This is a genomic window from Lysinibacillus mangiferihumi (genome assembly GCF_003049665.1).
Classification (GTDB): domain Bacteria; phylum Bacillota; class Bacilli; order Bacillales_A; family Planococcaceae; genus Lysinibacillus; species Lysinibacillus mangiferihumi.
Map to the genome: position 1 here is coordinate 230,685 of NZ_PYWM01000003.1, position 56,723 is coordinate 287,407.

The window sequence follows — 56,723 nt, forward strand, 5'->3', positions numbered from 1 at the left end:
CTTTTTGATGAACCGCCATATGGAAATCAGGAGGTGGAATTGTACCGCCAATTGCTCGGCAATCTCCATCAATGGTTTGTATCTATTTCACATGACGCCTATGAAATAAATTATGGTATCGTCAAGAAATGGAAATAAGGAACCAACTTCTAAGCTTAGTTAATGACTTCCACAAAAAAAGATGTAACTCTACAAGTAAACGGGAAAATCTAGACGGCACGTAGCATGGGAAACGATTTTGATTGCTCCTGTAAACGTTTGCTTTTTATGTCTTATTGGCAATTGATCTACTAGATTTTTTATATTCTTATCACTGAAATTGGTTGAGATAACACGAAAGAAAGAAGGCAAGGCGATGAAAACTATATGGCACAGTATATTGCTGGCATTTCAATTTTTTACAGTTTTGCCTGTACATAAAGAAATTCCGTTAACTAAACGGACAATTACCGGAATGTTTGCATTTTTACCTTGGATAGGGGCGCTGATGGGAGCTGTTGTTGCAGCGATAATCTACTGTTTAACACAATGGACAGCCAGCAGTGAAGTCCTCTTAACTTTTATGATTATCGGTTTATTTGCATTATTTTCAGGAGGCTTGCATCTAGACGGTTTTATCGATATGGGGGATGCTTATTTTTCTTATCGCGATCGGGACAAGCGACTTGAAATATTAGATGATCCGCGAGTTGGGGCATTTGGTGTACTATCTGTGTTATTTCTAGTGTTGGGAAAATTCGTTGTGCTACATGAACTTTTTGTACAGAACAAACTTTCATTATGGATGCTTGTCTTTATCCCTTTATTGACACGTGTAGGAATGAGTTTCTATTTTCTATCGTTACAATGTTCGAAGGAAAAAGGACTTGCTTATTTTTTTAAAACACATATACATCATCGTTTACTGACAAGTTTGATGTTACTTACGCTTTTACTTGCCTATTGTGGTGTGTTCGTAGTTTCAAGCTTTTCTATAGTGCCATTGCTGTTAATGGTCGTTTTAGTCATTGCATTTGTATTGTTTCGGCAGTTTACAGTGCGTAATTTTGGCGGAGTTTCTGGGGACTTGCTAGGTGCTTCAATCGAAGGAATGGAGGTTGTGCTATGGGTGACATTGTTACTGTTCGTTTAATGAGACATGCACCAACAAAAGAAAATGTGGAAAAGCGTTATATTGGCTGGACAGATTCTTCCTTAGCACAGGCGTCGGCGCTTCCAATAGTCAATGATTCTGTCAGAAAAGTATATGGCAGTGATTTACGTCGTTGTCAAGAAACGGCGAAATGTTATTTTCCACAAGCTAGCTATATAGCCGATGCAAGATTTCGAGAGACGAATTTTGGTGATTTTGAAGGCAAAACATATGACCAATTAAAGACAGATTATCGGTACCGTAGATGGTTAGATGACCCAATGAAAAATGCGCCACCAAACGGTGAAAGATTTGATCAGTTTTGTGAGCGAGTAGTTGCAGGTTTTTTAGCATTACCAAAAGATGAGGATGACTATTATCTCGTCGTTCATGGTGGGGTGGTGCGAGCGTTACTTGTTGCATTTGCTCCACAACAAGAGGATTTTTGGTCATATCAAGCACCCCATAATCGCCTATTTACGCTAACGTTTTCCAGAACAGCTTGGAAGGAGGGAGCTAGATGCATGTCTTTATCGGAGGAGCCTATAACGGAAAAACCGCTTATGTAGAGCGAGTACTGAAAGATTATCACTATATGGTAATTGATGGCGATCTACCAGATGTTGCACCTGATTGTGATGCACTGATTATTAAAAATTTAGAACAATGGCTCATAAAACACAATTTGGAGGAAGATGAAGCCATTATCCAGCACATTTTGACAACACTAAAAAGCCTTGAAAAAAACTGTGTAGTGTATATGATTGTAACCGATATGGGACGTGGTGTTGTACCGATGGAAAAGCAAGCAAGACTATTGCGTGACACGTGTGGTCGCTTGTATCAGGCGTTATTTGCAGAAGCAAAACAAGTAAATCGTATTTGGTATGGCATTGCAGAACGTATTAAATAAACGAGTTTATGCTTCTGTAGAATACTTGTAGAAAAGAGGAAATGGAATGAATCGACAAAAATTAATGAGTTTGACATTAACCGCCATGGTTGCAGCGATTTGTGCAGTTGGGGCAGTTATTAAAATTCCGTCTTTTGTATCATCGGCGGCACTCGACTCAGCGCCAGCATTTTTAAGCGTTGCATTTTTATCACCTGTATTGGCCGGGATAGCAGGGTTAATAGGTCATTTGATTACAGCATTGACATCTAGCTTACCATATGGACCTTTGCATCTTATTATTGCGGTCGAAATGTTTATTGTGGTATGGCTATTCGGTGTGATGCACAAAAAAGGTATGCATTTTTGGAAATGGCCGGTAGCGCTTATATTGAATGGTGTGATCGCACCACTCCCATTTTATTTCATCATTAGTCCAGCGTTTTTCTGGGGCTCATTAGCGAGTATTTTCATGGCAACTGTCATTAATTTATTGATTGTCGCTGTCGTGATGCCGATACTCTCAAAAGTGTTTGTTCGTAAGGCGGGACGAGCAAATTGAGAAATGCAGTAAAAATAGGGAATCTGATTGTTACAACGGATAATGCTGCAGCCATCGGAGAAAAGCCTCAAGATGTCGTATCGGCGCCGGATACATTAACGGCTTATTTAACTGGGCGTGTCACTTTTCTAGAACAGCTTGCAGCCGATGCCCTACCCAGTCATATTATTCTTGCCAACTTTTCAGGCGATGAGGCGTGGTCTCGTTATGTCGTAGGACTTGCGCAAGTCTTTGAAGAAGCAGGTCTACCATGTCCACCTGTAAATGGCAGTTCAGAATCCAATATGCCGACTGTGCAATCGGGATTATCTGTAACAATGTTAGGTGAAATGCAAACAAGGTCGCCATTTGCTCGTGACAACCTGATTTGGTATACGTATGGACTGCCACTCGTTGGCAATGAAGTGCTTGCGCAGCCTGAAGATGTGGCCCAACTACAACCCATTTACCAAGCTTGGCGCGAGGAAATTGTGCAACAAGTTTGGCCGGTAGGTTCTCAAGGCTTACAAGCAGAATTTTTAAGACTTTTTGATCAGCAACAAATTAAAAGTTCGTTGGATGTAGGAAAAACAGCAGGGCCATGTGCGGTAATTTTACTAGGAATTAATCCAGAAAAAGAGCAACTGGCACAAAAAATTTTTACTAGAAATTTTGAGAAACTGCGTAAAACTGCATTGGAATAGGGCTTGCTTCGAGCAAAAGTAGCGTTTTCGAGAATACAAGGGGCAAAACGCCTATTGAAACGTTAAACACAATATGTTAGATTTGTTTAGGAGTTAAAACACTATATATAGTATATTGGACAAGCGGTACCAGTATGGTTTAAAAGGGAATTCGGAAATAGAGATATCTAAAGCCGAAGCTGTCCCCGCAACTGTAAGTGCTGACAAATAATTAGGATGCCACTGTGAAAGAACGGGAAGGCAATTATTTGAAGGAAGCATGAGCCAGGAGACCTGCCGAGTTGTTCAAGACAGCAACACATCTTCGGGGATTGAGAAGTGGAGGCGAGAGATTTGTCCACTTCGATGTGTACATGTCCTTCATTTCCATTTCTGATTTTACAGCGATTACGCAACCGAAACAGGGTGTGTAATCGCTTTTTTGTGTGCGCTGATAGAAAGGGAGAGAATGGGAATATGACAATTCAAATCGAACAGCAGATGGCTAAGTTAAAGAAAAGTTACACAGAGGAGGAGCTTGAAAGCTTTGTAAGATTATCGGATAGATGGCTACGAAAAAATGACAATGCAACATTTGAAGCTTGGGCGGATGCGATGATTTTACAAACACTTAGTCTTATTGATGAGGAAGAGCCATATTGGACATTTGTTGCTGCGCAAATTTACTTAGAAAAATTATATGATCAATTTGCCACACGTCGTGGTGTTGGAGTGGAAGATGTCTATAAGGTATTTCCAGAGCAACTTGCGCGCTATACCGAGGCAGGGCTTTATCATGACTGTTTAACGACGAAGTATAGTGAACGAGAGCTAGTCGAGCTTGCGTCTTATCTTGAACAGAGTCGTGATGAACTGTTTACGTATATCGGTTTAAAAACGTTAATGGACCGCTATGTTGTGCGTGATTATACGAAAACACCTGTAGAATTACCGCAAGAGCGTTGGATGGTCATTGCAATGACATTGATGCAAGATGAAACGGAAAACCGCTTAGAAAAAGTACGAGAATCGTATTGGGCGATGAGTAATTTATATATGACGGTTGCAACACCAACATTGTCAAATGCCGGAAAAACACATGGCCAGCTTTCAAGCTGCTTTATTGATACGGTAGATGATAGTTTACAAAGTATTTATGATACGAACACCGATGTTGCAACATTATCGAAATACGGAGGCGGTATAGGCGTTTACATGGGGAAAATCCGTAGTCGTGGCTCCTCTATCAAAGGGTTTAAAGGCGCATCTAGTGGGGTACTGCCATGGATCAAACAGCTCAATAATACAGCGGTGTCAGTGGATCAGCTTGGTCAACGCCAAGGCGCAATCGCCGTTTATTTAGATGTTTGGCATAAAGATGTCTTTACGTTTTTAGATTTACGTTTAAATAATGGAGACGAACGATTACGCGCACATGATATTTTTACTGGTTTATGTTTACCGGATATTTTTATGGAAGCGGTCGAAGCGCGTGGAGAGTGGCATTTATTTGACCCACATGAAGTACGTGAGGTAATGGGCTTCTCACTCGAAGATTGTTATGATGAGCAAAAAGGACAAGGCTCTTTCCGAGATAAATATGCGTCGTGCATTGCCAATCCACTATTAAGTCGAGAAGTGGTGCCGGCAATCGATATTATGAAGCGTATTATGCGTTCACAGTTGGAAACAGGTGTACCCTTTATGTTTTACCGCGATGAAGTAAATCGTATGAATCCAAATAAGCATGAAGGGATGATTTATAGTTCAAATTTATGTACTGAAATTTTCCAAAACATGTCGCCGACGCAATTCGAATCCATTACGTTAGAAGATGATGTGATTGTGACACGTCGTAAGCCTGGAGATTTCGTTGTATGTAATTTATCTTCTGTCAATTTAGGAAAGGCTGTTCCGGCTGGTGTGTTAGAGCGTTTAATACCGATTCAAGTGCGCATGTTAGATAATGTTATTGCCTTAAATACTATTCCTGTGAAACAAGCCGAGCGTACTAATGCTCGTTATCGTGGAATTGGGCTAGGGACATTTGGTTGGCATCATTTACTTGCCTTAAAGGAAATTCAATGGGAGTCGGATGAGGCAGTTGACTATGCTGATAAATTATACGAGCATATTGCGTATTTAACGATTCGTGCATCGAGTGCACTTGCGCGCGAAAAAGGTGCTTACCCATTATTTGAGGGCTCTGACTGGCAAACAGGTGCTTATTTTGAAAAGCGTAGCTACAACAGTGACAAGTGGCAAGCTTTGCGTGCGGATGTCGCAAATTATGGAATGCGCAATGGGTATGTAATGGCAGTAGCACCAAATTCATCGACATCTATTTTGGCAGGCAGTACGGCAACGATTGATCCGATTTTCCAAAAGAGTTACTCCGAGGAGAAAAAGGATTACAAAATTCCTGTTACAGTACCGGACTTATCATCCGTAACGACTTGGTATTATAAGTCTGCTTACTTTATCGATCAAAACTGGACGATTAAACAAAATGCGGCACGTGCCCGTCATATTGACCAAGGCATTTCGCTTAATTTATATGTGCAAAATACGATACAGGCAAAAGACTTACTTGCTTTACATCTTAATGCTTGGGCAAGTGGCGTAAAAACGACTTATTATGTGCGTTCAACATCTGTTGAATTGCTAGAATGTGAGTCTTGTGCAAGCTAGGAGGAATAGAAAATGACAACAATTACGAAACGAAAAATGATGGATAAGGAGGCGCCGAACCGTTCGACAGCCATTGTAAACGGGCGCTCTTCTAATATTTTAAACTGGGATGACGTGCGTTTTAGTTGGGCGTACCCAAAATATAAAAAAATGCTTGGGAACTTTTGGACACCTTTTGAGATTAATATGAGCAATGATGTCAAACAATTTCCAACATTATCAGCGGATGAACAGGAATCATTTTTGAAAATTATTGGCTTACTGGCGCTGCTAGACAGTGTACAAACGGATTTTGCAGGCAAAGTGGCGGACTATTTAACGGATTCGAGCCTTAATGCCTTAATGATTATTTTAGCGCAACAAGAGGTGATTCATAATCATTCCTATTCTTATGTTTTATCCAGTATTGTAAATAAAGATGAACAAGACCGTACATTTGACTTTTGGCGCACAGAGCCAGTGTTAGAGCGTCGCAATGATTTTGTGATGAAAGGCTATCAAGCATTTGCAGAGGAACCAAACGTTGAAAATATGTTAGAGGCCATTGTCTATGATGTTATTTTAGAAGGCTTATTTTTCTATTCTGGTTTTGCCTTCTTCTATCATTTAGCGCGCAATCAAAAAATGGTCGCTTCGTCAACGATGATCAATTATATCAACCGTGATGAACAGCTACATGTGGATTTATTTGTGAAAATCTATCAGGAATTGCTAGCAGAATTTCCTGAATATGATACACCAGAACGAGCGGCGCGTGTGCAAGAGATTTTCCGTGAAGCGGTTCAACTTGAAATCGATTGGGCAAATGAAGTCATAGGTGAAAAAATTGAAGGACTTGATGTGGAAGATGTCCATGATTATGTCCATTTTTATGCGAATGTACGTTGCCACCAACTAGGGGTAGAGCGTCCGTTTGAGGGTTATCGAAAAAATCCATTAAAATGGATTAAAGCATACGAGGATGTAGACTTAGGAAAGACAGATTTCTTTGAGCAACGATCCCGTCAATATGTAAAAGTCAATGTAGAAGATAACGGCTTCGATGACTTATAATTTAATATAATATAATATAATTGTTTGAGTGCCTGTCACTCTATCCACTTGGCTTTTGCGTAGCATTATGTAAGCCACAACTCCCGCTTTTGCGCCGTATGTTGTGACTTTCTGTATGTGAGTTCCCGCAGAAGTCCAAGTGGATTTTACTTTCTAACCAGAAAATTGTTTGAGTGCCTGTCACGCCCAAGGAACGGAGACGAAAGAATGCAAGTAGTTAAACAGTTAGGGAGGTATTTAGGGCCTTATAAATGCGCTGATATTTTAATTTTGGATGAAGCCACATCTAGCGTTGATACGCAAACAGAGGTTGATATTCAAAAAGGATTACAACATTTAATGCAAGGGCACACAAGTTTTGTGATTGCACACCGTTTGAAAACGATTGAAAATGCCAATCAAATTTTCGTTATTCAACAAGGCGAAATTGTTGAACAAGGTAACCATCAACAACTGATGCAACAACAAGGAATCTACAACTACCTACAGCAAAAACTACTGTTAGAACAAGAAGAGCCAAGTGTATAAAACCCTTTAAAGTTTCCTATTAAAAAATGAATAGCTACTCTTATTAAAGAACCCTCCATCTTAAGCGCACTGAATAAGATGGAGGGTTCAATTTTGACAAGTAGTCGCATATAGATGGTAAAGAAAATGACTATGGCTACGTCTTAGGTCTTAGACGAAGTTAAAGCCAAGGGTCGTTTTCATATATCGAGAATCAGTTAAAATGAAATGAATGGGATATGAAAAAGTAGGAGGAAATAAATGTGAAAAAAATATTGGTCTTAGCTTTCATGATGTGTGGCTCGTTGCTCGTTTTAAGTGGTTGTTTTTCTTTTATTCCAGAGAAGGAAAAAGAAGATACCTTTCAGATAAAAAAAGATGATGCGCAAAAATTAGATGTTGAAATAAATCTAGGTGTTGGGGAAATGACGGTTTCAAAAGGTGCAAAAGAGTGGCTAGAAGGTAGTGCGCAGTATAATATTAATAAATTAGCTCCAGAAGTGAATTATAAGCTACGTGGCAATACAGGTGAAATCGAGATTGAACATAAAGGCTCTAGTAAAGTAAAAATGGGGAATATAAAAAATTTATGGGATGTCCAATTAAATGAAGACATTCCAATGGACCTTTCGATAGAGACAGGTGCATCAAAAGCAATGCTTGATTTACGAGGACTGAAACTTGAAAAATTAGATATTGAAACAGGGGTAGGAGACCTAAATGTTGACTTAGGTGGCGATTGGAAAAAAAGCTTCAAAACAAATATTGAAACGGGTGTTGGGCAAACTACGGTCATTTTACCATCAGAAGTCGGTGTAAAAATAACGACAGAAAAAGGCATTGGTTCGATGAATCTAGAAGGCTTTATTGCAAAAGGTAAAGGGGTATTTGTTAATGAGGCGTATGAAAAGGCAGATATAGTGCTTGAGGTGAACTCAGAGTTAGGCGTAGGCGACGTTACATTCAAACTAGATAAGTAACTACCTACGACAATACTATCAATTTAAGCGTCAAATACAACAGGTGAATTGTATTTGACGCTTATTTTATGTTAGCTTAAAGAAAGCAAGAGTAATTGAAGGAGCGAACGGATTGAGAATTTTTACATATAAACAACCTGTAACGATTGAATCGACGAAAGTAGTTCAAATAGTGAATGAGGAAGGAAACGTCTCATCAACTGTACAGCGGATTTACTCCAATGGATTAAAAAAAGCTTTTGACCATACGATGGATTATCGATATTTTGTACAATTTGATGTCAGCACAGTGGACGGACAGCGTCTTTTCTCCTGTAAAAAAGTATCGCGACGTGGGCGTGTACATTTCAAAGGCAAGGACTTTGTAACAGGAAAAGACTATATGATTGCCTATGACGGCTGGCAAATCATGATTCCAGATTTAATCATAACAGATGGTCAACAAAAAATAATGCTGAATAAGGAGATGGAAGGCTGGTCTGTTTTTACGTTGAATGAACAGCCAATTGCACGCTGGCAAGCGGTTTATCAAGAAACACATTTTGATATTACGCTGGAAATTGAAGCAACGAGCCCGATTCAACATGAAGCATTTTTTATTGCAATAGGACAGGCTGTCTTATTTGTTGGAGCATAGTGTGAAAAGCACCTTTTAGAAATGAGAGGTGTTTTTTGATGTAATCAACTTCATCGTTATTGCACTATTATAATGTTAATTATAGTAAAATTAGCTAAGAAGTTTCCATACTTACAATCATTGTTTGAAATTTATACTTCGAGGAGTGAGTAGGATGAAGAAAAAGCCGATTTACGTTGAAATTGATATACAAGCACCGATTGAGGATGCCTGGCATTATACTCAAAATCCAAAGTTGCATGAACAGTGGGATTTACGCTTTACATCTATTACATATAAAGAACAAGAGCTTTCAAATCTGCAACGCTTTACTTATGAAACAAAAGTGATGCCTGGTTTAACAGTGAGTGGGTGGGGAGAAAGTAAAGGGGAACATTTGACGAAAGATGGCGTTAAAATATCTTCTTTGCATTTTGGGACGCCACAAAAAATATCACCAATTGCAGAGGGCAAAGGGTATTGGAAGTATATTCCGAAGAAACAAGCATTAACTTTTTTAACGCAATATGATTATGAAGTGCGCTATGGTAAATGGGGTTTGCTATTTGACTTGGTATTTCGTCCATTAATGGGATGGGCAACAGCACTTAGTTTTGATGTATTGAAAAGGTGGCTAGAGAAGGGAGAAAATCCATCTGCGCAATATCGACGCTTTTTTCTAACAATGCTTATTAGCGCACTATTTTGCTTCGTTTGGTTGTATCATGGACTAATACCTAAAGTATTGTTCCAACATCCTCTGGAAGTGATGATGGTAGAACATTCGTTGACACAGGTGAATACTGCTAATGACCGCAATTTAGCAAATGCAAATTCACTCGTTTATTGGATTGGTGTGGCAGAGATGCTATTTGCGCTTTGCTGGTTAGTACCTAGAGGAAAGCGGCTGCTCTTTGGGCTGCAAATCATGTTATTCCCACTCTTAACGCTCAGTGCTGTGCTAGTAGATACTGATATTGCAATGGCACCATTCAACCCAGTCACATTAAATGGCGCATTATGGGTCTTATCCATTATAGGATTTGTTCTTAGTAAAGATTTACCTAGTGCGGCAAGTTGTAAACGAAAGCGAGGGAAAAAAATTGACCATCTATCAAACGTTATTAGGAGAGGACTTTAAAAGACTCCATCCAAAACTACAACAGCGCTATGCATTGCCAGTAGGTCAAACGTTTAATGCGCTAGGCGTGATGCATGATATACAGTCAGGAGCAAAATGGATGCGTCCCTTTTATGTGATGGCTGCCAAGTTTAGGTTTTTATTTCCTGAGTCAGGAAAGGATATCCCCTTTACTATCAGTAATACATGTCGACAAATGCCCAATGGAGAATTGGAGGTTATATGGGAACGTTCTTTTTATTTTAATCGCAAGATAAGGCATTTTGATGCGAGGATGACGGTTGATCCAATTAAAAAAATTGTCAAAGATTACTTAGGCTCACCAGCTCTTTTTTATTCAGATTTACTGTTTTCAGTGACAAGAGAAGGGAAATTAATTATTCGCTCAGGGCCACAACGATTTGTTATGTCTAGGCTAGAATGGGCGATACCGCAACAGCTAGAAGGACGCGTTATTGTCGAGGAAGGCTATGATGAGTACAGAGAAGTTTTTACAATTCACGTATCGATTTATAATCCGCTTATTGGGAGGTTAATGATGTATGCTGGGGAATTTACGCAAAAATCTCTTTAGTCCCGTGTTATTAATAGGTTGGATACTTATGCTGTGTTGCTATCTGTTTAGCATGCAACCACATTATTTACTATTACTTACTTTTGCGCAACTTGTATTGGTCCCTGCAATGCTAAAAATGGTCGTTCCTTTCAACAAAATAGGTCATACCATTATCATCGCCATGATGCTTGTTGTAACGATTTTACATTTTTCTATTAATCGTGAGTTCGCGATTTTCTTAGCTTGTTTATATGTCGTCTATACAGCTTATATTGCATTCCAAGGTGTGACTCGCTTTTTACAGCGAGGTTTTACGAACATTGCTGAAATCGCTATCGATATTGGGCTCCTCTATTTATTTATCGGAGGTCTATGGTTCTTTGCCTTTATAGCAGAAATAGATACAGGATTTTCATCGTTAATTACATGGTTAACTGCAATCCATTTTCACTATTCAGCTTGTCTATTGGCTATATCAATTGGTTTATTTGGACGTTTCCATACAAGCAAATGGTACAATGCAGTCGTCATAATCTTACTAACAGGACCATTGCTAGTTGCACTTGGAATTACGTTTTCGACAATCATTGAAATTGTATCAGTTGCCCTTTATATATTTGCCATCTACTGCTTGTTTGCACTGTCGTTGAAGACAACTATGCCTAAGAGACAGGGGGTACTATTGAGGATTTCTTACGGCTCATTATGTTTGACAATTTTAGGGTCTTTTCTTTATGCTATTGGAAATTTTACTGGCACGTCGATTATAAGTATTCCCGACATGTTAACCTATCATGGTTTAGCGAATTGTCTGTTGTTTGGATTGATAGGGGTAATAGCGTGGGGGATGGACGTCCCAAAATCTTCACATCAGCCTTTTACGTTTCCGGTGAGTCGTATACGGGGGAAACTACAGCCTCTGGAAGAGCCGCATAGCGGTTTAGTTGATGCACTGCAAGATTTTGTAGATACAAGGAAACTTCCGCAAATTATTCCACATTTTTATGAGCAAACGACTAATTATCGTCTAAATGCTTCGGTACAATGGCGATTATGGTTTAAACCATTTGCATTCATCTATCAAGGCATTAGCCGTTGGATGCAACAGCTTAATTTGCCGCTATCCAGTCAACCAGTGGACATGAATGGTGTTATTGTGAAAGTAGATGAACGACAGGATGGTCGCCTTGCTCCACGTGCTTGGATTCGTAAAATAAACGAGCAGACGATATTCGTAGCCATTTACTCACAACATACGACCAATCAAACAACGTATATGAATATTGCATTACCATTACCTTTTTCAACTATGATAGGTATTTTATATGTATATGAGCAAGACGGAAAATTACATATAATAAGCTCCAAAACTGGGGAAGCAGGTATATATTTAGCATTCAAACAACATATATTGAGACTGCCCTTAAATGAGCATTTTACGATTACTGCTAAAAATGATACAACTTTAACGGCGATACATACGATGCGCATTTTTGGATTGTCTTTTTTACGAATAGATTATCAAATAGAACGAATATAAATTCATTATTTTAAAATAATAAAAAAATAAGCGAAAGAAAGAGAAGAAGTGTTAGATTGACGAATGTCGATTTAACACTTTTTTGCTGTAAGTACTATTATCTGCTACTGAGAGCAGTTGCATAATTCGTTTCGTTTTCTATTTGTATTTGCAAAGAAAGAGCATTCAATTTACAACTTAACAGTATAGAGAAAATATACTATCGACTTAGTCCCTTTTTTGCGAATATTAGATTCAAGTCCCGATAAAATTGAATTTTTTAACTAGAATAAGCAAGCTATGTAAGTAAAAAGTCTTGTTTATGAATTTTTCTTTTTTGTAAAAATCATAATCCAATAGAAGGGAAAATGATGTTGAAAATCAAAAGGATGCTAAAAAACACAAAGAAACCTCTGTTTTATTCAACTAATTATAAGAAATAATATTATTTCATCCTAAAGCTTTTTAAAAATGGTAGATTACTAATATTAAGCAATACAGTTAAATTTTTTTACCGATTACCTGTTATTTTTTAGAGAAGAAATAGAATAATTGAAGGGGATTGCCAAAAAACGATAATAAGAAGGAGAAATTAACAAATGAATTTTAAATCGATTAGCAAAAGAATTGTATTTTCATTTAGTATTGTTGTTGCCGTTATTGTTTTATATATTGGTTTCAATTTTTATGAAATCGCACAAAGTAACCAAGCCACAGAACAAATTGTGGATGAGGAGTTGCAATTATTAATTGCTGATTATGAGTTAGCATCTACCATTGGCTTAAGAATTGCCACAGCAAGGGGCTATGTATTATCCGGCAATGAAAAATATAAAACAATTTATGATGAAAATGTAGAACGAGCGCTTGCCAATGAAAAAATACGACTAGCTATTGCTGAATCAGCGGAATTTAACAAGTATGCTGATATGGCAAAAGAATGGAGTAGCTATGTTCAAAACGAGGTATTTGATGTATACGATCAAGGAAATAAGGAATTAGCCATACATAATTTAGCTGCAATGGATGAAAAAGCGACGGAAATTCGTGAGGGATACGAGGCATTAGCAGCACAACGGAAACAATCAATAAATGCTGTAGGAGATACACTTATTACTGATGGGGAGCGTAAGCAAACTATAAGTATTATTGTAGGAATAAGCATTGTCTTTATCGCCATTATCATTGCATTATTCAGCGCTCGTATTATTTCAAAGCCTATTATTTTAATTACAAATCGCATGAAGAAAATTACAGAAGGGGATTTAAGTGAACCTGCACTAAATGTAACATCAAAAGATGAAATAGGGCAATTAACCGAAGCAACAAATACGATGTCCCAAATTTTAAATAAGTTATTAAAACATATTCAAACGGTGTCAAATGAGGTTGCCGCCCATAGTGAGGAACTAATGCAATCTGCTACAGAAGTAAAAGAGGGGACAGAGCAAGTGGTAGATACAGTTGAAGAAATTGCCAACGGAACGGAAGTGCAAGCGAGTAATGCATCTGATGTGGCAACAAGTATGACGGATTTTTCAAGTAAAGTAACCGATGTCAATCAAAGTAGTAGAGATGTCTATCAGTTTTCTGAATCTGTGATGAAGCTAACAGAAGAAGGGAAAGGACTTATGGAAGCTTCTACACAACAAATGATGACAATTGACTATATTGTGAAAGATTCAGTTGAAAAGCTAGATGAATTAAATAAACAAACACAGGAAATATCTAAAATTATTGCGGTAATTCATGATATTGCAGCGCAAACAAATTTACTGGCGTTAAATGCAGCGATTGAAGCGGCACGTGCAGGAGAGCATGGCAAAGGATTCGCAGTAGTAGCAGATGAAGTTCGAAAACTAGCAGAGCAAGTATCTTCATCTATTAGTGAAATTACAAGTATAATTCAAATAATCCAAGATGATTCAACCGTTGTGACATCTTCTCTCGAAAAAGGATATGGAGAAGTTGCAAAAGGTACAACACAAATTGTTTCGACGAATGAGACATTTAGTGAAATTGCAAATGCTGTCTATTCCATGTCATCGAGCATCGTCAATATGTCAACAAAGCTAGAAGAAGTTGTACAAAATACGATGACTATTAATAAATCAGTGGATGAAATTGCCGCTGTGTCTGAGCAGTCAGCTGCAGGTATTCAAGAAACTTCAGCAACGATAGAACAAACCGCTAGCTCAATGGACGAAATAAAAAATAGTTCAAGTCATCTAGCTGAAATGGCTGAAAACTTAAATGATCTTATTGGGAAATTTAAATTATAAATAAGATAAACCGATTGGATACAACACCGAAAGAAAACAACAAATTACGATAAACAAAACCAGTAAGAGGCGAACGTATCGCTTACTTGCTGGTTTTTTAATGTTCATAAGTAATTGTTGGTGAATATCTTTTGAAAATAGATTTTCCAATGGATAAACGAGGAAATGGTCATTTATTTGGTTAAAATTGAATAATCGTAAGTTCAATGGGGATATAAATAGGATGAATAGGGTGATTTATGGCGTACTTAATAAAGTACAACATGTAAACGACAGGAGGCATGAGGATGGCAATACTTGTAGTAAAAAAAGGTATAATGCATCGTTATCAAAATATCAATCAGGCGCTGCAAGACGCTGAAGTTGGAGATGTTATAGAAATTCGGGATGGTATTTATGAAGAAAGTATAGAGATTTCAAAAAGGTTAACGCTCTATGGTAAAGGGGATGTTACGATTAAAGGTGGCGTGTTTATTCGTTACCATACGCATGTGGACATCCGTAATATCCGATTTAGTCAAGGCCAAGGCATTTATGTGAAAGGGGATTTACAGCTTGAAAACTGCATCATTGAAAAGCAACAAGTAAGTACCCAAGTCACTGTTAACTTTGGCACTTTAATGATGAAAAATGTTGATATACTGGCAGGACCATCTAATCAATTTGGCATTCGGATAGATAATGGTTCAAGTGTTATGCTGATTGAATCGACATTACACCAGCATACGAAAGCACAAATCATTGCACAAAATAGTGAAATTTCATTGTCGAAGTGCATGTTGCTAGAGGGCACGATGAATGGAATTTTTGCCATACGAAACGTTCACATGGTCATAGAGGATTGTGAAATTCATGGGCATGAAAAAACTCAAATCGTTGCAGCATCCAGTACAATTTCTTTAGTCAACACGCTTATTCACGAAGGAAAAGACGTAGGAATCCAAGTATTTAGTGGTTCAAAATTAACAATCAATCAATGTGAAATCAAGCACCATGCTGAAACTAATGTCGTTGTCCATGAAAGCGAACTTGTAGCGTCTGATAGTCGCATTGCGAAAAGTAATGGCAATGGACTGTATATAGGTGAAAAATCAAAGGCTGTTATCTATGATTGTCAGTTATTCGGTCATAAAAAACCACAGTTGTTTATAGAGAATAGTAAAGCTGAGATTCGAAAATGCCAGGTGACCAATGGCAGCACGACAGGTATCACTATTTTCAATGAAGCTGATGTCATGATGACAGAATGTACAATCCATCATCATACACAATTTCACGTAATTGTTGATGCAAGTGGTCTTGTGCTCGATCAATGCATCATTCAATTTGGGCAAACAGGTGGAATTTATGGAAATGATCATGCCAAAATCACAGTAAAAAATTCACGCATACAGGAATTAGAGAGTCATCATATTTATATTAATAATGCGCGTCTTTTTGCCAACAAATGTACCTTTAACCATATAGTTGGTAATGGAATTACGTGTATTGATGCCATTGTTGAAGTAATGGACAGTCAATTCTCGCAATGTAAACAAAGTCCTTATTCTATATTTTGGTGTGATAAGTCAATGGGGCGCATCCAAAATTGTGCAATCAACGACACCGAGCGAACTTTTTTGGCAATGACCAATCAATCGCTTCTTGAACTCGTCAATAGCAACTTAACAAATGTTAAAACAGCGGCAGTTGTTCAGGAACAGAGCCAATTATATATTCGGGGACCAATGCAAGCGGGGAGGTGTCAAAAAGATGACTCCTCAAGAATTATTCATATAGACTTACAACAAGCAACGAGTAAAAAAACACAACGAATTGTCGATAAATTAAGTACATGTAACGGAAGCAATGTTGAAGATTGAAAAAAGAAAAAGAGTAGTTTCAAACTTTTGAAATTACTTTTTTTTATGTCTGTTACAAGTCAAATGGTAAACATGGAGGTTTCAATTATAAGAAAAGGGGTATAAACAGTAGGGTTGGACGTCTAATACCATATATATACCATTTTTTACTATGCTATAAAAGTATCTTAAGTGTGAAAGATGAAAGACCTTTGCGAGATAAAATACTTGAAGAGGACGAATATTTCATGCAAAATATGGACAAAGATTCATAGAATTCGACATAAGAAGTATTGTTTTGTAAGAAAATTGCCCATTTTTTGTGCGCGATACATTATGTTGAGAAAACTTGGAATTTATTCGGAAGTAAATTTAAAATATTTGTAATATTATATCCAAAATAGCAATGTTTGTTTTTGTAGAAGAAAATATTGTTAGAAAATTTAGTTTTTAGATTGCTTAATTTGTAGGTTATATCCTATAATTAGTAAAAATGGTTCATTAATAATATTGTCTGTCTGTAGTACTAGACCTTTGGATAATGTTTTTGGAATAATGAAATATTTTTGAATTTGGAAATGGGGTGAGAAAAGATGTTTGGGCTTTCGAAAGAAGAAATTATGATGATGCTAAAGAAAGTTGAATTAGCAGATAGTCAAAAAATTGCAATAGCTGATATATTTCATCAAAATAATCTGTTAATTGAACAACAGCTAGCATTTATTATCCATCTAGTAATAGATGAGCGCGAACGAAATACGTCAAACAATACATATTTAAATTAATGTCAAGTCATTAAGTCAAAGCGATGAAAGATGTGTCTTGATATTATGCATAGAAAAAATTATTAAAATCATGTGAGTCAAAATGATAAGGCTTACATCATTATATATGTAAATAAAGAAGAAATCACAGTTTTTTTGTTGTGTACAAAATAACTGTGATTTTTTACTATATAAAACAAAAAATGAAACTTAGAACTATTCTAAACGTATAAAAGATAAAGAAGGAGGTGTGCAAAGACGTATTCATCTGCCAAAACGCCTAAGGAGGTATTTAGGCTCGATATGTTGTACCTGATGAATGTGACAAGGCCAATTTTAAAGTACATAAAAAATAGTCGGAGGTTGTTAAGATGAAAAGATGTGAATGGGTAAAGTTAGACGAGCCATTATATGTAGATTATCATGATAAGGAATGGGGCGTGCCGATTTATGACGATCAGCGCTTATTTGAAATGATTTGTCTAGAGGGGGCACAAGCAGGTCTAAGCTGGTGGACAATTTTACAAAAGAGAGACGGTTACCGAGAGGCCTTTGACCAATTTAATGCTGCTAAAATCGTCTCCTATACGGAAGAGAAGTTGGCTGAACTAAAAGAGGATACACGTATCGTACGCAATAAGCTTAAAATAGCAAGTGTCGTAACGAACGCACAAGCCTTTCTACGTATCCAACAACAGCATGGTTCCTTTTCACAGTACATATGGTCATTTGTAGACAATCAGCCTATTGTGAATAACTGGATAACGATTGCTGATGTACCAGTAACAACTGAGCTAAGTGATCGTATGAGCAAACAGCTTAAAAAAGATGGTTTTAAATTTGTTGGTAGCACGATTTGTTATTCATTTATGCAGGCAGTCGGCATGGTCAATGATCATATTGTAGATTGTGGTTGTCGACAAGAGCAATCGTTAGAACAATCTTAAATTTATAGCTTATAACAAGGGTAATAATAGATGAAATGATGGACGTCAAAAATAAGTAACTAAACTAATATGTTCTAGTAATACTATTGCAATATTTTAAATATACGATTTCACTAGACAATTAGGATGTTCTCATATATAATGGAATTAATAATAAGATTTCTTGATTTAAAATATTGAATTCACCTATTACAAAAAGTAATCGTGTTTTTCGGTACTTTTTATAATAGGTGAATTTTTTTTTTGAAGAAATTGTTTATTAATTTATTTTTTGGAGGTTTTATTTATGAAACAAGGTACAGTAAAATGGTTTAACGCAGAAAAAGGTTTTGGATTTATCGAAGTTGAAGGTGAAGCAGACGTATTCGCTCACTTCTCAGCAATCCAAGGCGAAGGTTTCAAATCACTTGACGAAGGTCAAAAAGTTGAATTTGAAGTGGAAGACGGTAACCGCGGACCACAAGCTAAAAACATCGTTAAACTATAATTGAACGATCGTTTTGTAAAAAGAGGCATTCTTTAAGAATGCTTCTTTTTTTCTTTATTTAAAATAATCATCATATACAAGTGTTATTTTTCGTTCCATGTTAAAAGCATTAATCTGTATATCATGAATACACCTAGATAAGCCCCAACAACTAAAAATAATGGATTTAAAAAAATGGCGTGGATGGTTGTCATAAATACTGCACCATCTATGATAATTTGATAAATTGATGTGGATGCAATACTACCAAAAATTATCAGCGCTAGCACAGCCAAAACATTCCATAGCAGGCGAGCACGATTACTTTTGTATTGCAGCAATAGCATAATAGCAGGGACAACGATGCTCGATAAGATGATGAACAGTTTCAACTTAAATCACTTCCTTTCCTTAATTATGACCATGACTTTTAAATCATAATCAATGGCGGAAAGTAAAGCATGCTGTAGTGTGACATAGCTAATAAAAAGAACGTGTAAAAAATTTAGGAATGGGGTAATAAAAAATATAGCCAGTAATATGGCAATCAAGAATAGGGAAGAGAAATTATTGAATGGATAAAGGCTTTGTATGATGTTCAGCTTTTTTTAAACATATAATGATATGATTTAAGTACATATCCTGTTAAGGAAAAAAATCAAAGATTTAGGAGGGCTTATCATAAAAGATCATCGTGTAGTATACACAAAAAAAACGAAGGGGGAAGGACGGAAAATGGAAAAGAAAACTGTAGTTAAAAATGGAATAGGATTTGGTTCAGTTCTAGCCATTACAATATCTTGGAGTGTCCATCATTCTATACTTTGGGCAATTATTCACGGATGCTTTAGTTGGCTATATGTACTTTATTATGTGATGACAAGATAAAGAGCTTTAAGAAGTTGTACATAAGGCTGCGGATGATTAGTTTTAACATATCCTTCGCAGTTTTAGCATACATAACTAAGTGTTACTTTTACGATTAATGACACTACTCATTGTTTACTGTAAATGAAAGTTCTTTGAAAGAAAGGTTGATAGGATGACACATCAAGTTACCGCTAAGAGCAATATTGATTTTGGTGCTACAGGCGTCGATGAAATATTGCAAAATGTAGCATATATTTTATCTACATTTGTTATGTCTTACCCGGATAAGAGAGGGCGGGACAGAAAAAATGAGCTTGAAGTCCCTTTTAATTTTGTAAAGAGACGTAATACCGCACGTATCATTGATAGTATTCAGCGCTTTGAACCACGAGCAGTCATTATTGATGTGGAGTATGTAGGAGATGTATCGAAAGGAAAGATAGAACCAGTAGTAAAAGTAATTGTTAATGGATAATTAGTTTGTATAAGAATAGCTTGTAACAGTCCACCATCCTTCGTTGTAAAAAACCTGCTTGACTATTTCGGAGAATTTTGGAAGACGCAGCAAACAGTGTCTGAGCATACTGAAAGTCATCCGTAAATAGCAAGCAGATTCTTTTGCAAAGCTTAGGTGCGTTTCAACTAATAATTACACAGTTGCAATTCGTCTAAGTGCGTCAATTTTTTGGCAATCGATAATAATAGGTGCATTTGCTGCTCCAGCTTCAACAAAATAAGCACAGCAATTACACGTATCTAATTTTAAGAAAATCAGACCAAGGAAGCTACCTCCACTTGATAAATAAACATCTACTGTAGTTCCTAATTCAAATCTTCGTAATAAATGGCAAATACAGCCTTCACAGTGGTGATGATCGTTTTTGTGCTCATCTCTGTCATCTTTCCAACAAGATTTTTCTTCACAAGTACAATGATTGTGTTTCCAGTCTTCATGTTTTCGGCAACAAGATTTTTCTTTATGATCATGTTTTTCAACAACATGGTAGCATTTCTTTTCAACTTCGCAATAATATTTATTTTCTTTTTTATCAAATTTATCCTTTTTGCAATGATCCCAATCCATATGTTTAAAATATCTATAATCTTCCATGTTTTATAATCTCCCTTTTGTTAGTTTGTTTGTGTAATGCGCGCGCTAGCCTTACATTTATAATCTATGAATTGAAATGATATTGACTTGGTAATATGTCCCTTAATAGAGTTAAAAATTAAAATCATTTTGAAAAAACAAACCTGTATGTATACCTATTGGAAACAAATGATAGAAAGAAATAAGATTTGAGCAAAGAAAAAGAAGATCAAAGAGCATAACAGTGTTGCCTTCCTTTCCTTTTGCGACAAAGAAGCTCTTTCCTGCGATGCGTCAGTACCCAAAATACGTATTTTTGTGAAAAAAGGAGAGCAGGAGAAAATGCATAAAAGTTTTATAAAAGGTTTTTGTATAGTGATGGCATTACTTATATTTGTAACAATTTATTTGAAATACCAGCCGACTACATCTGTACAATTAACTCAACATAATTCTTCTCAATATGCATCTGAAGAAGTAGCACAAAAGTTACAACGCACGCAATTAACAAAAAAAATAATTATAGCTCTAAGGGATGAAGGGTATCATCCAGATAGCACGATTGAATATTTAATTGACTCATCGGACAATCAAATTATCACAATAAGTTTACATAATTTAGAGAAAATCGATAACCGAACGGAGAGCAAAATCCAAAAAATAGTAAATAATATTGCGAAAAAGAATAACTTTAATTTGTTTATTGTGGATGTCCAGCTTACTGATCTAAATTGACGATTTTTGTACATGAATCCTAGTCTATTAGAAGAAAATAAATAGTTAGTAATAACTACAAAAAGTTGAAAATTATTGGAAAATTATTATAGTATGTACTCCTCTTTATTGGTATATTTAGTATGTTAAAAGAAGAATTGGGAGGATTTAGTGATGAAGAAGTTTTTAATCATGGCTGTACTGTCGTTAGTAACAATTATGGCAGCCGCATGTGGTAGTGAAGTTAGCAAAGGAGGTAGCACTCCTATCCCAAGTAACGAAGCAAAGAAGGAAGAAGCTACAGCAGATAAGAAATCGGAAGAAAAAGAAGAAGTTAAAAACGATCAGACTGAGAAAGAAGCAGCTGCTCCAGTAGTCAATTATGCAAGAAACTATTTAGAAGATGTACCATTTTTCACAGAAGATCAACTAACATTAGAAAAGCAATCATATAATTTTATTTCAACTAATGCAGATTTATTCCCTGCTTTATCAAAAGAAGCAATTCAAAAAACAAAAAAACTTGCGGATGATAAAATCACTTCCAAGCATTTAAATAAAAATATTAAACCGTATCTAGAGAAAATGGTTACTTTTGCAGGCGATATCATCCAAATAGAGGAAGATACATTAGAGGATGGTACACCAGTGTCACTTATTTTAATTGAAGATATGGACTTTAATGTTATTTATGCCATTGGCTATCATTCAACAGAATTCCTTGAAGGGGATTTTGTAGAAATTTGGGGTTTACCTTTAGGTCAATATAGTTATGAAAACATAGATGGTGGTACTACATTAGCTCAGGCTATTGCAACGTCTCATATAGAGTAAAAAATATAAGGGCACTCTCGAAGAAGATGTGTCCTTTTAGCATGCATAAAAACTAATCTAATCTATGATATAATCGCAAAGAAAGAGGTGATTTTACTGAATATTTTAGTTTTAGGTGCAACTGGCCGTGTAGGAAGTCATATCGTTTCCCTTGCACTAAACGATGGACATCAAGTGATCGCATTAGTACGTACACCAAGTAAAATGATAATAGCTAATGAAAATTTACAAGTTAAAAGAGGCAATGTCTTAAATAAAAACGACCTCATATCAGTTATGGCTGATGTAGATGTCGTTATTAGCGCATTAAATACGGATGGGTCAAACACGTTAACAGCAAGTTTACCACTCATTCTTGAGGCAATGGCAAGTAGAAATGTGAAGCGAATTATAACAGTCGGGACAGCTGGAATTTTACAAAGTCGTCTAACGCCTAATTTACTTCGATATCAATCCAGTGAATCAAAACGAAAGTCAACGTTTGCAGCACAAGAACATCACAATGCCTTTAAATTATTAGCGCAATCAGCTATGGATTGGACAATCGTTTGTCCTACATATTTACCAGATGGACGTTATACAGGTAAATATCGCGTAGAGCGAGATTTCCTTCCAGAAGGTGGAAATGAAATATCTGTGGCAGACACTGCACAATTTACTTACCAACAAATTCAATGTTCTGAATACGTGAAGTCTCGAGTAGGTATCGCCTATTAATAGATTATTTGCACACACTTATTTTAACCATGGTATTAGTTAAAATGAGTGTGTTTTTCCGTAATCCTACAGTTTTGCGTCATTTTAATAAAAAAAGCTGTAGCAACAGTTTGCTACAGCAAAAGAATAATTAGGGAGATTCATGGCTTTCATTTTATTATGGCACATATGTTGTTTTTTATACTTCATATGGCAGTTAATAATTCAAATTTAAAAGCATTTTTTAATCATTTCCACAAATAATAAAGTACTAAATAATTTTTTGGGGAAGTGAAGTTGTTGAAGAAATTAATGCTGTATATTGTGCCTTTTTGTATTTTAGCTGCCTCCATTTTTTTTGTAAGTGAACGTTTCTCTGCTGATAAAGGAAGGAAATATTATGAAGAGGCAGGGCAAATATTGTGGGAAATAAAAACGAATGAAAAAATAATTGCATTGACCTTTGACGATGGCCCTCATAAAAAATATACACCAGAAATATTAGATGTTCTGGACAAGTACAATGCAAAATCTACATTTTTTATAGTCGGTGAAAATGCGGAAAAAAACCAAGCAGTTATTCAAAGAATGTATGAAGAAGGCCATGAATTAGCCATTCACACATATACACATCCTTTAAGAACGACTATCCCTAATCTACTGAAGGAAATTAAACAAACACATGAAACGATTTACGGTATTAGTGGATATTCTCCAACCTTATTCCGTCCAGTGGAAGGGCAATATACAGAAGGTATGATTGATGCAGTTGCAAAAGAAGGATACAAAGTAGTGATGTGGTCTTGGCACCAAGATACAATGGACTGGAAAAGTCCTGGTATTAATAAAATTGTCAACACTGTGTTAAAAGGGGCCAAAGAAGGAAATATTGTTCTTTTTCATGATGGTGGCGGAGATCGAGGTCAAACGGTTAAAGCACTCGAAAAAATTTTACCTGAACTGGAAAAGCAGGGATATAAATTTGTCACGGTTTCAGAATTACTTGAAGTGCAAAAAACAACGAATAAAATGGAAAACAATAAGAAATAGCCAGTAATGCTAATATTAAAATAACTTCGATAAGTGCAAATTAAATGGGCACTCATCGAAGTTTTTTAGCGATTATTACGCCAGTTATTATTTGAACCTAACCATCATCAATCATTCACATTAAGCGAATATGTACGAAATCTAATAAAAAAGAAGAGCACAATATTGTGCCCTTCAATTTCTAACGACGATGTTCTACAAGGTCTATTGCACCTAACACAATATGTGCTAAACCAAATCCAAAGACTGTATGGGCAATCATTTTGTTAGAACCGCTTTTTTGCTTTAATGCATATCCAGCAGCCGTAACAGCAGAACCTAAAATAGTTGGGATTAAACCTTCTCGAATTGAATTCATCAAAATCCCTCCATCGAAGTTAATTTGGTGTCATTACACCATTTATACTATTTACGAATAAGCGCGAACCTATACTTGTCCAATTTTACTTTAATGAAGTAAATTTTTATTCATGCTGTATAGAGAGACGAAACGCAGCAGGAAACCCAAGTGTTTTCTCTTTTTTTAGGCATGAAAAAATGGGTCACTTGGGGGAAGTGACCCAAAGGGGTTAATAGAAGTGTAAAGCTGGCATCATGCATGCCATTGCTTTGTAAAACATTTTTTATAAGAAAGCAGTACCGACAATAATCAAGAGAATAAAGAGTACAACAATAAGCGTAAACGTAGATCCATTGCCGCCGCCATAGTAATAGTCACCGCCATAGTTATATCCACCACAATAATTATTGTTCCAATTTCCTACATTTCCGTAGTATCCCATGAAACATACCTCCTTCCTTCCTTCAATTTATAATATGTTCCCTGTTGAAATGCGGAGGGGTATTTATCCCAATTCAAGCCCTTCTATTTTAGAAATGTTTTTATTGTTAAAAAATGTTTAAAGTTTTCCATTACAAAAAGCTGCAGCGTATAAAAACGCTACAGCTTTGAATTGGTTACCTGTTTGGTTTGTCAGTAAGAGCATTATAGCATACTTTTTAAATTGCAGTATAGCATTTCTAATTCACTACATTAATTTGGCTAATATTTATGAAGGAGTTACTACCCCTACAATTTTATCACGGTCTTTAAATGTTCTTTCCGTTCAAAATACATAGTGGCTTAAATACTTGTAATTCATTTTAAACAAACCCAATATTTGCGAAAAAGCCTTGACAACCTCCATTTCTTTTTTCAACGATACTAAGATTTTTCTAATCCATTCCTTTTAGGTTTTCCCTAATGTCTTAGCCCACTTTAGATAACTGTAGAAAGCATATGGATGTGCCAAAAAGTAGAACGATTGTGATAGGTACTGGTTAGAAGCTTGAGGGAGGTTAATTTACGAAAAGTTAGTTCTTTCTGTATTTTTGTTAACCTTCATAGGTCTAGGAATTGAATATGCTAGAAATGAAGGCAGGGATTGAAGAAATCCAAAAAGTACTTTATGAAAAATAAAGTAGTTTTTTTATGCCTTCAGCTATCACCTGTGTGGGGGGCTAATATAGAGGAAAGTAGGTGATGATATGGAAACAAATACATTTTGGTCTTCACTTATAGGAGGTATGACCGCATTAATCGTATATCTAATTGGCGGTGTAGATGAGTTGGTGACATCTTTAACAATTTTAATGGCAATCGACTTAACATTAGGTGTAATGGTTGGTTGGATCATCAAAGATATAGATTCTCGTAAAACGTTTAAAGGTCTACTGAAAAAGACAGCCATGATTTTAATGGTTATCGCAGCAGTTCAGTTGGACAATGCGACAGAAAGCGGCAACTTTATGCGTAACGCCATGATTTTGTTTTTAATTGGGATGGAAGGTATAAGTATAATCGAAAACTTAGGTAAGTTGGGCATTCGTGTTCCAAAGTTTTTAGCAAATGCTTTTGCACAGTTGAAAAAGGATAATGACGATAAAAAGGATGATGAGCAGTAGATTGTAGTTAAAAGTCTCGTGACTTAGTGGATACTTTTTAATGACGTATAAGGACATTACATTAAACAATTCCCACACAGAAATGGCAAGAAAATAGACACAAGGCCATTTGACTATAAATACTAATACAAGCTGCTATTTGATAAGACTGCTGAAGACCCTATATCTTTGGATTTTAGCATACGGTGCGGGGATTGCTAATCGAAAGAAATAATCACAAAGAGATAGTAGGTCATAAAATTGAAACGTTTAATTTTTCTTTTAAAACAGCACAAAATGGAAGCTGTTTTTCATAAAAAATAATAAAAGAGTCACATCTAACTAGGTGGGGCTTTTTATTTTGCATTTAATAATGAGGGGAAGAACGTGTTGAAGGATAACACATCTCGAAAGAATGGCGTTGAAGGAATATTGAAGCCTAAATGGATGTGATAAAGAGGACTTTGCCTTCTACAAGCTTTACCAAGTTTATTTGGAAAGAGGTGGTAGTATGCAATTAACCGATGGCTCCTGGATTTTTGAAACCGAAGAGATAGAAGCGGCTGTCATGAACTTAGAACGAGAGGGATACGAGCGAGAAATGTTGAACGCCTTCGCTCGATATGCTTATTTACGTTATAAACAAATTAGGGATACTGTAAATCCACGGAAGTGCAAATACATGTTTATTGATAAAGTAAGAGAACAATTAAAGTCCCCAGCAAAATTACGAAGAGTTAGTAGTTTATTGAATATGACCGAAGATGAAGTACAATACATTGTAGCATTTGTAAAAAAGCATTTGAAATATGTAAAATAAACAACCCTGTTTAAGTGAACTGAAAAATAAAATAGATTTATTTAGATTTTGTAAATTATATAAACTTTTTGCCGATCCAATGAGCTGTTAACACAATAGGAAAAAAGAGCACACCAAAAGGTAAGGATATCAAAATCATTTTCCACGTAACAATTTGCTCCATCAATAATGATCTATATAAAAGAATGCTGTATGGAATAATAATAATAACCGATGTAATAGTTCCAGGAGCAATAGAGCGGAATATAATAGTCTGCCCAATATGCGTAAACGCATGAATAAAAAATACTAATGAAACAGCTATAAAAAAGTAAAAACTCCAACTAGTACCATTATAGAGATAGTGAATAGCTGAAACAGTAGCTGCACTGACAAATAAAAAAATAACGATAACTGCTGCTGCAAATTGAGCTGTCGTCATAGAAAACTGCTTCACAATTCGGTCAGCTATTTTGGGAGGCAACCGTTTATAAATCTTATTTCGATTCGTATGTAACCATTTTTCTACTAATATAATCTCTTCAAAATCGTGGATAATGAAAAGAATAGGAAATAACCAGATTAATGTTTGAACATTTAACCAGAATGCCATATTGACCTCACTTGCTTTCGTTTATATTTGGTCACGTATAAAGATTGTAGATTGGAATGGAAAAATGATTAAAGGGTCACTGGACCAGAGTGACCCTAACCAACAAATCAGGAGGTGCAAAGCTAAATTTGCTTTACACTACTATTACTATGATGAAATAGTTATGATAACTAGCTATTAGCCTGCAAACTAGATAAAAAATAAATACTTTATTATTTATAAAGTTACGTGTATTTCCATGGTTATAAATATTATACCGATTTTGGATTATTTAGTTAATTATTTTTTGGAATAATCGTGAGTGATGGTTAACTTTTAGTAAAATACTGCTCTTTCGACAAATACTAAATGTTGATTAAGAAAAATATTTCTAATTTATACAAGAAATTCGAAGTGCATTGTAATGCATAGGGAAATAGTATAGTGAGTATGCGCAAGGATAAGTCTATATACATGTGACATTGTCGATCTTTTTAATCAAATTTGTTGTTTTCAATTGTCAGAAATTATCAATATATCATATAATAATAAAAAATATAATATAAGAGGTGAACTTATGGGGAAACCAGTAGATTACAATCTATTTCCAGCCTATCAAAACACACTTGAAGACAGACTAACCGAACGAAAAGAAGAATATATAGAAGAGTTAGAAAAAGCAAAAATTGGCGGATATCTATTAGATTTTGAAAAATTATTAGAAGAAGTACCGCAATAAGTAAAAGCACCTCACAATGGGGGTGCTTTTTAGTTGGAATAAATCGTGAAGACCTGTACACCTCGTTACATACTAAACGAATAATTTCTTATTCGTGATTACATATCAAATAAAATAAAATTTTAGCAAATTGCTACAAAGTTTGTATAAGAATTAATAATTCAGTAAATATATTTATTTTGAATTATCTTCAAAATAATAGTTAAATAACCCTGATTTTTAGTTTGGATATTGAAATGCTATCCGTAATTGTTAAAATAAATTTTAACTAGATCTAGTGAGACATAGGAGAATACGTGTCCAAATCTTAATGAGGTGGGTAGTATTAGATACCCATTAATAAAAATACTATGATAATGTTCGGTTGTAAATAATTTTAATACTCTGAAAACTGATAAACAGATTAAAATTTAATGTTTATAGGAGGATTAGTATGAAAAAATTTATTTGTTGCTTAGTAGTAATTTTGGTATTTTCTACTGTTGCATCTCCAACATTATTGACAATTGCAAGTTACGAAAATAATTTAACGCTAGCTTCAGAATATAATAGCTTTACGTTGCTTTATGATAATGGTAATCATTCAGCTTTTCAATTAAAAGATGAAGCAGGAAATATTTTTGAGTACGTTGAAGATGTAATCAGTAAACCTGATGGAACGGATGAAATTACCCAAAAAATATTTAATATTTCACCTAATAACGAGAAAGAATTAATAGATGAGAAAGTTATTAGGATAATGGAAACAACAGAAGAAATAATGATTAAAGAACTTACCAATCCGAATAGTGTGGAAGTGAAAATAAACAAAAATAATCCTCAATATAATACTAAGGGTACTTTCCAACAACAATCTTATAATAATATTAATCCTAAATTAAAAACATTGACTGCCTCAAAGGGGGCATCTGGCGGTTCTTATATTGCGGCTATTCGTTGGGAGGAATCACCTAATAATAATAATGCCTATGCTATTTTTGGTACGATGTCTAAAACGACAACGAAGCAACAATGGCAGTATAGAGATTTTAAAGCAGCAGCTAATAATATTGTTGATCAAGAAAGAGGTCTTCTATTAGGCGGCTTAGGTGGCGTTGCAACAGCAGTCTGGGATGCAGTAAAAGGTGGAAATCTATTATCATGGGAATTAATAAAAAAGATATTTATTAAGCTAGGAAAGGGTATACCAGTTGTTGGGACAATCCTTCTTATTTTTACTTATGTTAATTTATGTCTGAGTGCAAAAGCAAAATATCATGCTATACCATAATTATGAAGATGAAACTAAGCAAGCTTATTAGGTGATATGTTTTGAATACATTTCTAGAGATTCTATTGGGTGCTTTCATACTTTTCGTTTATATACAAATCATGTCCTTTGTTTTCAAGGTTTTGGTAAAGTATATGAAGCGAAAAAGTACGGACTTTCTTGTGCAAATACTTCCTGGTTGGCTTATGGTGATGTTATCAAGTGGTTGTATATTTTATTATGCTCTACCATATTATCGGTACTATATTATTATGCAAACTATAATGTATACCGCCATGGTTGTTTGTATTATTGCGTTGTTCTTATTATTGGTTGTGAAACCGATTAGTATCAATAAATATAACAAGATAATAATAAAAATTAAAAAAGGGGCATGGTAGCAAATAAAGCATAGTCAAAAGAAGTTTTTGAAGTTTAATGATATATAACCATTTAGTTTCTATGGAAGAATTAGAAAACAAAAAAACTTGCTAGATTTTTGAAATTAGCGGAAGAAGTACCGCAATAAATTAGGAGGCATCTCACTTTAAAGTGAGGTGCTTTTCAATATAGTCTAGAACAGTTTATTAATTATCAAATAAAAATATCATGGCATACCATAATAATGAAGATGTAAAAATTATAGAAGGATGATTTCTTTTGAATTCTCTTTTTAATATTTTATTGAGTGCTTTAATTGGTGTCGTTTATTTGAAAATAATGTCTCTTGTTTTCAAAAAATCGGTAAAATATATGAAACAAAAAAGCAGGGACTTCCTTGTACAAATATTGCCTGGGTGGCTTTTGATCATGTTATCAAGTGGTTGTATATATTGGTATGCACCTCCGTATTTGACATATTATTATATAATGCAAACAATAATGTATACAGCCATGATTATATGTCTGATTGCGTTATTTTTATTATTGGTCGTGAAACCAATCAGCATTAATAAATACAACAGAATAGTTTTAAAAATTAAAAAGGACTATGAAAGTAAATAAGTACAGTCAAAACAGGTTTGTAATGATTAATAATATTAATTATTAGGTGATATGTTTTGAATACATTTCTAGAGATTTTATTGGGTGCTTTCATACTTTTCGTTTATATACAAATCATGTCCTTTGTTTTCAAGGTTTTGGTAAAGTATATGAAACGAAAAAGTACAGACTTTCTTGTGCAAATACTTCCTGGTTGGCTTATGGTGATGTTATCAAGTGGTTGTATATTTTATTATGCTCTACCATATTATCGATACTATATAATGCAAAATATAATGTATACCGCCATGGTTGTTTGTATTATTGCGTTGTTCTTATTATTGGTCGTGAAACCAATCAGCATTAATAAATACAACAGAATAGTTGTATTTATTAAAAAGGATTTTAATCGTAATGAATGATAAGTTAACAGGTTCTAAACATAATAGATGTGCAGCCATTAAGTGTATTGATACTAAATGGCTGCTTTTAAAATAAATTGGAGTACTACGCAGAATAAGTAATGTAAATAATGTGCTATTGTTATAGAATGGTAAAAAGTCGATTTTGAAAGTAGAGGGAAAAGCATGTTTCCAATATTACATACCGAGCGTTTAGTGCTAAGAGAACTGACAGAAAATGATGCGCAAGCAATATTAAGTTGTTTTTCAAATCCAGACGTTTTACGTCATTATGGGCAGAAGCCGTTAACGAGCTTAGAGCAAGTGAAACAGATTATCCAAAATTTTTCTACTAATTTCAAAGAAAAACATGGCATTAAATGGGGAATATCCGTGCAAGGACAAGAAGAAATTATCGGTACAATTGGTTTTCAAGATTGGTCTGTTGAGCATAAAAAAGCGGATATCAGTTATGCACTTTTCCCTAATAGTTGGGGGCAAGGCTATGCAAAGGAAGCTGTGGGTAAAGTTATTTCCTATGGTATTCAAGAGATGAATTTGGTGCGCATAGGAGCCATTGTTTTTACGGAAAATGAAGCTTCGAATAAGCTATTGAAAGCATTGGGTTTTGAAAAAGAAGGGGTTTTAAGAAACTTTATGCATCAAAATAATATGCCTTATGACACTAATGTTTATTCTTTCATTAAGTAAAGAGCAATATTAAATATCATGTAATGAATAAGCGAAATGAAATATAGGGGGAACTTTATTTACTATATAATTTGAAACCCTGACATATCCCCCATGTGTCGCAATGTTATGGCTTTGGAAAGGAGAAATATGGTGCATGCATAGTAAAATACTAAAAAGATTAAAGAGTGAACCTTTCCAATTTATTTCTTATTTGAACAAGCTAGTTAATGGGAATCGATTTGAGGACGGTGAAGCGTTAGAAATATCCATACAAATGATTAAAGAAGGACCAGACAGTTTGTCGGACGAGCAGTGGGCTATCTTTTTAGAGAATGGTATTTGTGATAAATATATAGATATATGTGAAAAATGTTCCGAACAAATGCCATGGTCTAATATGTACAGTGCTATTTTTATCCATACAGATCATCTTTGTGCGAACTGTAGATTTATTGAAAATAAAATAATCGATTAATTACACTTGTAGTGTTACTCATCTACTATTATGCAAGCCGCCTTCCATACAAAAGAGTCATTGCGCAAGTAAGGGAGTAGTTGTTTCTTTATAATTATATCCAGTAGTGAGCTACGATTTAACTTTTAAACCTAGTAATGATGCAAACCCAACAGCTTGTTCAGAAGATACTTCGCAACCTTTTATACTTTCCAAAGTAACATTCAACCTTTCATATCGACATGTGCTAATATCAATACCTTTTAAAGAGGTTTGAGAAAAATCTGCATCATTAATATCACATTCATTAAAAATGACTTTATTAAATTTGCATTCAAAATAGTTGGCGCTTTGTAGTGATGAATGATTAAAAATGACCTGTTTTAAACGAGTCTCTGTAAAATCACATAAATTTGCAATACAATTGTCAAAAGAAACATTTCCTACATGAGCTTCTGCTAAATTCAATCCTAATACTTTACAATTGTCGAATGTAACTCTGTGAATTAAGCCTTCCCTAAAGCTGGCATTCGATAAATCACAGTTTTCAAAAATAACATCAGTCAAATCAATTTTTCTAAAAGAAACATCTATGAATCTAACATTTTTAAAGAGTACTTTTGATAAAATAAGTCTATCAATAGCCATATTGTCAATGACCGTATTTGCGATAACACAATTGGATAAGTACGGATCTTCTTCATAAAAAATATCTTGAAAATTTACTTTTTCTAATGCTAAAGGCAATTTAGGCGATTCAATTTTAAATACTTTTGCCACTTTATCACACCTCTCAATGTAATGATGTAGAATAATAAAAAATTAATGCTTTTATAAGACTTTATTTTTTCTTCATAGAAAATACAGGTTATTATCAACCGATTTTGACTGCTCGTAAAGTGTAAAATGCAGTTCCATTTGCAAGCACACTAACATAAACTTTTATACTAAATATGAAACTTTTTGACTTTTCGAACGTATATTTTTGAAATATGGTTTTAGTGAGGTAAAAATGTATAAATTTAGTGCAGTGTTTATTATGTTCATCTGCTTATTAACAGCTTGTACACAAGATGAAGTTGTACCGAAAGAACAAGAATATGAGGATGAACATAGCGTAGTGACACCTGATGGGAAAGTAACCTTTGAGATTATTAATAACATGAAGGTCCCACAAGAAAAAGTGGAAAAAATTAAAGAGGAACTACTAACTGCCTATGAAGTAATACAAAATTCGATTCATACTGCCTATGTTCCTTCTGACAAAATCAACGTTTATCTCAATGAAGGAGACCTTGCTTCAATGGGCTTGTCATCCAAAATCGAGCTATATGGCGTGAAGGAAGACGGATACCCACTAATACATGAATTAACACATTCCTTACTGGGCTATGGTAAAGATTTTGATACAAGCAGTGGGTATTTTACACAAGAGGGTTTTGCTAGTTATTTGGAAGAAAAGTACGGGGAAAATAAAACATATCCCCATAAACTTGTAAAATATTTTATGGATGCAAACAAATCAATCCCTATTAGTAATTTGATAGATTCTAATCTGGATGAATCCTATTTTCGCCCTGTCCTAATAACTGAAAAAGATGTTACCCTTCGATTGATGAGCTATACACATGCTTCTTCTTTTGTAACATATTTAGTAGACACTTACGGGTTAGAAAAGTTTGAACAGATTTACAATGAAAAGGATTTGTCAAAAAAGTAGCGGATGTATATGGAAAGAATATGAGTGAATTAGAAAATGAATGGATTGTTTTTCTTAATAAGGATTCAAATAACTTAACATATGAAGAGAAAATGGACATGGGGTATTTTTTTGCAATCTCTTCAATTATCGATACGATTGATTCGAAAATTTTTTCAAAGGAATAAGATGATGCGTGAAGATTGTTCTCTATTTGTCAATAGCTAAAATTTCAAAGCGTATGTTATTTCCGCTTTCGTCTTAATAAATAATTTGCATTTTAATTTACAATTGTTTATTCTATCATAATACTTAATTTTGGAAATAAGGTGATAGACATGAACATTTTAGACAGGGCAAATAGAAAAAAAGTAAGGGCATTAAAAATTTTAGATGAGTTACAATTAATACAAAAATGGCGTACAATAGGAAATTGTTTTTTAGTGGGCGCAACCGCTTATGATTTAATCGTATCGCCTGATATTGATATGGAGACATTTAGTGATGAATTAATTCCAGAAAAAGTGATGATGGCGTTGGCACCATTATTAGACAATCAAAATGTATTGGAACTAAAATATAAAAATTATATGGATTCTGATTATCAAGGCTATTATTTTAAAATCATTTATTTAGCTAATCAAGAAGAGTGGAATATCGATATGTGGCTTTTTTCAAATGGACGTCAAGGAGCACTCTCTAAAGATTTGGTGCCTTATATGAAAAAAGCGTTAACAGAAACTTCGAGAAAAGCTATTCTTGATATTAAAGAAGCATTACTAGAAACTAATTTAAGTTATTCATCAATATTTATTTATCAGGCTGTGATAGAATTTGGGATTCGAAATGTGAATGAATTTTTAGAATGGACGAAAAACCATGATACGAATTTGCTTATTCAATGGAAGCCTGATAGCAATTAGGACTTAAAAAAATGGGGGCACTTCTCTAGTTTTAAGACTTAATTTCGATATATTTTGGCAGAGTTTCTTCTTTTTAGAACATCTTTTTATAGTAACATGAAGAAAAAAATGAGGAGATTGTAAATGCCTGATTTAGTGCTTGCCCTTTTTTTATTGAATGAAAAAATAGTCCATAATTTAGAACAATACACATATATAACATAAGTGAAATTAGGGATAATTATATATTTGAATTATTTGAAAATTGAAGGGAGGATGAGGGGTAGGGTGGTATTGCTTAAATACGACATAGAAGAGAAAGATCTTATTATGCTAAAAGAAGTTTATCAATCAGTTGGGTGGCATAAACATAACGAACTTATCATCGAGAAGGTTTTTAATGCAAGTACTCATGTTGTGATTGCATTGGTCGATTGCAAAATTGTCGGTTTTGTTAGAGCGCTTTCAGATGGGGTATTCAATGCAGCTATTTATGATGTAGTTGTCCATAAAAATTATCAAGGCCAAGGAATTGCACGTATGCTTTTGGAAGATATGATGAAGCAATTAGAAAATGTTTCATGCATTCAGCTAATTGCAACAACTGGTAATGTCACTTTTTACGAAAAAATGGGATTTAAAAAATTAAAGACAGCTATGGGGATTTATAAAAATCAGCAACTAGCACAAGAATATTTAGAGTGATTTTTAGTAAATGGATGGATAAATAATAAATAGAAAACCAGAATAGATTCTACATCATGTAGATGAATTCTGGTTTTCTTAAACAGCCCATGTGTATCATTGATACTCTATTGTCTGGCGTTTCTGCGAATTGGTGGAAAAGGTAAAAATGGTGGTTTACACTTACAACCAAAGCAACAATGGCAACGACAAATCGGATTTGAATTGAGCTTGAACTTTTTAAGATATTTCGTTTTTTCCACGTAGGTCTTCCTTTCTTTCATATTAATACTATATGTACACGTAACCATCTTCCTTGTATGTTTTCCTACATCTGAAAAGACACGCTTTCATATTAAGTACTTTTATTCAAATAATGTTTTAAATTTTGTGAACATTTTTAATGTCGCTTTACGCAAATAAAATTTAAGTCTTAAATGAATCATATTTTTTCAGACGTTAGCATAGTGAAATAAAGGGGGATAAATATGGGAAATGTGAATATTTATGAAATCATTGGCTTTTCGATTGATCCTATTTATGAGGCAGTAACAAAACTTATGGTTGATGAAGAAATCGTCATTGGCAAATATACCATTCGTAAAACACCAAAATTTTATGAAATTGAAAATATAAATTTGCATGAGTGTTTTAAAGAAAAAGAGCATTGTTATCAATTTTTATGCAACTTGCTCATAACAAAATAATGAAGTTACAGCAGCCATCATAGTTGTATGATGATGTACTAAAAACCAAATGTTGTATCATTTTAATTATATTATTAAATAGTGAAGGGGGATTATTATTGAATATCGAGTTTATTAACAGCAAAATTTCAGAACACTTATTGAGTGGTACATTTGAAGTAAGTTTGTTTTTAATTGAAAAGATTAAGACGCATGATATGTTAGATTATTTTTCATTTAAACCATCAATAAGCCATTCGTTACAAAAAGATATTATTAATATTATCCAGCCAACTATTGATAAGCTTGTTGGAAAAGAGCAACTTGAATTTAATGAAAATGGACGACCTAATGGCGTAGTTGAGTATTGTCAGTCATCCTATATAGGAATAACTTATGATCATTTATTAAAAAGTTTACAGGAACCGGGTGAATCATTGAATGAAGATGTGCAAAAAGATTTATACTGTATAAAAATTGAAATAGAAGCAGGGAAGTATGCTTATTTCTTAAATCGTATTCCGCAATTTAAGAAGTTTTCTAAAGGTCTTTGGGGAATAATTGCGGATTCTACTTTTAGAAAAGTCTCAGATTCATTTATTGGCATTGAGCCAGGGTTCGATTTACTTATTTATGACAATGAAATACTAGTAGTAAATAATGTTTCAGTGCAACGAATTTTCGATTTGAAAACAAAGTATGTGCACAATACGAGTTCGGTCTTATGTGCTTTTGAAGAAACGAATAAATTAGAAGGCTTTGAACAATTTAAAAATGATAGCATTGAAGATGGTAATATTGTTAAGCGAGTTTCGCGATTAATGACAAAGCCTGAGAGAATGACAAGGTTCGTTGAAAATTTTGATAAAATAGAAGAAATTATTAAAGAATTTGACTTAAATATCGAATTAAACGAAGAAAAGTCAAAAATAAAATATACAGATAAAAAACAATTGAATGATATCGTCAAGTTACTGAATGATGCTTATTATAAAACTGTTCTTACGGGTGAAAGAGGCAGAGATGATTTAAGGTAATTTATCAAGAAAGGGTGGAGGACAAATGACAAATCTTTTTAAATTGTTTCTGTTTATATCGTCATACTCTCCATTGTATGTCATTGTTGCTCTGTCCATATTCCCTTATGAAAATATTGATGTGCAGTCATTTGTTGAAGATCAAGTAACGCTTACCGTTACTATTATTTTGTTAGTATTATTTTCCCTTTCCTTTTTACCGATTTGGTATATGAAAAAATGTGAATTAAACAGCACGATTGTTAGTGAGCGCGTAGCAAGAAAAAATGAAGAGATTTTAAGTTACTTAGTGACATATATCGTTCCTTTACTAGCCATCAATGTTAAAGAAATAAGTACTTTAATTACAAACGGGATTTTGTTTATGATAATTGGCTATTTATATATTAAGTCTAATTTAATCCATGTGAATATAACGTTCTTATTATTTGGTTGGAACATTTATGAAGATGAGCTTGGCCGCGTAATTATTTCAAAAGACAATCCAGATTATTTTATTAGAATGAACATTGCTAACAACCCTATCCGTGTTAGAAAACTGGCTAGTAATATTTATTTGCATAGGTCTTAGAGAAAGTAGCAATCCATTGTGTAAAGTCACTATTTGACATGGGCAGGACTTAAAAGACTGTCCATAGACAGCCAGATTACTTAGTAGGCAAGGATACGCCTTATATGACAAACAAAAAAGCCTATACCGAAAAATGATATAGGCGAAATTCAAAAATTAATCTGTTTTTAGGAGAGAATAAATATTAATATCTATAAAATTCCCTTTTGAATTTTCGTATTGTCTTAACTTTCCTTCGAATGTAAAATGAAGCTTTTGTAACACTTTTATAGAATTTACATTTGCAGGTTCTACCTTTGCCTCAATTCTATTGATTTTTAAAGTTTCGAAAGCATATTCAATAAGTGCCTTTATACCTTCAGGAGCATACCCCATGCCCCAATAGGCTTTCGCGATATCATAACCAATTTCTACTTTTGCATTATCTAAGTCTATTGAATTGAATCCACATGTTCCTATTATTTCGTTGGAGTTCCTTTCAATCATGCTAAACCGTATCGCTTCACCAGCATTTGCTAATCCTTCTAGAAGTTCAATCATCTCTGTTGCTTGCGTTTCATGCGTAAAGGTAGTGATATTCATGTATTTCGTTACATCTGGATCAGACCAAAGTTTAAACAAGTGAGGTGAGTCTGATACAGCCATTCTTCTTAAATGTAATCTTTGAGTGTGTAGTTCTTTTATCAATGCTTATACCTCCAATATTTTTAATCCATTAGATAAAAAATATTGCCATCTGCGCATAGTTCAGTCCCTTCAAGGTTTTTATTCTAGTCTATGTTATTTCTCTTTCACTTTTGTTTTTCTTAGTAGTAATGTTGCCATAAATAAAAAAACAGTCATAATGAAAGTGATATATAAGTACTTTCCGAATCTTGTCAATTGAAACACCACATTGTGCATCAGTGCAACTTTAAAATCAAGCTTAAAAGAGGCTATGTAAACTTTTGTGGCTTTGTAACCTTGATGGAAGCTACTTCACCACAATCTTTACAAAAGTTAAAAATATATGGCGAACCAACAGAAAACACGGATCCAATAGGTCTAACATTACCTTGACTTGTTTCACTACCAACTTGACCGCTTACAAAGGAACCACCACCGCAAGCTTTACAAATCAATTTACTATTCTCCATAAATGCATCTCTTTATGTAATATATGTTAACTATACTATAAAGTTGATGATAGCGTCTAATCTCTACAGCGCATCATAGATTCTAATTCGTTTCTTGTCGTTCCCACTCGCTTCGTAAAATCCCCATTTTTATAGCATCATAGTATTTTCCATCAACAATACGTGCATCTCTAATTCTTGCCTCTAATTGCATCCCTAATTTCTCGGCTACTCGTATCATTCTTTCATTACCAGACCAAGTAGACATCCCTAATCGATGGAGGGGTGTATTTTCAAAAAGATAGTCAATCCATAAGCGATAAGCTTCTGAACCATAACCACCATTCCAATAAGCTGTATCATATGTGACAATCCCTGTTTCAAGCCAGTTAGTATTTTTATCTACCCAATAAGCACCGACAACACCAATAAATTGTTCGTCTACTGCTATGATTAATGAACTTGGAACATCTTCAAATAATTCTTCATCTTTTGTCCATTCCTTTAAAAACGCAGCTTTAGACTTATGTTTTTCTGGAATATATGGACCGTTCCATTTCTTTGCTTCTTGTTTCTCATCAACATACTTCCAAAAATAGATATTTTCAATATCGGAAGGAGTAGCTGTTCGTAATGTAACTTTATTTCCTTATATATATATCATTGTATTCTCCCCTTGTTTACAACAAAACTACTATACTATAATATCATAATCAAATATTTTCTTATTTTATAGTATGTCGAAAGCATCTAAAGGATTTAAAGTCAGCAGTATTTATTCCAGTTCTTACTGCAAGGGAGGATAAGTTGCCTTACAAAGGAAAGTTATTATAGGAAGGAGCATTATCATTATCTATGAATTTTGAAGAAGATATCCATCTACATGTTGGATTTTATGATACTATTGGTGAATTTGAAGGTATTTTTTTAAAACAAAAAAATGGCGAGACATGGTGCTTATTTTTCCATAATGAAACTTATAATGTATCTCTAAAAAAAACGTATGCTTTATTTGATCAAGATTTTGGGTATATGGTGAGAGAATACAATATTTGTAATTTAACTTTTGAGCATGCAAATGAATTATTCAAAGAATTTTTATTAGAAGAGGAATTAATCGTTATAAGGGAGGGGGACAATACCTTTCATCTAAATGAAGTAAAAGTCCAAGATCATTAGGTTTCAGCTAACCACTGCTAAAAATACCTCGAGAGTAGAACAATCGAGGTATTTTGTCGACAAACTGTGCGTAGCTTTATCCGCTTAACAAGATATACGGTAAATTTTTATATTATTCTTTTTTAGTTTTAAGCTAATTATCTAAAAATAACTAGTAAATTAACTCCAAATTATGTATATTTATTATGAGGAGGAATTAATTATGAAAAAGATATTAGTATTACCATTATTATTGTTATTTGGAATTATTTTTGCGGGATGTAGTGCGGATTCAGAAAAGGAGAGTGGAGACAAAAAGGAGGTTGCTGCAGATACAACTGAAAAGACTTCTGTGAGCAAACCACTTAAGGTCGATAAAGAGCTATTAAATGTTGAGGTAACGTTACCGGCTGATTTTTTTGAAGGTGAAGATATAGATACAGTGATTGCTGATGCCAAAGACGAAGGTATTCAAGAAGTAATTAAGAACGATGATGGTTCTTTAACGTTTAGAATGTCTGAATCACAGCACAAAGAAATCTTGAACGATATGGAAGAAGAGATTATCGTGTTCATAGAAGAGATTAAAACAGATGAAGAGATTACTTCTATTAAGGATATAAGTTACAATAATACATATTCTGAGTTCACACTTTTAGTTAACCCAGAAGAATTAGAAAACACCCTAGACGTCGACGCTACAGCTGAACTTGTTCTGATGGGTATGTTCTATCAACTGTTTAATGGAGTAGATCTAGAAAAAAATCAAGTAACCGTTACTTATAAAAATGAATCAAATGGTGAAGTAATTAATACAACAGTATATCCGTAAAACCAGATGATTTAAATGAGCAAAATTAATTTTAAAATTTCAAGGAGTAAAAGCACTTAAAAAAGTGCTTTCAGACTGTAGACAAACTCGAAAAATTTCGAGTTTGCCTACAGTCTTTTTTCATTTTAAAATAAAAATAGATGTCTACTCCCGTTGATTTCCGCTACGTTCGGGCGCTTTCCGCGGGCACATCGTAAGCCGCAACCCTCGCTAACGCGCGGTCTGTTGCGTCTTACGTACTGTGCGTTCCCGCAGGAGTCGCCCGCCCTTCGCTCCAATCAACTTGATATGAATTGCTATCAATCAACTATAAATAAAAGAATCTATTTGAGGTGATGGAAAATGATGTCGAAAAATCAAATCAATGAACGTGAACAATTAGAAATACTGACAATTGACCAATTGGTGCCACAAGACCATTTAGTCCGAAAACTAGAAGCAGCGATTGATTTTTCGTTTATCTATCCATTAGTGGAAAACCTCTATTCATCTTTAGGGCGTCCAAGTATTGACCCTGTTGTTCTCTTTAAAATGACCTTTATTCAATATGTTTTCGGTATTAGCTCAATGCGTCAAACTATTAAAGAAATTGAAACGAACATGGCCTATCGTTGGTTTTTAGGATTTGGCTTCCATACAGAAGTTCCACACTTCTCTACCTTCGGTAAAAATTATGCGCGACGGTTTCAAGACACAGATGTGTTTGAACAAATTTTCTATCGTATTCTAAAAGAAATTATGAAGAAGGGTCTCCTGCATGCAGACCATGTATTTATTGATTCCACACATGTAAAGGCAAGCGCCAATAAGCGAAAGTACGATAAAAAAGTCGTTCGAAAAGAAACACGTGCTTATGAAGAGAAACTTCAACTGGAATTAAATATTGATCGTGAGGAACACGGAAAAAAGCCCTTCCCTCCAGAGAAATTTGAAAAAGACGAATGGAAAGAAATCAAGGAAAGTACGACAGACCCTGAGAGTGGTTATTATGTTAAGGATGAACGGACTAAGCAGTTTGCGTATTCATTTCATGCAGCGACAGATGAAAAAGGGGACAACCTTAAGAGGTCTTAAAAATTGTCCATGCAGGCGATGCTTACTTTTGCTGCCATGAACTTGAAAAAGCTTGCTACTTGGACATGGCAAGCTGCTTAAGGAGAATAGATATGCTCAAAGAGTATGGTCAACTCGGCAGTGAAATCTAATTATTTACTATAAAAAATGACAAAAGGCATCAAGGTTAAAACTTCTTGATGCCTTTTGTCGACACTCTGAAAGCACTTAAAAAAGTGCTTTTTATTTTGCACTAAAAGGAATTTGAGGCATATCATAGGTTTATAACGCACAACTATGATTTAAACAGACTTAGGAGTCCATCGGTGTTGTAATAGTATAATTAATGGTCTTAAAAATTACCTAATTTAAATATAAAGTATTAGAAATTTATGGTTATAACTATTGGATCTTTTTGTATGATAAATAAAGATGTAATTATAAGGGGAGTGAAACGATATGCTAAAAATTCTACCAATTGTTTTTGGAATCATCGTAATCGCGTTTTCAGCTTATGGACTTATCACACGTGATTATCAGTTTAATTTCTTAACGATATTCTTCTTAAGTTTATCGATGTTAACTTTAGGCATTAATGCATATCAAAGTGAGAGAAAAGCATACGCTTGGTTCTTAATAGGTGTATCTTTATTTTTAGTATATGTATCAATTCAAAGCTTTATATTTAGGTAAATAATTTACTACAAGGGATACAGAATAGAAAATAAACAAAAAAGACATGCCTTATTGGTATGTCTTTTTTTGTTAAACGCTCCTTTGGTTCTTCGGTGTTCTATGAACGTAGGTATAATAATTGCTTCACTACAACTGTGTAACAAAATCATTAAGTGAAAAGATTTACAGGATATTAATATCTAATTAAAAAGCATATGTTAGTTTGTTTAGATGAAAGAAGTTTTTACCTTATATGAGAGGAGAAAAAATCATGGATAAAAACATTGAAGTTTTAAGAACAGAGGGGGATATTAATTTAACAAAAACTCGTTCTGTCTGGCAAGAAAATCATTTAAGTAAAGAATCGTTTGAGTTTATAAACGATGACGCCAAGTATTATTTACATCAGTCTCTTTCTACTCCTTGTTTAAATATTATAGAAAAAAGCTATGGCATTTACATAGAGGATATAGACGGAAGGAAGTATATGGATTTTCATGGGAATAATGTTCATCAAATAGGCTATGGGAATGAGTATGTTATTCGTGCCGTAAAAGAGCAGTTGGATACACTTCCATTCTCACCAAGACGTTATACAAATAAAGTTGCAATCCAGTTAGCAAAAAAATTAGTTGCTATTGCACCAGAACCTTTAAATAAAGTACTTTTGGCTCCTGGAGGAACTTCAGCTGTTGGTATGGCTTTAAAGCTTGTTCGAAAGGCAACAGGTAAATTTAAAACGATATCGATGTGGGATTCGTTTCACGGCGCATCTTTAGACGCCATTTCAGTTGGAGGAGAAGCTCTTTTCCGTAACGGTATGGGCCCTTTAATGCCAGGGAGTCTACATATAGCTCCTTACAATTCATATCGCGGTTTGTTTGAGGATGACAATGGTAGGTTTAAATCCCTTGATTATCTAGAGTATATACTAGAAAGAGAAAATGAAATCGGTGCCATTATTTTAGAGCCTGTTCGTTGTACAGACGTGCATATCCCACCAAAAGAGTACTATCAACGTTTACGCAATATTTGTGATAGCAATAATATATTAATGATTTTTGATGAAATTCCAACTGCTTTAGGACGAACAGGAAAAATGTTCACTTTTGAAAACTTTGGGGTTATTCCAGATATTGTTTTATTGGGAAAAGGATTGGGTGGAGGCGTGTTTCCAATGGCGGCGATGCTCGTAAAAGGAGAACTTGATGTTGCCCAAGATATTGCACTTGGTCATTATACGCATGAAAAAAGTTCGCTAGGCTGTGCAGCAGCATTGGCTACTCTTCATTATATTGAGGATTTTAAATTAATAGAAAAGGCTAATCAATTAGGAGAGTATATGAGAATACGACTTGAAAAGATGCAAGAGCAGTATGAAATTATAGGTGATGTACGAGGAATCGGTCTTTTATATGGCGTAGAACTAGTATTGGATCGCCATTCGAAAGAAAAAGCTATAGTCGAAGCAGAACAAGTAATGTGTAAATGTATGGAGAAGGGATTAAGTTTTAAAGTATCACAAGGAAATGTGCTTACGCTCACGCCACCACTGATTATTAAGGAAAAAGAATTAGAGCTGGCAATGGATATTTTAGACCAATCTATCCAAGAGGTTTTAGAGCAGTAATATAGATTTATAAAAAATTGATGAAACATCTCATATGAGGTGTTTTTATTTTATAAAGAAACAATGGCGGGTAAGGGGAAAGCTATTGCATTAAAAACAGATAGTGTAGGTACTATTAACACATTTTTGCACCTTAATAGAATGTGTGTAAAGGTGAAAAAATGTGGTATAGTGAAAAAAGAGGTGTAAAAAATTGGTTAGAGTGAATGGTGAATTTTTAGAAACAGGAACTAATTCAAGAGATCAGAGGGAGTTGATAAAATGTATTTATAATTGTAAAGATAAAGAGTTAATAAAATTTTTAGGTAAACACCTAAAAAGAAAAGATTGGAATGGAGATAGTTTTTATACTATTTTTAAAAGACTCCTAAAATATGAGACAAGAAATTCAAATATTAAAGATTATATAAAAAATATTCAAGCTCTTTCTACAGAAGATCGATTAATTTTGAAGGCAAGATTAGTAGAAATTGAATGTACATATGATAGAGTTTCCATATTAAACCTTAGTGGTGTAGGACTATTTGCTTTTTTACTTATCTATAAAGAAATGTCAAAAGAAATTTTATTTAAACAGCTCCCAGTAACCTATTATTATTTTATGCAAGCTGTTTATATTTTGGTTATATTATTTTTAATTAAAAAAGCAGTTAAATCAAAACATTTACAATCCCAAGCTAAATATTTCTTAACAATAATTGATAACGTTAAAAATTAATCGATAGGGAACAAGAAGTTTTTTCTAATTGCCATAAAACTTAATATTAGCCATACAAGTTTGCAGCGAATACGTTGAACAAGTGATTAATCTGATGAAGTGATTGTTTGGATAAGTTTTGTTGCTGTTGCTATCCTTGAATTTAAAAAAATTTTAATTAGTAGTTGACTAAAGAAAAAGTTACAAGTAGCATAAAAGAAATAACGTCGTATTCTTATAAACTTAATAAGGTATAAAAATCTTATTCAGTGATTATAAAAAAATAGTCAAATTCTAAAGAGGAGTGATTGTAAATGGCGATAACAACATTTAAGGCAAACACATTTTTAAAAGAAAAGGTTTTGGTAGAAGCTCATGTTAGAGGACATAAAATTATTGTAGATGAACCAAAAGAATTAGGTGGAGATGATCAAGCTCCAAATCCTGTAGAACTCTTGCTTTCGGCTTTGGGGGCATGTCAATCAATAGTAGCAAGAACTTATGCGAAGAAATTTGATATAGACCTTCAAGATTTCTGGGTGGAATTAGAAGGAGACCTTGATACAGATGGCTTTTTAGGCAAGTCTGATGTAAGACCAGGATTTTTATCAATCCGATATACTTTTCATATCAAAACGAATGCATCAGAGGAAAAGGTAGAAGAATTTAAAAAATATATTGAAGCACATTGCCCTGTAGGTGATACGATTGTTAATACAGTAAATCTTGTGTCTTCAGGGATTGTTATTGAGAATTCTGTAGTTTAATCTATTTTTATGCCATTCCAGAAATATCAATTACGACTAATGAGTAATATAATTGTAAGCTAGATATTCAGAATGTTCCAAACGATTTTCAAGTAACTTTGTATACTGTGAGGGAGGGGGCACTAAGTGTTTCCTCCCTTGTTACTTACATACTGGGGCAAGACATACATAAACGGCTCTATTTTTAGTGATGAGTATATTTTTGTGTAATACTTTAGAACGTAGTAAAATAAACCATATTAACATGTTAAAAGGTGCAGAAATATGTTTAATGGGAGGTTGGGTCGATGAATGATAACAAGAAGAGTAAATTACAAATATTAGCAACCATCATAATAATAGCACTATTGGTTGCGGCCTTTGTAACTTTTTTCTTAGGGCATTTCGTCGTAGGTTCGGTTTTATTTGTAATGTTTATGATAATTTTGAATGCTATTAGTAGTTGGACGAGAATCAAAAATACTGAGTATATTCATTTTAAAGAGCATAAATATAATGAGAAGTGGTGATAAAACCCGAGTTTTGCAATGGTACTTATCCTAAATCACGCTTTTAGCCTGTTCTTATTTTAGTTTAAACAAAAGCTATTCACTTGAGTAGCTTTATATTTTTGTCATTGCATGGAGTGAAGACAACAATGTCCAAAAGCACATGTCTATTCATGTGCTTTTGGTTTTTTAAAATATTTATAAAGTTGATAAAAAAACATTATGTAACTAAAAAGCAAAATAACAATAATCGCTAAATTTAGAATGTCAGAATAGATAAATAAGATATCTATTATATTAAATACAAGACTGTTAATGAGCAAAAATAGAGCGAAACTTGCAATTAATTCAATAAGTTGTTTTTTCCGTTTAAAAAAGAGAGATAACAGTAATTTTAATGAAAGGATAACGGCCAAAAAAGTTAAATAGTGAGAAAGATCAGTATCGAACTCTACGAATATTCTATTAAAACCTGTATTAATTTCCATTTCATCACCTCGTGTTTTAAGTCTTTTATGACTCAATTCATGAAGGATTACCCTTAATAATTATAAAAGGGTGTGCTAATTATGTACAGTCAATAATGCTAATTGGGCAATAAATCTACAAGGGGGAAAATAGAATGAAGAATAGACCAGAACTTGAGAAATTAGTAGAAGAAGTTTAAATATCCTTTTCAGAATAATAAACAAAGGATTAGCGTTATTTTTATTGTCAAAAATTTATTAGAGCAAACTTTACTTCTTTATGATTACATTGATAGAGAAAGGAGTGAAGTTTGTGGTAAATATCGTGAAGTCAACTGAGTACTGTGATATCTTGAAACAAGTTAAAGTTCAGGATGGAGAAAATGTGTATGCAATTGAAGAAATTTATGTAAAAGGCCTTAAAAGAATTGAAGTTCGTTTCGCTTGGTATAAAATAAATGAAAATGGCGTATTAAGATATATTAAAAATGCATTAGATTTAGAAAAAGAAAGTTTGTTTGAATTGTTGAAAATGTCTATTGATGAAGGGATTTTCGCAAAAGAACAATTCCAAGCTTTGTCGAAATAAAATTATATAAACATTTTTGCCTTCCAGAATCATGCTTGGAGGGCATTTATAATGTAAAAAGTAGGGGAGAAATTTTATTTATTGTTTAGGCTGTTATCAAAGCTGCACTATTTTAGTTGAGTATAGCCAATACGAGACATTCATCATTGGGCAGGCAGTTCCTATGATTACGCTAAGAAATAAGTATTATTAACGTTCGAACAGCATTAAAATAACGCTTAAAAAGCGATATATAAGGTTTTGAAATGCGATGTAGGCTACAATCTACAATACGTTTAGGAGAGCTAATATGCTAAAACTAGGAAGGTTTAGAAGATGAACTGGTTCAACATAAATCAACAACATTGAAGTGATAAATCGTACAACATTAAATGATAACCAGCTATCTTGGAAAGCTAAAGGTGACTATAAAATTGCTCTAAAAAAATCATAAAACCCCATATTCATAGGGATTGCCCATATAAAGAAACCGAGAAGGGCAACTGGGCAAATTTTTTGTCGGCAAGATTTCTCCGAATAACGTTTTATAAATTGTTACGCAAACTACCATTACAACCGGTAGTAATATCATGGGCGGGATAAATAATAAAAGACTTCCACCAAGTGATTTTCCTGAAAAGATGTCCATTGAATTACCTTGTTATATATTTTGTGTAAATTGTACCATAAAAAGATGTAGCGTCGTTACACGCTACAGCAAATAATTTGCTTATTCCACTTGAGCCTTCTACAAGTGGATAACCTGATGAGCAAACAAGGGAAAATTAAAGTTATGCAAGAGAATTTACTACAGTAGATTAAGAATTATGATTGGATGGTTAAGACAATTGAAGAAGCAAGAAAGCCAGTAGCTAAGGTCGATAATAATAGTTATAATGGGGGGAATAGCGATGTAAGGTATTGAAGCGACCTTTCAAATGCAACTAATTGAAGTAAAAGTGATCCTGTATTTGCCGAAGTATACCGATGTTTGTATATAAATAATGTATTCAGTATTATGACAAGTAAGGTTATTGAGGTATAAAAGCGAATTCCATTAGTGCATGGGGATAGGGAAGGTGAGGTTCTTCATAGAATGTTAGCTAGGTATAGTATGCGAGCAATTGGTAAGCATTGGAGATTATCTAGTACAACGTTATCTGAACAAGAAACTGTGTAATTAAACAAATGTTGGTGGGAGCATAATGTCCCTTTTTATCAAATTTTCTAAAAGATTGTAGTATTAAAGTATATTTGTTAAAAAATACTAGAATGGTAGTATTGGAAATGTCGGTGTTATATGAGTTACATAGATGGAAATTTTACTAGGAAATTGTAAAAACAAAATGCAGTAGCACTAGTCTAAGGCAAATCGTTACAATTTAAAAATTTAGGAGTGTTTAAATGAGAAGAAAAAGATTTTGAGAACTAGGCTTTAGTATTGGGAAATTAAGTCCAGGAAAATATAATGCCATTACTGATGTGGAGGGAGTTATTGTGGGCCATAAAACGCTCATAAATAAAGATGTTTGCTCCGGAGTCACTGTTATATTACCCAATAACGGGGAATTATCTGGATGCCACTTTCCTTCGGGAATATTCACATTGAATGGAACAGGTGAATTTACAGGTAGTCATTGGATTGAAGAAACGGTTACATTAGTATCACCTATTGTTTTTACAGGCAGTGATTTACTTGGATTAGCACATCATCATCTTTCAAGAGCGACTAGAGATATTGAAGGATTAGAGCCTTTTTCCAATGGAGTTGTAGCTGAGACATGGGACGGTTGGTTAAGTGATATCCAAAAAACAACGGTGAACTATGAAGATTTAATAGAAGCTATAACTAATGCAAAATCCGGCGAAGTTAAAGAAGGTAACGTCGGTGGTGGCACAGGAATGATTGCTTTGAATTTAAAGGTGGTATAGGGACTTCCTCCAGAATAGTTGAATGCAAGTGTGGTACATTTACGGTCGGTGCGTTAGTTCAATCCAATTTCGGAAGAAGAGAAGACCTAAAAATAAATGAAAAGCCATTTGGTGAGTGTTTAAATAAAAATGAAGTATCTTTACCATGGGATACACCTGAAAATCCAGGTTCTTTATTAGTCACGGTTGCTACAGATGCACCACTATTGCCTTCACAATGTAAAAGACTATCTAAAAGAGCATCGTTAGCAATGTCACAATTGGGAGCGATTGGTGAAGAAAGTAGTGGGGACTTCTTCCTGACCTTCTCTATAGGTAATCAATATACTTATGATGAGGAGAATATAACAACATTAAGTATGTTTCCTTCAGAACAACTAGACTCAATATTTGAGGGAGTAATTGAAGCTGTTAAGGAATCAATACTAAATTCTATGTATATAGCTGAAACAATACAAGGAAATAAGCAAAGGCAGGTACATGCATTGCCGTTAGATCGCTTATCGGAGATATTGAAATAAGCGTTCTGATAAAAAATAAAGCATAAGGTTAAATAATCATGAAAATTGTTCTTCTGAGCAAATAAGGGGATACGCAAATGAATGAAATCATTCAAAAAAAATTGTTAGAAATACAAAAGAAGTATCAAGTTAAAATTTTATATGCCATCGAATCTGGAAGTAGAGCTTGGGGCTTTCCCTCAAAAGATAGTGATTATGATGTTCGATTTATTTATATCCATCACCCGGAATGGTATCTTTCGATTGATCCGCAGGGAATTGGTGGGAAAAGAGATGTAATTGAAGAACCAATAAATAACCTATTAGATATAAGCGGTTGGGAAATTACTAAAGCACTACGTCTTTTTAGAAAAAATAATCCACCTCTTTTAGAATGGTTAAGATCTGATATCATTTATTATCAAAAATACTCATTTATTGAAAATATGAAGTCTTTGGAAACGGAAGTGTTTTATCCAAATTCTATGCTATACCATTATTTAAACATGGCAAAAAATAATTATCGTGAATACCTACAGGGAGAACAAGTAAGAATCAAAAAGTATTTTTATGTACTTCGTCCAATATTAGCTTGTAAGTGGATGGAAAAATATAATATTACACCTCCAATCAGTTTCCATGAATTACTAGAAGTGATTATTCCAGAAGGTGAATTGAAAAATGAGGTTAAAAATCTTTTAAAGAGAAAGCTAGAAAGTGATGAGTTAGATATTGAGTCTCGTATTAAAGTGATTAATGATTTTGTTGAAAATGAAATTGAACGACTTGAAGAGTATATAAAATCACTTAAAGTTAAACCGAAGGATCCGACAAAATTATTAGATGAATTATTTAGAGATACATTGCATGAAGTTTGGAAATAATATTTGCCTTATAAGAAAAATAATGATTAAGTCACATCAATCGCGATGTGGCTTTTTATTATTCCCTACTCTATATATCGTTAGAAATCAATGGAAATGAATTACATAATTATATTGATGTAAGTAAATATAAATGAAATAATTAAAGTATAGAAAGGGGATAAGGACATTGAACTTGAAAGAGTAGTAGTGCTAACAGCATTCATTAACTTAGTAACCGCACTAGTTAACTTGCAGATAGCGAACGTAAACAGCAAGAAAAGCAAAGAAAATGAAAAAGACACCACTTCAAAGAAGTAGTGTCCAGAACAAAATTTAAAAACGAAGGTTAAGGCTCACACCCTTAGCCTTCACTTTAAATATAAATGAAATTCAACTGATACACAATAATAATGACAAGCTGAGGTGATTTACATGTCGACTATTACTATAATTCTTACAGTTGCCACGGTCTTGGTTATCGGTGCAACAATTGTTACAATGATTAAAAGTAACAAAAAATAGGTGGTGCAATCAATGGCAGAAAACTACTCTTTCAAAAACCGTGAAGACCTAACGGAATACATTAAAAGTGAAATAATCAATACAACTGAAGCGCTGGAGATACTACAATGTACTCGTCAGAACTTAAATAACCTAGTGCAGCGTGGTGTACTCAATCCAATCAAGGACTTACCTAGAGATAGATTATTCTTTAAAGAGGATATTGTTAAACGTAAAAATGATATGGATATGAAAGTTAATAAATGAGTCATATCCAAATGGGTATGGCTATTAAAAAAGATGAAGAAGTTTCGAGTTTGCTTTTAGATATGAAGAATACCATTGTGTACAAGTAATGGAAAAATACAGTCGTTCTAGAATTTCAGCCTAGTAAATTCAAATCTAGAATACTTCAGAAAACGAATCAAAAATCACACTGTAGAAGGTTAATACGAGGAGAGATATGGAAATACAAATCATTGAATTATTTGAGAACACTGGTATGTATGCTGTTTGGTTAAGTATCCTTCTAAGTATTGTTATTAGTATCTTAGGAATCGTTCCAAGCATCTTTTTAACAGTTGCGAATATTGGTTTCTTTGGTTTTTGTTATGGATTGTTTCTGTCTATTTTAGGAGAAGCTTTAGGTGCAATAATAGGTTTCTATCTGTTCCGAAAAGGCTTAAATAAAGTAACAAATAAAGTGTCCGTTAATAATAAAGTCTTAAATAAATTACAAGAAACAGAAGGATTAAAAGCTTTCACTTTAGTATTGGCACTAAGGCTTGCACCATTTATACCATCTGGTCTTATTACACTAGTAAGTGCAGGCAGCAAAATAGGTATCCTAAATTTTTCAATAGCTAGCACACTAGGAAAAATTCCTGCTCTAATAATAGAAGCATATTCTATTAAAGAAATTCTTGATTGGGATTGGCAAGGTAAAATAATATTAGCCATTTTATCAATTTTTATTTTGATGTTCAGAAAGAAAAGACCACTAGCTGTTAAAGCTTAAAAAGAGTGTGTGGTTAATATATTTGTTCTTTTACTAACTGGTTCTTCGTTTTTCAGTGCTCTTTCAGCATTCCTGTAATGAATGAAGCGAGAAATTATGAGGAACGAACTAAGTTTATGCAAAGATATACTTAAACTAACAGGGACTTTAGTGCAATAAAGATTATCTAATAAACAAAAATTTGAAAGAGTTAATTAAAATTTAAATATCTAAGCAAGCCATTATTATAAGATAAACATTAAAGGACATGCCTTTTTGGTATGTTACCTAACGATGCTTTGGGAACTTCAAACAATAAAGACCTAATAAAATCCATTTATGTTATTATTGAAGTAACTTTTCAAATAATATTAAATGGGGTGGAGATGTTGAAAAGCTATTTTTACATAAGCATTTTATTAGGAACATTGGCTTTATCAGGCTGTATTAATGATGAAACTGATAACACAGAAGCTACAGCAGAATCGTTGACTAATGAACGTTCTAGAACCATTAACAACGAGACTGATACTACAAAGATAGTAGAAGTAGAAAAGATTCCTTTGAACTTAACGCAAGAGCAAAAAGAAGAATATTATCAAAAATATGTAGCTATCATTGAAAGTGTAAATGCGGAAAATAACGAAGACTTCGAACTGGAGTTGGAGCCTATAACAGATTTTCTTGATGAATATTGGATTGAAATAGAAGATTTTGAAAAGCTAGCAAAAGAGCGAGCTAATGCGTCAATTGTTGTTTTAGAAAATAATGAACGTTTTAATCCGATGATAGTACCGAAGACAGTAGCGTTAAAAATAGGTTCTAAAACAGCAAACATTATTTTTAAAGGTTCTTTTGATACACAATTAAACGAAAATACATCAAAGGGAAGACAACTATTTTCAGTATTTAACGGTATTTCTTCTGAAGCTGCGGACGCTAATGGAAGTTGGACGCAACTAGGCTATGAGGAATCTTTAATTGAGGGTAGTACTGTATATAAAATTGCGGTGGGAGGAAAATACTCGCAAAGTGGTATTATTTCTTCACATATCATAGAGATGGAATTTGATTGTAATATATATGGAGGAATTAGTTAGAAACCCTAGGTTGCTATAACAGAATTTTATGTATAAATTATATAAAATAATTTCAAGAACGTTCCAAATGAAAGTTAGGACATACACCAAAAAGTCACGAATGTTGTTTTGTGACTTTTCGTATGAACTCTATCTATTCAATAAGTTCTATGAAAAGACATATTACTTAAAGGAACTTCACTATTTAATTATTTGCTAATTATTAATAGATAATTCACAAAAATTGGAATTTGTAATTTTGTTATACATTTTAATGTAAATGGATTGTATCGGTTCAAAGAGATACATTATACACTTAAAACGTAATTTAAGGAGTTACAAGTGGAGTTTTGTTTTTTAACTGTTTCAGAATATAAAGAGAAATTAATTGAAAAAAGAGAGAGCAACCCTGATTATTTTGATATGCAAACAGGTGGGGTGGATAAATTATTTGCTTTTATAGATAAACGTGTCACGTTTGCTCTAAATAACTTTAATGAGACATTAGACAAATATGGTAATGAATTAAGATGCCCTCCCATGATTACGCCAATACCTAAAGGGGATGATAGTAATGGGGTAGATTTTATCATAATTTTAAAAGCGAGATGAAGATGGGGATACATTAGTTTACTCTCCATATCCTATTTCATATTTAGAAGATTGAGAGGGCCAGTATTGGTAGAAAAAACTCCATTTGATATAGAAATGCATTATAACTAACAGATCAGAATAGAGGTGGGAAATGGACTCTTTAGAATTAAACAAATCTAAATATATTGTCTCTAATATTAAAGACATTTTACATAGAAAGCTTATTCTTGCTAAACCGTTAACTAAAGATCAATTTAAAAAAATAGTTAACCCCCCTGTATATGAAAAGGAGAAGTATCTCATTCAAGAACAATGGTTATACAGTATTAATATTGGAGAATGGGAAGATGTGGAGATTACTATTCAAGGGAGTAATGAAAAGCCTGATGCGGAGATTATCGAAATGGCGGAAAAAATATTCGATGAACTTTATCTACATATAAGCTGTGCATTAAAGTATTTACAGAAATTCTTTCCTAATCAAGAAATAAAGAACTACTATCTTTCCACAATATGTTTTGGAAAGATAGTTAATTTTGACGATTATATATTTTCTGGGTTTAGTTTATCTTTTTTATTCGAAGACGATACCTTTGAGTATCAATATAAAGTGAAATTTAAAGACAATGGATGGCCTATTGGTTTTGAAGGTGGGCCAATTTAATAATCACAGATGTTTTTTCTTAATGATAAATCTACACAAGCCATTCATTTTGAGTGGCTTTTTCTTATGCCTAGAAAGGGGTGATGCACTTGTCAGTTCGAACAACCATGACCTTAACAGACAAAATACAGGCACTATACAAAAGATGATGAAAGCGATGAATAGTACAATACGTGCAATGGAACAGATGCATAACACATCTAGTCGAAGTATGGATTTGCTAAGTACTTGCGCTTATTTGGATATTTATGTAATATTACTTTCTATCAAGTGAAAAATATTATTTAAACTAGTGGCGCAGGTTAGTTAAATCGTTTTGTTTAAACGTTATTCAACAATCTGGCCAGATTGTCGAGAAATACCTTGAATGTATAATGTTACTGGGTGATACTAAATTGGGGGGGATATTAATGATATTAGTAAGTTCTTGTTTAGCAGGATTAGAGGTAAGATATAACGGCACACATTGTTTAAATAATAAAATCATGAAACTAATAGAAGAGAATAAAGCAATAACCGTATGTCCCGAATTACTTGGTGGTTTTTCAACTCCTAGAGAACCTGCAGAAATAATAGGAGGTAACGGGGAAGATGTATTGGATGGAAATGCTAAAGTAATCGAAAAATCAGGTAGAGACGTTACGGAATTATACATAAAAGGAGCTTATATTACTTTAAAAAAGGCTATTGATGTCAACGCAACAGTAGTTGTACTGAAAGAGTATAGCCCATCTTGTGGAAGTTCAATGATTTATAATGGTGAATTTATAGGAGAGAAAATTGCTGGGAATGGAGTTACGGCTGCTTTATTAAAAAGAAAGGGTTTACAAGTAATTTCAGAAAGACAGTTTTCCGAAATCTTCTAAATAAAATGAAGAATTAGCTCGAAATACATTTAAAGAAACTTTGCTCTTTTTCAAAAGTAACTGATTTTTTTATTCCACAAAAGGGCCATTTAGTTTAATAAAATACAAAAATTAAATTGGATGTGGAGATTGTGATGTAAAGTACTTAAACTAACAGAGCAAAGTATTTATTAATTATTAATGGATAATTTACTTAAAATTAGAACTTCTTTTCATGCTAGACATATTAAAGTAAAGGACTGTGTCAATTCAAAGAGATACATATAAAACGGAATCATTAAAAGGAGAAAATGAAATGAGTATTTATTTAGTGATGTTACCAATGATTAGTATGTTGTTAGGTTTGTATTTAGTGTGTCTTGGACTTTGGGAGCTAAGACTTGGCATAGATAGAAAAAGATTTATAACCTTCTCGTTTACAGGCCTATTTTTGATCTTTATATTACCGAATATGTTTGGGTTTCTTCAATTTAATTTTTAATAACTTTCAATTAATAACTATCTGCTAACAAAATATAGTTTAAGTAGAAATTAGGTTGAAAAGTGATGAAATGGAGTGAGTATTGCTATAAAACGATTTAAGAAAATAAGTGGCAAAGTAATATATGGCACGACTGCTGAAGAACGATTTCAAGAAGTGCACGGGATAACAATTGAGGAATGGAAATCAAAAGGAGAAGAAAGATTTAAAGCTAAAACAGGAATGAGTTACGACGAATGGTATATAAAAAAGGTTATTTCTTCGACACCAATTGCTTATTTAAAAAATCTCAATGGTTCTGTTTCTCAGGATGATATAGAACTGGTTAAGGATTTACAAGCGTTAGGGTTAAATGATGGTGTTATAAATGTATTACTGGATTATGTAAAAATTGTTAGTAAAATTGGGTTTGTTCACTCGTTGGTGAGAGAAGTAGGGGAAAGTTGGCTCAATAAGAACGTCACAACTATTGAAAGCGCTATGGCATTTGTCAGGGAAGAGTGGAATAAATAAAGTCCTCAAAATATATATTTCAATATCAAAAACCTAATTGAGGAAACGTGATGCTTTGATCGTAGATCTTTGAATTGAACTTGTAGCTCTTTTTCTTTTTTCAACAAACACTTTTCTAACTTAAAATTAAATGTTTACGATATATGAAGCACTCTGTCCTTTGTTTGGCTCTTTTTAATAATAGCCAACAGATTACAGCGTGCTTTTTGTTGTTAAAACTGCCTCCTTTACGGAAGCAGTTATCAAAAGATTGCTAGGGTAAAATAAAAAAATTCACATGATAACAGGAGTTTTAATTAATTGTGCACAGAAATTAAGAATTATTGTCGTTCGTTGAATTTAAATAAGATCATAAAATTAATTGCTAAATTTTCAATGTCGGCTTTGTTTTCAATAATAAAGTAATCAAACTCAACCAGCTTTATTAAATCTTGAAGACTTACTTTTAGATAATCACAAAGAATCTGTAGGGAATCGAATTGTATGCTTTAGATGTATTGTAGTACAAATCTTTTACAGCGTTTTGAGAGAGGGGGGTGTTCCTAACTATATCAATCATTTTAAGTCCTCTTTCCAGTAAGAGAACTGATAAATTATATTTAATCATTTTGGGCATAACAATTTATCTTATATGATAAATTAATTATCGCTAGTGGTTGATTTTATAGGAGGAGAGATGATATTCATTTTTATGTAGAATTCTTTAATGAAGTCTTTCGAAATATAGTACATTTAACCACCTCAAATATTAAAACGTATGTTCTTTTGGTTTTTCAATAAAACCCCACTTTTGAAGTAGGGTTAAAGTTAGATTGAAATTAAATCATCCTTATTATAACAAAAAAGATGGGGTGTTTTTAAATTTTTATATACTTGAGTTAATTTCACAATTCTAACCCCTTGTCTCCCAAGGGTTTTCAAACAATAAAAAATGGGCACCTCCCAAAATGGTATAATTTAAGTGACCAAACCAAAATTATCCACGAGGTGAATGCCCTATGA

General features: G+C 33.7%; 62 protein-coding genes, 4 pseudogenes and 1 riboswitch (1 of these 67 only partly in view). Of the genes and pseudogenes, 56 read left to right on the forward strand and 10 right to left on the reverse strand.

Translation table 11 applies throughout. The annotated features are described in order from the left end of the window. The 19 genes and pseudogenes from C9J37_RS04870 to C9J37_RS04960 all read left to right on the forward strand — a co-directional run. Positions 1-138 carry the 3' end of a bifunctional adenosylcobinamide kinase/adenosylcobinamide-phosphate guanylyltransferase gene (locus tag C9J37_RS04870; RefSeq protein WP_107894485.1) on the forward strand. It extends 438 nt beyond the left edge of the window, so 138 of the gene's 576 nt are visible here — the last part of the coding sequence; its start codon lies beyond the left edge, outside the window; its stop codon occupies positions 136-138. 217 nt (positions 139-355) lie between these two features. Further along, entirely contained in the window at positions 356-1,132 is a 777-nt protein-coding gene (gene cobS / locus C9J37_RS04875; protein WP_107894486.1) for an adenosylcobinamide-GDP ribazoletransferase, read from the forward strand. Continuing rightward, positions 1,105-1,701, forward strand: coding sequence for a histidine phosphatase family protein (locus tag C9J37_RS04880; RefSeq protein ID WP_107894487.1), 597 nt, complete (start codon positions 1,105-1,107; stop codon positions 1,699-1,701). Before cobS ends, C9J37_RS04880 begins: the two co-directional genes overlap by 28 nt. Continuing rightward, on the forward strand, positions 1,653-2,045 hold the full coding sequence (locus C9J37_RS04885) for a bifunctional adenosylcobinamide kinase/adenosylcobinamide-phosphate guanylyltransferase (protein WP_107894488.1): 393 nt from the start codon (positions 1,653-1,655) through the stop codon (positions 2,043-2,045). The genes C9J37_RS04880 and C9J37_RS04885 overlap by 49 nt, the downstream gene beginning before the upstream one ends. Before the next feature lie 46 nt (positions 2,046-2,091). After that, a complete protein-coding gene (locus tag C9J37_RS04890; RefSeq protein WP_107894489.1) occupies positions 2,092-2,586 on the forward strand; it encodes an ECF transporter S component in 495 nt (164 codons plus the stop codon). Continuing rightward, positions 2,583-3,269, forward strand: coding sequence for a hypothetical protein (locus tag C9J37_RS04895; RefSeq protein WP_107894490.1), 687 nt, complete (start codon positions 2,583-2,585; stop codon positions 3,267-3,269). The genes C9J37_RS04890 and C9J37_RS04895 overlap by 4 nt, the downstream gene beginning before the upstream one ends. A gap of 107 nt (positions 3,270-3,376) precedes the next feature. Then, a riboswitch (cobalamin riboswitch) is annotated at positions 3,377-3,565 on the forward strand. 160 nt (positions 3,566-3,725) lie between these two features. Continuing rightward, positions 3,726-5,939 carry a ribonucleoside-diphosphate reductase subunit alpha gene (locus C9J37_RS04900; protein ID WP_107894491.1) on the forward strand — a complete coding sequence of 738 codons (2,214 nt, stop codon included), beginning with the start codon at positions 3,726-3,728 and terminating at the stop codon, positions 5,937-5,939. 12 nt (positions 5,940-5,951) lie between these two features. Continuing rightward, on the forward strand, positions 5,952-6,992 hold the full coding sequence (locus C9J37_RS04905; protein ID WP_024360953.1) for a ribonucleotide-diphosphate reductase subunit beta: 1,041 nt from the start codon (positions 5,952-5,954) through the stop codon (positions 6,990-6,992). A 255-nt stretch (positions 6,993-7,247) separates the two neighbouring features. Continuing rightward, positions 7,248-7,520 (forward strand): annotated as a pseudogene (locus tag C9J37_RS04910) (multidrug ABC transporter ATP-binding protein); the annotation flags it as partial. Positions 7,521-7,762: 242 nt separating this feature from the next. Continuing rightward, on the forward strand, positions 7,763-8,479 hold the full coding sequence (locus tag C9J37_RS04915) for a toast rack family protein (protein WP_107894492.1): 717 nt from the start codon (positions 7,763-7,765) through the stop codon (positions 8,477-8,479). A 112-nt stretch (positions 8,480-8,591) separates the two neighbouring features. Continuing rightward, on the forward strand, positions 8,592-9,116 hold the full coding sequence (locus tag C9J37_RS04920) for a tubby C-terminal domain-like protein (protein WP_107894493.1): 525 nt from the start codon (positions 8,592-8,594) through the stop codon (positions 9,114-9,116). 154 nt (positions 9,117-9,270) lie between these two features. Further along, positions 9,271-10,236, forward strand: coding sequence for a DoxX-like family protein (locus C9J37_RS04925; RefSeq protein ID WP_107894494.1), 966 nt, complete (start codon positions 9,271-9,273; stop codon positions 10,234-10,236). Then, positions 10,199-10,810: a DUF4166 domain-containing protein gene (locus C9J37_RS04930; RefSeq protein ID WP_107894495.1), complete on the forward strand. Its 612-nt coding sequence runs from the start codon at positions 10,199-10,201 to the stop codon at positions 10,808-10,810. Before C9J37_RS04925 ends, C9J37_RS04930 begins: the two co-directional genes overlap by 38 nt. Beyond that, positions 10,779-12,332 carry a YndJ family protein gene (locus C9J37_RS04935; protein WP_107894496.1) on the forward strand — a complete coding sequence of 518 codons (1,554 nt, stop codon included), beginning with the start codon at positions 10,779-10,781 and terminating at the stop codon, positions 12,330-12,332. The genes C9J37_RS04930 and C9J37_RS04935 overlap by 32 nt, the downstream gene beginning before the upstream one ends. Before the next feature lie 578 nt (positions 12,333-12,910). Further along, complete coding sequence (locus tag C9J37_RS04940; protein ID WP_107894497.1) at positions 12,911-14,593, forward strand: methyl-accepting chemotaxis protein; 1,683 nt, start codon at positions 12,911-12,913, stop codon at positions 14,591-14,593. Positions 14,594-14,880: 287 nt separating this feature from the next. Further along, positions 14,881-16,455: a right-handed parallel beta-helix repeat-containing protein gene (locus C9J37_RS04945; protein WP_107894498.1), complete on the forward strand. Its 1,575-nt coding sequence runs from the start codon at positions 14,881-14,883 to the stop codon at positions 16,453-16,455. Between the two features lie 572 nt (positions 16,456-17,027). Beyond that, positions 17,028-17,219 carry a hypothetical protein gene (locus C9J37_RS04950; RefSeq protein ID WP_024360943.1) on the forward strand — a complete coding sequence of 64 codons (192 nt, stop codon included), beginning with the start codon at positions 17,028-17,030 and terminating at the stop codon, positions 17,217-17,219. Positions 17,220-17,569: 350 nt separating this feature from the next. Next, positions 17,570-18,145, forward strand: coding sequence for a DNA-3-methyladenine glycosylase I (locus C9J37_RS04955; RefSeq protein WP_107894499.1), 576 nt, complete (start codon positions 17,570-17,572; stop codon positions 18,143-18,145). Between the two features lie 286 nt (positions 18,146-18,431). Continuing rightward, on the forward strand, positions 18,432-18,632 hold the full coding sequence (locus C9J37_RS04960; protein ID WP_024360941.1) for a cold-shock protein: 201 nt from the start codon (positions 18,432-18,434) through the stop codon (positions 18,630-18,632). Between the two features lie 83 nt (positions 18,633-18,715). Here the strand turns inward: C9J37_RS04960 and C9J37_RS04965 are convergent, their stop codons facing one another. Then, positions 18,716-19,003 (reverse strand): transposase, encoded by a 288-nt coding sequence (locus C9J37_RS04965; protein WP_201262129.1) that lies wholly within the window; start codon positions 19,001-19,003, stop codon positions 18,716-18,718. Positions 19,004-19,346: 343 nt separating this feature from the next. On the opposite strand from C9J37_RS04965, the gene C9J37_RS28165 reads away from it, so the two are divergent. Further along, positions 19,347-19,499, forward strand: coding sequence for a hypothetical protein (locus C9J37_RS28165; RefSeq protein ID WP_167397256.1), 153 nt, complete (start codon positions 19,347-19,349; stop codon positions 19,497-19,499). Between the two features lie 154 nt (positions 19,500-19,653). Then, complete coding sequence (locus C9J37_RS04970) at positions 19,654-19,956, forward strand: hypothetical protein (RefSeq protein WP_107894500.1); 303 nt, start codon at positions 19,654-19,656, stop codon at positions 19,954-19,956. A 174-nt stretch (positions 19,957-20,130) separates the two neighbouring features. Here C9J37_RS04970 and C9J37_RS04975 read toward each other — a convergent pair whose 3' ends face one another. Continuing rightward, entirely contained in the window at positions 20,131-20,592 is a 462-nt protein-coding gene (locus C9J37_RS04975; RefSeq protein ID WP_107894501.1) for a hypothetical protein, read from the reverse strand. Positions 20,593-20,913: 321 nt separating this feature from the next. Here C9J37_RS04975 and C9J37_RS04980 point away from each other — a divergent pair, with 321 nt between their 5' ends. From C9J37_RS04980 to C9J37_RS04995, 4 genes are all read left to right on the forward strand, one after another. Next, positions 20,914-21,306 carry a hypothetical protein gene (locus C9J37_RS04980; protein ID WP_107894502.1) on the forward strand — a complete coding sequence of 131 codons (393 nt, stop codon included), beginning with the start codon at positions 20,914-20,916 and terminating at the stop codon, positions 21,304-21,306. Between the two features lie 153 nt (positions 21,307-21,459). After that, entirely contained in the window at positions 21,460-22,119 is a 660-nt protein-coding gene (locus tag C9J37_RS04985) for a hypothetical protein (RefSeq protein ID WP_107894503.1), read from the forward strand. A 96-nt stretch (positions 22,120-22,215) separates the two neighbouring features. Further along, positions 22,216-22,836 carry an NAD(P)-dependent oxidoreductase gene (locus C9J37_RS04990; RefSeq protein WP_107894543.1) on the forward strand — a complete coding sequence of 207 codons (621 nt, stop codon included), beginning with the start codon at positions 22,216-22,218 and terminating at the stop codon, positions 22,834-22,836. 279 nt (positions 22,837-23,115) lie between these two features. Then, positions 23,116-23,865, forward strand: coding sequence for a polysaccharide deacetylase family protein (locus C9J37_RS04995; protein ID WP_235617022.1), 750 nt, complete (start codon positions 23,116-23,118; stop codon positions 23,863-23,865). 181 nt (positions 23,866-24,046) lie between these two features. Here the strand turns inward: C9J37_RS04995 and C9J37_RS05000 are convergent, their stop codons facing one another. Further along, entirely contained in the window at positions 24,047-24,223 is a 177-nt protein-coding gene (locus tag C9J37_RS05000; RefSeq protein WP_024364918.1) for a hypothetical protein, read from the reverse strand. Between the two features lie 265 nt (positions 24,224-24,488). Next, positions 24,489-24,647, reverse strand: coding sequence for a YjcZ family sporulation protein (locus C9J37_RS29540; protein WP_103976403.1), 159 nt, complete (start codon positions 24,645-24,647; stop codon positions 24,489-24,491). 745 nt (positions 24,648-25,392) lie between these two features. Between C9J37_RS29540 and C9J37_RS05010 the strand changes: the two genes are divergently transcribed. After that, entirely contained in the window at positions 25,393-25,809 is a 417-nt protein-coding gene (locus C9J37_RS05010) for a phage holin family protein (protein WP_024364917.1), read from the forward strand. A 490-nt stretch (positions 25,810-26,299) separates the two neighbouring features. After that, a complete protein-coding gene (locus tag C9J37_RS05015; protein ID WP_107894504.1) occupies positions 26,300-26,608 on the forward strand; it encodes a hypothetical protein in 309 nt (102 codons plus the stop codon). Between the two features lie 55 nt (positions 26,609-26,663). Here the strand turns inward: C9J37_RS05015 and C9J37_RS05020 are convergent, their stop codons facing one another. Then, positions 26,664-27,200: an HXXEE domain-containing protein gene (locus tag C9J37_RS05020; protein WP_107894505.1), complete on the reverse strand. Its 537-nt coding sequence runs from the start codon at positions 27,198-27,200 to the stop codon at positions 26,664-26,666. Positions 27,201-27,756: 556 nt separating this feature from the next. On the opposite strand from C9J37_RS05020, the gene C9J37_RS28170 reads away from it, so the two are divergent. The 4 genes from C9J37_RS28170 to C9J37_RS05050 all read left to right on the forward strand — a co-directional run bounded on the left by C9J37_RS28170 (position 27,757) and on the right by C9J37_RS05050 (position 31,720). Then, positions 27,757-27,918 carry a hypothetical protein gene (locus C9J37_RS28170; RefSeq protein ID WP_167397257.1) on the forward strand — a complete coding sequence of 54 codons (162 nt, stop codon included), beginning with the start codon at positions 27,757-27,759 and terminating at the stop codon, positions 27,916-27,918. Between the two features lie 433 nt (positions 27,919-28,351). Further along, positions 28,352-29,188, forward strand: a complete 837-nt coding sequence (locus tag C9J37_RS05025; protein ID WP_107894506.1) for a hypothetical protein — start codon at positions 28,352-28,354, stop codon at positions 29,186-29,188. A gap of 1,550 nt (positions 29,189-30,738) precedes the next feature. After that, positions 30,739-31,263, forward strand: a complete 525-nt coding sequence (locus C9J37_RS05045; RefSeq protein WP_107894510.1) for a GNAT family N-acetyltransferase — start codon at positions 30,739-30,741, stop codon at positions 31,261-31,263. Between the two features lie 136 nt (positions 31,264-31,399). Continuing rightward, positions 31,400-31,720: a hypothetical protein gene (locus C9J37_RS05050; protein ID WP_107894511.1), complete on the forward strand. Its 321-nt coding sequence runs from the start codon at positions 31,400-31,402 to the stop codon at positions 31,718-31,720. 111 nt (positions 31,721-31,831) lie between these two features. Here C9J37_RS05050 and C9J37_RS05055 read toward each other — a convergent pair whose 3' ends face one another. Continuing rightward, positions 31,832-32,479 (reverse strand): pentapeptide repeat-containing protein, encoded by a 648-nt coding sequence (locus C9J37_RS05055; protein ID WP_107894512.1) that lies wholly within the window; start codon positions 32,477-32,479, stop codon positions 31,832-31,834. Between the two features lie 232 nt (positions 32,480-32,711). Here C9J37_RS05055 and C9J37_RS05060 point away from each other — a divergent pair, with 232 nt between their 5' ends. The 7 genes from C9J37_RS05060 (at position 32,712) to C9J37_RS05085 (ending at position 37,278) form a co-directional block, all read left to right on the forward strand. Then, entirely contained in the window at positions 32,712-33,419 is a 708-nt protein-coding gene (locus tag C9J37_RS05060; RefSeq protein ID WP_235617023.1) for a hypothetical protein, read from the forward strand. A gap of 20 nt (positions 33,420-33,439) precedes the next feature. Further along, positions 33,440-33,586 carry a hypothetical protein gene (locus C9J37_RS28870; RefSeq protein ID WP_235617024.1) on the forward strand — a complete coding sequence of 49 codons (147 nt, stop codon included), beginning with the start codon at positions 33,440-33,442 and terminating at the stop codon, positions 33,584-33,586. Between the two features lie 150 nt (positions 33,587-33,736). After that, complete coding sequence (locus C9J37_RS05065) at positions 33,737-34,321, forward strand: hypothetical protein (protein ID WP_107894513.1); 585 nt, start codon at positions 33,737-33,739, stop codon at positions 34,319-34,321. Between the two features lie 255 nt (positions 34,322-34,576). Beyond that, positions 34,577-35,005 carry a GNAT family N-acetyltransferase gene (locus C9J37_RS05070; protein WP_167397258.1) on the forward strand — a complete coding sequence of 143 codons (429 nt, stop codon included), beginning with the start codon at positions 34,577-34,579 and terminating at the stop codon, positions 35,003-35,005. Positions 35,006-35,472: 467 nt separating this feature from the next. Beyond that, positions 35,473-35,691 (forward strand): hypothetical protein, encoded by a 219-nt coding sequence (locus C9J37_RS05075; RefSeq protein ID WP_069512249.1) that lies wholly within the window; start codon positions 35,473-35,475, stop codon positions 35,689-35,691. Between the two features lie 98 nt (positions 35,692-35,789). Beyond that, positions 35,790-36,707 (forward strand): DUF4868 domain-containing protein, encoded by a 918-nt coding sequence (locus C9J37_RS05080; RefSeq protein WP_107894515.1) that lies wholly within the window; start codon positions 35,790-35,792, stop codon positions 36,705-36,707. A gap of 25 nt (positions 36,708-36,732) precedes the next feature. Beyond that, complete coding sequence (locus C9J37_RS05085; protein WP_107894516.1) at positions 36,733-37,278, forward strand: KwaA family protein; 546 nt, start codon at positions 36,733-36,735, stop codon at positions 37,276-37,278. Positions 37,279-37,434: 156 nt separating this feature from the next. On the opposite strand, the gene C9J37_RS05090 is transcribed toward C9J37_RS05085, so the two are convergent. From C9J37_RS05090 to C9J37_RS05100, 3 genes and pseudogenes are all read right to left on the reverse strand, one after another. Next, entirely contained in the window at positions 37,435-37,965 is a 531-nt protein-coding gene (locus C9J37_RS05090; RefSeq protein WP_107894517.1) for a GNAT family N-acetyltransferase, read from the reverse strand. A gap of 248 nt (positions 37,966-38,213) precedes the next feature. Next, positions 38,214-38,414, reverse strand: coding sequence for a hypothetical protein (locus C9J37_RS05095; RefSeq protein WP_107894518.1), 201 nt, complete (start codon positions 38,412-38,414; stop codon positions 38,214-38,216). Positions 38,415-38,496: 82 nt separating this feature from the next. After that, a pseudogene (locus tag C9J37_RS05100) lies at positions 38,497-39,021 on the reverse strand (GNAT family N-acetyltransferase); the annotation flags it as partial. Positions 39,022-39,248: 227 nt separating this feature from the next. On the opposite strand from C9J37_RS05100, the gene C9J37_RS05105 reads away from it, so the two are divergent. From C9J37_RS05105 to C9J37_RS05140, 8 genes and pseudogenes are all read left to right on the forward strand, one after another. Beyond that, complete coding sequence (locus tag C9J37_RS05105) at positions 39,249-39,572, forward strand: DUF3986 family protein (protein ID WP_107894519.1); 324 nt, start codon at positions 39,249-39,251, stop codon at positions 39,570-39,572. Positions 39,573-39,774: 202 nt separating this feature from the next. Then, positions 39,775-40,383, forward strand: a complete 609-nt coding sequence (locus C9J37_RS05110; RefSeq protein WP_038509724.1) for a hypothetical protein — start codon at positions 39,775-39,777, stop codon at positions 40,381-40,383. 342 nt (positions 40,384-40,725) lie between these two features. Next, positions 40,726-41,436: pseudogene (locus C9J37_RS05115) on the forward strand (transposase); the annotation flags it as partial. Positions 41,437-41,895: 459 nt separating this feature from the next. Next, the gene (locus C9J37_RS05120) at positions 41,896-42,129 is read left to right on the forward strand and encodes a DUF3953 domain-containing protein (protein ID WP_107894520.1); all 234 of its coding nucleotides are present in this window, start codon (positions 41,896-41,898) and stop codon (positions 42,127-42,129) included. 253 nt (positions 42,130-42,382) lie between these two features. Next, entirely contained in the window at positions 42,383-43,741 is a 1,359-nt protein-coding gene (pbfA, locus tag C9J37_RS05125) for a (R)-1-hydroxy-2-aminoethylphosphonate ammonia-lyase (RefSeq protein WP_167397259.1), read from the forward strand. 193 nt (positions 43,742-43,934) lie between these two features. After that, on the forward strand, positions 43,935-44,459 hold the full coding sequence (locus tag C9J37_RS05130) for a hypothetical protein (RefSeq protein ID WP_107894521.1): 525 nt from the start codon (positions 43,935-43,937) through the stop codon (positions 44,457-44,459). 293 nt (positions 44,460-44,752) lie between these two features. After that, positions 44,753-45,205: an OsmC family protein gene (locus tag C9J37_RS05135; protein ID WP_107894522.1), complete on the forward strand. Its 453-nt coding sequence runs from the start codon at positions 44,753-44,755 to the stop codon at positions 45,203-45,205. Between the two features lie 287 nt (positions 45,206-45,492). Continuing rightward, positions 45,493-45,714 (forward strand): hypothetical protein, encoded by a 222-nt coding sequence (locus C9J37_RS05140; protein WP_107894523.1) that lies wholly within the window; start codon positions 45,493-45,495, stop codon positions 45,712-45,714. A 146-nt stretch (positions 45,715-45,860) separates the two neighbouring features. Here C9J37_RS05140 and C9J37_RS05145 read toward each other — a convergent pair whose 3' ends face one another. Beyond that, complete coding sequence (locus tag C9J37_RS05145; RefSeq protein ID WP_107894524.1) at positions 45,861-46,181, reverse strand: hypothetical protein; 321 nt, start codon at positions 46,179-46,181, stop codon at positions 45,861-45,863. A gap of 292 nt (positions 46,182-46,473) precedes the next feature. Here C9J37_RS05145 and C9J37_RS05150 point away from each other — a divergent pair, with 292 nt between their 5' ends. From C9J37_RS05150 to C9J37_RS05215, 10 genes and pseudogenes are all read left to right on the forward strand, one after another. Continuing rightward, entirely contained in the window at positions 46,474-46,749 is a 276-nt protein-coding gene (locus C9J37_RS05150; RefSeq protein ID WP_107894525.1) for a hypothetical protein, read from the forward strand. 1,476 nt (positions 46,750-48,225) lie between these two features. Beyond that, positions 48,226-49,181: pseudogene (locus C9J37_RS05165) on the forward strand (P1 family peptidase). Between the two features lie 77 nt (positions 49,182-49,258). Beyond that, on the forward strand, positions 49,259-50,044 hold the full coding sequence (locus tag C9J37_RS05170) for a nucleotidyltransferase domain-containing protein (protein WP_107894526.1): 786 nt from the start codon (positions 49,259-49,261) through the stop codon (positions 50,042-50,044). A gap of 516 nt (positions 50,045-50,560) precedes the next feature. Continuing rightward, complete coding sequence (locus C9J37_RS05175) at positions 50,561-50,794, forward strand: DNA-binding protein (protein ID WP_107894527.1); 234 nt, start codon at positions 50,561-50,563, stop codon at positions 50,792-50,794. 196 nt (positions 50,795-50,990) lie between these two features. Then, positions 50,991-51,545 (forward strand): TVP38/TMEM64 family protein, encoded by a 555-nt coding sequence (locus C9J37_RS05180; RefSeq protein WP_107894528.1) that lies wholly within the window; start codon positions 50,991-50,993, stop codon positions 51,543-51,545. 260 nt (positions 51,546-51,805) lie between these two features. Continuing rightward, positions 51,806-52,624 carry a hypothetical protein gene (locus C9J37_RS05185; RefSeq protein WP_137067755.1) on the forward strand — a complete coding sequence of 273 codons (819 nt, stop codon included), beginning with the start codon at positions 51,806-51,808 and terminating at the stop codon, positions 52,622-52,624. Between the two features lie 321 nt (positions 52,625-52,945). Continuing rightward, complete coding sequence (locus tag C9J37_RS05190) at positions 52,946-53,215, forward strand: hypothetical protein (RefSeq protein ID WP_235617025.1); 270 nt, start codon at positions 52,946-52,948, stop codon at positions 53,213-53,215. A 133-nt stretch (positions 53,216-53,348) separates the two neighbouring features. Then, positions 53,349-53,861 (forward strand): hypothetical protein, encoded by a 513-nt coding sequence (locus C9J37_RS05195; protein WP_107894530.1) that lies wholly within the window; start codon positions 53,349-53,351, stop codon positions 53,859-53,861. A 410-nt stretch (positions 53,862-54,271) separates the two neighbouring features. Next, the gene (locus C9J37_RS05205) at positions 54,272-54,727 is read left to right on the forward strand and encodes a 2-thiouracil desulfurase family protein (RefSeq protein ID WP_107894532.1); all 456 of its coding nucleotides are present in this window, start codon (positions 54,272-54,274) and stop codon (positions 54,725-54,727) included. Positions 54,728-55,283: 556 nt separating this feature from the next. Beyond that, positions 55,284-55,721, forward strand: coding sequence for a DnaD domain protein (locus tag C9J37_RS05215; RefSeq protein WP_107894534.1), 438 nt, complete (start codon positions 55,284-55,286; stop codon positions 55,719-55,721). The last annotated feature ends 1,002 nt before the right edge of the window (positions 55,722-56,723 follow it).

Bases quoted from the DNA above. Each gene is read 5' to 3' on its own strand.
- cobS (WP_107894486.1), top strand. From the start codon at position 356: ATGAAAACTATATGGCACAGTATATTGCTGGCATTTCAATTTTTTACA.
- C9J37_RS04880 (WP_107894487.1), top strand. From the start codon at position 1,105: ATGGGTGACATTGTTACTGTTCGTTTAATGAGACATGCACCAACAAAA.
- C9J37_RS04885 (WP_107894488.1), top strand. From the start codon at position 1,653: ATGCATGTCTTTATCGGAGGAGCCTATAACGGAAAAACCGCTTATGTA.
- C9J37_RS04890 (WP_107894489.1), top strand. From the start codon at position 2,092: ATGAATCGACAAAAATTAATGAGTTTGACATTAACCGCCATGGTTGCA.
- C9J37_RS04900 (WP_107894491.1), top strand. From the start codon at position 3,726: ATGACAATTCAAATCGAACAGCAGATGGCTAAGTTAAAGAAAAGTTAC.
- C9J37_RS04905 (WP_024360953.1), top strand. From the start codon at position 5,952: ATGACAACAATTACGAAACGAAAAATGATGGATAAGGAGGCGCCGAAC.
- C9J37_RS04925 (WP_107894494.1), top strand. From the start codon at position 9,271: ATGAAGAAAAAGCCGATTTACGTTGAAATTGATATACAAGCACCGATT.
- C9J37_RS04935 (WP_107894496.1), top strand. From the start codon at position 10,779: ATGCTGGGGAATTTACGCAAAAATCTCTTTAGTCCCGTGTTATTAATA.
- C9J37_RS04940 (WP_107894497.1), top strand. From the start codon at position 12,911: ATGAATTTTAAATCGATTAGCAAAAGAATTGTATTTTCATTTAGTATT.
- C9J37_RS04945 (WP_107894498.1), top strand. From the start codon at position 14,881: ATGGCAATACTTGTAGTAAAAAAAGGTATAATGCATCGTTATCAAAAT.
- C9J37_RS04950 (WP_024360943.1), top strand. From the start codon at position 17,028: ATGTTTGGGCTTTCGAAAGAAGAAATTATGATGATGCTAAAGAAAGTT.
- C9J37_RS04955 (WP_107894499.1), top strand. From the start codon at position 17,570: ATGAAAAGATGTGAATGGGTAAAGTTAGACGAGCCATTATATGTAGAT.
- C9J37_RS04960 (WP_024360941.1), top strand. From the start codon at position 18,432: ATGAAACAAGGTACAGTAAAATGGTTTAACGCAGAAAAAGGTTTTGGA.
- C9J37_RS28165 (WP_167397256.1), top strand. From the start codon at position 19,347: ATGGAAAAGAAAACTGTAGTTAAAAATGGAATAGGATTTGGTTCAGTT.
- C9J37_RS04970 (WP_107894500.1), top strand. From the start codon at position 19,654: ATGACACATCAAGTTACCGCTAAGAGCAATATTGATTTTGGTGCTACA.
- C9J37_RS04975 (WP_107894501.1), bottom strand. From the start codon at position 20,592: ATGGAAGATTATAGATATTTTAAACATATGGATTGGGATCATTGCAAA.
- C9J37_RS04980 (WP_107894502.1), top strand. From the start codon at position 20,914: ATGCATAAAAGTTTTATAAAAGGTTTTTGTATAGTGATGGCATTACTT.
- C9J37_RS04985 (WP_107894503.1), top strand. From the start codon at position 21,460: ATGAAGAAGTTTTTAATCATGGCTGTACTGTCGTTAGTAACAATTATG.
- C9J37_RS05000 (WP_024364918.1), bottom strand. From the start codon at position 24,223: ATGAATTCAATTCGAGAAGGTTTAATCCCAACTATTTTAGGTTCTGCT.
- C9J37_RS29540 (WP_103976403.1), bottom strand. From the start codon at position 24,647: ATGGGATACTACGGAAATGTAGGAAATTGGAACAATAATTATTGTGGT.
- C9J37_RS05010 (WP_024364917.1), top strand. From the start codon at position 25,393: ATGGAAACAAATACATTTTGGTCTTCACTTATAGGAGGTATGACCGCA.
- C9J37_RS05015 (WP_107894504.1), top strand. From the start codon at position 26,300: ATGCAATTAACCGATGGCTCCTGGATTTTTGAAACCGAAGAGATAGAA.
- C9J37_RS05020 (WP_107894505.1), bottom strand. From the start codon at position 27,200: ATGGCATTCTGGTTAAATGTTCAAACATTAATCTGGTTATTTCCTATT.
- C9J37_RS28170 (WP_167397257.1), top strand. From the start codon at position 27,757: ATGGGGAAACCAGTAGATTACAATCTATTTCCAGCCTATCAAAACACA.
- C9J37_RS05025 (WP_107894506.1), top strand. From the start codon at position 28,352: ATGAAAAAATTTATTTGTTGCTTAGTAGTAATTTTGGTATTTTCTACT.
- C9J37_RS05045 (WP_107894510.1), top strand. From the start codon at position 30,739: ATGTTTCCAATATTACATACCGAGCGTTTAGTGCTAAGAGAACTGACA.
- C9J37_RS05050 (WP_107894511.1), top strand. From the start codon at position 31,400: ATGCATAGTAAAATACTAAAAAGATTAAAGAGTGAACCTTTCCAATTT.
- C9J37_RS05060 (WP_235617023.1), top strand. From the start codon at position 32,712: ATGTATAAATTTAGTGCAGTGTTTATTATGTTCATCTGCTTATTAACA.
- C9J37_RS28870 (WP_235617024.1), top strand. From the start codon at position 33,440: ATGAGTGAATTAGAAAATGAATGGATTGTTTTTCTTAATAAGGATTCA.
- C9J37_RS05065 (WP_107894513.1), top strand. From the start codon at position 33,737: ATGAACATTTTAGACAGGGCAAATAGAAAAAAAGTAAGGGCATTAAAA.
- C9J37_RS05070 (WP_167397258.1), top strand. From the start codon at position 34,577: ATGAGGGGTAGGGTGGTATTGCTTAAATACGACATAGAAGAGAAAGAT.
- C9J37_RS05075 (WP_069512249.1), top strand. From the start codon at position 35,473: ATGGGAAATGTGAATATTTATGAAATCATTGGCTTTTCGATTGATCCT.
- C9J37_RS05085 (WP_107894516.1), top strand. From the start codon at position 36,733: ATGACAAATCTTTTTAAATTGTTTCTGTTTATATCGTCATACTCTCCA.
- C9J37_RS05095 (WP_107894518.1), bottom strand. From the start codon at position 38,414: ATGGAGAATAGTAAATTGATTTGTAAAGCTTGCGGTGGTGGTTCCTTT.
- C9J37_RS05105 (WP_107894519.1), top strand. From the start codon at position 39,249: ATGAATTTTGAAGAAGATATCCATCTACATGTTGGATTTTATGATACT.
- C9J37_RS05110 (WP_038509724.1), top strand. From the start codon at position 39,775: ATGAAAAAGATATTAGTATTACCATTATTATTGTTATTTGGAATTATT.
- C9J37_RS05120 (WP_107894520.1), top strand. From the start codon at position 41,896: ATGCTAAAAATTCTACCAATTGTTTTTGGAATCATCGTAATCGCGTTT.
- pbfA (WP_167397259.1), top strand. From the start codon at position 42,383: ATGGATAAAAACATTGAAGTTTTAAGAACAGAGGGGGATATTAATTTA.
- C9J37_RS05135 (WP_107894522.1), top strand. From the start codon at position 44,753: ATGGCGATAACAACATTTAAGGCAAACACATTTTTAAAAGAAAAGGTT.
- C9J37_RS05140 (WP_107894523.1), top strand. From the start codon at position 45,493: ATGAATGATAACAAGAAGAGTAAATTACAAATATTAGCAACCATCATA.
- C9J37_RS05145 (WP_107894524.1), bottom strand. From the start codon at position 46,181: ATGGAAATTAATACAGGTTTTAATAGAATATTCGTAGAGTTCGATACT.
- C9J37_RS05170 (WP_107894526.1), top strand. From the start codon at position 49,259: ATGAATGAAATCATTCAAAAAAAATTGTTAGAAATACAAAAGAAGTAT.
- C9J37_RS05175 (WP_107894527.1), top strand. From the start codon at position 50,561: ATGGCAGAAAACTACTCTTTCAAAAACCGTGAAGACCTAACGGAATAC.
- C9J37_RS05180 (WP_107894528.1), top strand. From the start codon at position 50,991: ATGGAAATACAAATCATTGAATTATTTGAGAACACTGGTATGTATGCT.
- C9J37_RS05185 (WP_137067755.1), top strand. From the start codon at position 51,806: ATGTTACCTAACGATGCTTTGGGAACTTCAAACAATAAAGACCTAATA.
- C9J37_RS05195 (WP_107894530.1), top strand. From the start codon at position 53,349: ATGGACTCTTTAGAATTAAACAAATCTAAATATATTGTCTCTAATATT.
- C9J37_RS05205 (WP_107894532.1), top strand. From the start codon at position 54,272: ATGATATTAGTAAGTTCTTGTTTAGCAGGATTAGAGGTAAGATATAAC.